Origin of the sequence: Halomonas qaidamensis, assembly GCF_025917315.1 — a bacterium.
GTDB classification, from domain to species: Bacteria; Pseudomonadota; Gammaproteobacteria; order Pseudomonadales; family Halomonadaceae; genus Vreelandella; species Vreelandella qaidamensis.
This window is the reverse complement of the sequence record NZ_CP080627.1, coordinates 3685709-3742711: the sequence shown is the minus strand read 5'-3', so window position 1 is coordinate 3742711 and position 57003 is coordinate 3685709. Positions and strand designations below refer to the sequence as shown.

Sequence of the window (57003 nt, the reverse complement as noted above, 5' to 3'; positions counted from 1 at the left end):
GAACCTGGAGCGTGACTCCGTTGGTGCCGTTGTCTTGGGTGACTATTTGCAACTTCAAGAAGGTATGACTGCCCAGTGTACCGGGCGTATCCTTGAAGTGCCGGTAGGCCCAGAGCTGGTAGGTCGCGTAGTCGATGCGCTGGGTAATGCTATCGACGGCAAAGGCGATATCAACGCCAAAATGACCGACGCGGTAGAAAAAGTAGCGCCTGGCGTTATTACCCGTCAGTCCGTTGACGAGCCGATCCAAACTGGTTTGAAGTCTATCGACGCCATGGTGCCAATTGGTCGCGGTCAGCGTGAGCTGATCATCGGCGACCGTCAGATTGGTAAATCTGCCATTGCTATCGATGCGATTATCAACCAGAAAGGCAAAGGCGTTACCTGTGTCTACGTGGCAATTGGTCAGAAGCAGTCGACTATTGCTAACGTGGTACGCAAACTAGAAGAGCATGGCGCGATGGAACACACCATCGTTGTCGCTGCTGGCGCTGCCGATCCGGCACCGATGCAGTTCTTGGCTGCTTATTCTGGCTGCACCATGGGTGAGTACTTCCGTGACCGTGGTGAAGACGCACTGATCGTTTATGACGATCTTTCCAAACAGGCTGTGGCATACCGTCAGGTATCTCTGCTGTTGCGTCGTCCGCCGGGTCGTGAAGCCTATCCTGGTGACGTTTTCTATCTCCACTCGCGTCTGCTTGAGCGCGCTGCGCGCGTTAATGCTGACTACGTTGAGAAGTTTACTGACGGCGAAGTGAAAGGCAAAACCGGTTCTTTGACCGCACTGCCGATTATCGAAACCCAAGGCGGTGACGTTTCTGCGTTCGTTCCGACTAACGTAATCTCGATCACTGATGGTCAGATCTTCTTGGAAACCAACCTGTTTAACTCCGGTATTCGTCCGGCAATTAACGCAGGTCTATCGGTTTCTCGTGTTGGTGGTGCAGCGCAGACCAAGATTATCAAAAAGCTGGGTGGCGGTGTTCGTTTGGCCTTGGCTCAGTACCGTGAGCTGGCGGCATTCTCACAGTTTGCTTCTGACCTTGATGAAGCGACCCGTAAGCAGCTTGAGCATGGCCAACGCGTTACCGAACTGATGAAGCAAAAGCAGTATTCGCCGATGTCAGTGGCGGAAATGGCGCTGTCTCTGTACGCCGCTAACGAAGGTCACCTGGATGATGTGAGCGTCGATAAAGTGTTGGACTTCGAACGTGCTTTGCACGACTACATGAAGTCTGAGCACAACGACCTGCTCGATAAGATCAACCAGACCGGCGACTACAACGGCGAGATTCAGGACGGCTTGAAGTCAGGTCTCGAGAAGTTCAAGGCGACTCAGAGCTGGTAATGTCCGGCCCGCCTGCGGGCGGGCTTGCATGCTTTCTGAGAGCCACGAACGAAGGGTAGATCGCTATGGCAGCTGCAAAAGAGATACGCACCCAGATCGGGAGCATTAAAAATACGCAGAAGATTACCAGCGCCATGGAAATGGTGGCTGCATCTAAGATGCGTAAAGCACAAGATCTGATGAAGGCTGGCCAGCCGTATGCCAAGCAGATTCGTAATGTGGTAGGCCATATTGCTGACGCAAACCCCGAATATAAGCACGACTACATGGTCGAGCGTAATGAGGTGAAGCGCGTTGGTTACATTGTGGTATCTACTGACCGCGGTCTGTGTGGCGGCTTAAACGTCAACCTGTTTAAGGCAGTGGTGAAAGATGCCGTTGTCTGGAAACAGCAAGACGCCGAGCTAGACTTCTGTGCCCTCGGCTCTAAAGCCGGCGCCTTTTTCCGCAACTATGGAGGCAACCTAGTTGCTGCCAAGAGCGGATTGGGAGAATCGCCGTCTGTCGAAGGACTGATCGGTAGTGTCAAGGTCATGTTAGAAGCGTACGACGAAGGACGCCTTGACCGTTTGTTTGTGGTGTATAACGAATTTGTTAACACCATGACGCAACGGCCAGTCGTACGTCAGCTTCTTCCGTTGTCGTCCGATATGGGCGCAGACGCGAAGCATGACGAAGAAAACGCCCGTCCCGGAAGCTGGGACTACCTGTATGAACCGGATGCCAAGGCGTTGCTAGACAGCCTGTTGGTTCGTTTCATCGAATCACAGGTGTATCAGGCGGTAGTCGAAAACGGTGCGTGCGAACAGGCCGCCCGAATGATCGCTATGAAGAGTGCCACTGATAACGCGGGCAACCTGATCGACGATCTGGAGATGGTATACAACAAGGCCCGTCAGGCCGCCATCACCCAGGAAATTTCCGAGATCGTCGGCGGCGCTTCTGCCGTATAACGCCTAGGGAGCTAGCTATCGCAAAGATAGCTCCCGGCAGACAGGTTTCATTTGCAGGTTTTTGAGAGGAACCAAGATGAGCGGACGTATCGTACAAATCATCGGCGCGGTGATTGACGTAGAGTTTCCGCGGGACTCTGTGCCCAAGGTCTACGACGCGCTGAAGGTCTCTAATGCTGAGACCATCCTCGAAGTCCAGCAGCAGCTGGGCGACGGCGTGGTGCGCACCATTGCCATGGGCTCTACTGAGGGCTTGAAACGTGGCTTGGACGTGACCAACACAGGTACCGCGATTTCCGTACCCGTCGGTAAGGAAACGCTAGGTCGCATCATGAACGTGCTCGGTGAGCCGATTGATGAAGCTGGCCCGATTGGCGAGCAAGAGCGCATGCCAATCCACCGTAAAGCACCAAGCTACGCTGACCAAGCAGCTTCCAATGAGCTGTTGGAAACCGGCATCAAGGTTATCGACCTCGTTTGCCCGTTCGCTAAGGGCGGTAAAGTTGGTCTATTCGGCGGTGCGGGTGTTGGTAAAACCGTTAACATGATGGAGCTTATCCGCAACATCGCCACCGAACACAGCGGCTACTCTGTATTCGCCGGTGTCGGTGAGCGTACGCGTGAGGGTAACGACTTCTATCACGAAATGACTGAATCCAACGTTATCGACAAGGTATCGCTGGTTTACGGTCAGATGAACGAGCCCCCCGGTAACCGTCTACGTGTAGCACTGACTGGTCTGACCATCGCTGAGAAATTCCGTGATGAAGGCCGTGACGTACTGTTGTTCGTCGATAACATTTACCGCTACACCCTGGCTGGTACCGAAGTGTCTGCCCTGCTGGGTCGTATGCCGTCTGCGGTAGGTTATCAGCCGACGCTGGCTGAAGAGATGGGCGTTCTGCAGGAACGTATCACCTCGACTAAAACCGGCTCTATCACGTCTGTGCAGGCCGTTTACGTCCCTGCCGATGACTTGACTGACCCGTCGCCGGCGACCACCTTCTCGCACCTTGACGCCACCGTCGTACTTGCGCGTTCGATTGCTGAGCTAGGTATTTATCCGGCTATCGACCCGCTGGATTCTACGTCGCGTCAGCTAGATCCGTTGGTAGTGGGTGAAGAGCACTACAACGTAGCTCGTGGCGTACAGAACGTTCTGCAGCGTTACAAGGAGCTGAAGGATATCATCGCGATTTTGGGTATGGACGAGCTGTCTGATGAAGATAAGCTGGCCGTATCTCGTGCGCGTAAAATCCAGCGTTTCCTGTCGCAGCCATTCTTCGTTGCTGAGGTATTCACTGGTTCGCCCGGTAAGTATGTTTCTTTGAAAGATACGATTCGTGGCTTCCAGGGCATCCTCGCGGGTGAGTATGACGAGTTGCCGGAACAGGCCTTCTACATGGTCGGCTCCATCGACGAAGCTGTCGAAAAAGCCAACCAGATGAAGAAGTAATCCCGTCCACTAGGGGGATTCGCTATGGCGAATAGCTTCACTTGCAATATCGTCAGCGCTGAAGCATCTATCTTCTCAGGCAGTGTTGAGCAGGTAGTCGCTTCCGGGATTATGGGTGACCTCGGCATTTTGCCGGGTCACGCCCCGCTGCTGACCGAGCTTCAGCCGGGCCCAATCCGCGTGATCCACGATGATGGCAAGGAAGAGAACTTCTTTGTCTCGGGTGGCTTCATGGAAGTCCAGCCGGATGTTGTGACGATCCTGGCAGACGCTGCGGCGCGTGCTAGCGACCTCGATGAGGCCGCTGCAGAAGAAGCACGTCAGCAAGCGCTGAAAGCTTTTAACGAGAAGTCAGCAGAGCTGGATTATACGCGTGCTGCCGCTGAACTTGCCGAAGCCGTTGCACAGCTACGAACGATTCAACAGCTGCGTAAGAAGGCGGGTAAAGGCTAGTAAAACACGCACTCGCGTGAATAAAACGCTCCTGGAGCCCGTTAGGGTTTAAGGAGCGTTTTTTTTGTCTGGTACCATAGGAAAACGCACTCAGCGTAGATCCACAGAGTAGGGATGCTCGGCTGTAACACCCCATCTGCACACTATGCGTCTGCACAAAGGGAGATAGCGATGTCATTGAATGATGAAGCCTTACAGGAATTAAAATCCGAGCTGCTTGACGAGCTAAATAAAGAAAAAGCAGATAAAACGCTGTTGGCAGCACGTTTATCCGAAATCCGTTCGGCAGATATTGGTGAGGTGCTAGAAGAACTCATCGAAGACGATGAAGAACTTCCGGCAGCGCTTGCCATACTTGATACTCTTTCTACTGAGCGTGCCGCTAATGTTCTGGGCTACTTACCAAGAGAGAGTCAGCTTGAGGTAGTTGGGAAACTGTCGGATACCCAAGTGCTAAAGCTTCTCGAAGAAATGGGCTCCGATGAACGGGCGGATTTATTTAATCTGCTTGGTGAAGACCGACGCGAAGCGCTGTTGCGGCGTATGGCGCACCAGGAACGGGAAGACCTAAAGCGCCTTGCAAGCTACGAAGAAGGTACCGCAGGCGCCATCATGACCTCTGACTATGTCGCTATAGCCAGTGGCATGACGGTGTCGCAAGCCATGATGCGGGTACGCCAAACCGCTCCAGATGCGGAAACGGTGTATCAGCTCTATGTACTTGATAGCGACGGCCAGTTAATAGGAACGATGTCTTTACGCCAGCTGATGGTGGCTCGCCCAGGGGCGTTGGTTGATGACATCATGATCAAAGATGTTATCAGCACCCCGGTAGATGAAGAGCAAGAAGAGGTGGCGCGGATTGTGGCTCGCTATGACCTGCTGGCACTGCCTGTTTTGGATGCGGATGGACGCATGGTCGGTATTGTTACCCACGATGATGCGATGGATGTTGCCGAGTCTGAAGCAACTGAAGATATCCACAAGGGGATGTCTATCGGCCAGTTAGAGGATGGTGTTAGCCGCGTTCCGCTGTGGAGTCTTTACCGTAAGCGAGTGTTTTGGCTGGTACTACTAGTATTCGCTAACTTATTTTCTGGCGCGGGGATCGCCTATTTTGAGGATACGATTGCCGCCCAAGTGGCGCTGGTATTTTTTCTACCGCTGCTGATTGGCAGTGGCGGTAATGCAGGCGCTCAGGCAGCCACGCTGATGGTACGCGGTATGGCAACTGGCGATGTGGGGGTGAAAGACTGGAGCAAAATGCTCGGCCGTGAGCTGTTGGTGGCTGGCTCTTTGGGTATCACCATGGCAATTGCGGTAACGCCAATAGGGATTTTTCGTGGCGGCGAAGCAGTCGCCATTATCGTGGCGTTAAGCATGGTGACCATCGTTTTGTTTGGCAGCATGATTGGTATGTGCCTACCGTTTGTATTAGAGCGCTTTAAGGTCGACCCTGCCACTGCGTCAGCGCCATTGGTAACCACGCTAATTGATGCCACCGGGGTATTAATTTACTTCAGTATTGCGACGGTCGTATTGGCAAGCGTGTAACGCAGGTTAACGCATCGCACTGCTGGCCGCGCGGGTAATAAACAGTACTTCCACATGACCCAGCCACTCAATATCGCTGGCTAGCGCTTTTAACTGGCTGGCAAGACACTGAGGTGGCTGGTGTACTGAATCGCCTATAATCAGCGATACCGATACCTTATCGTCTAGATAGTGGAGTTGAAGCTCGTTTAACGTGCGCCAAACAGGATGCATATACCAACGCTCGTTCAGCGCGGCTTCTACTTCGGGCCGCAGAGGTAGGCCGGGAAGTCGGCTAGGATCGCCTTCTCCGGCGTCGTCTTCAGGGTCTACGTGAAAAATAACATCGGTGAGCAGTGGGAATTCATGGCGTAGGCGACGGCTCACTTCGTTGCCGATTTCATGGGCTTCTGACACGGTAATTTTTGGTCCGACCACCACATGCAAGTCCACCATTACCCAGCCTGCGGACTGACGGGTGCGTAGATCATGCACGCTATCAACACCTGGCACGCTACAGGCAACATCGTGCATTTGCTGTTGAACGCTTTCAGGGAGTGCGGTATCCACGAGTTCTCTCGCGGACTCCCACAGTAAATCCCAGCCTACTTTACCCACCAGTAAGCCAACGATAATGGCCGCGACGGCGTCTAGCCAGCCAAAACCAAGCTGCGCGCCAATTAACGCGACCAGCACTACCGCAGTGGAAAGTGCATCGCTACGTGAATGCCAGGCGTTCGCCTCTAACAGCTTGGATTTAACGCGTTTAGCAACGCGCATGGTATAGCGAAAAATCCACTCTTTACTGAACAGAGCGATAATTGTGATAACAATAGCGACTGCACCTGGAGCATTGACTTCCGTACCATTAAATAATCGATCCAGGCTAGACCAAGCAATACCGCCAGCCACAAAAATCAATACACTACCCAATAGCAGTGTTGTAAGAGTTTCGATACGGCCGTGCCCGTAATGATGGTCGTCATCTGGTTCTTGACGACCGTAGTGAATAGCGGCCAACACAAAACCATCAGTCACAAGGTCTGAAAGTGAATGGATACCATCGGCAATGAGCGCCGCGGAGCCTACCCAAAAGCCAACCACGACTTTAACAACACTCAACAAGCCATCTAGCCAGGCGCCTATATAAGTGACACGTTTGGCCTCTCGGCTATCTAGCTCATGCTTGGGAACCACTGGTGATTCTACGGTCTGAGTCATGGGTGACCTTACAGGATCGCGCATTACTAATGAGTACCTATTGTAGCGTACCGCGACCTTGGCTCTATACCTTCTTGTGAATTTGCTCGTATGCTGAATGCGGACAATGAATTAAGGGATGTGTATCCTTAGCGCCATTGCAAGCGCATGAGTGTCATCAAACACATGAATGCCATCAAGAATAGTTAAACACAGGATAACCCATGGATTGGTTCCAGGTAGTTGTGTTAGCGGTAGTTCAGGGGCTTACAGAATTTTTACCCATATCGAGTTCGGCTCATCTTATATTGGTACCGGTGCTGACTACCTGGGAAGACCAGGGCCTTGCCTTTGATGTGGCATTGCATCTTGGTAGTTTAAGCGCGGTGGTTATCTATTTCCGACACGAAATAGGCAGAATGATCGTTAGTAGCTTGACCGCACTTCGCGGCCAAGAGGTTAACGACGATGCTGTATTGGCGTTTTGGGTCGTGATTGCCACGCTGCCCGTATGTATTGTCGGCTTTTTGCTTCATGACCTGATCTCGGGTTACATGCGCTCTACGTTGATTATTGGTGCCAGTTTGATTGTTTTTGGCCTGTTACTTGGTTATGCAGACTGGAAAAAACGCGGCACTCGTAGCGAATACCAGATGACGTTAAAGGATGTGCTCATTATTGGAGGTGCCCAAGTGTTGGCGCTTATTCCAGGCACATCCCGTTCAGGTATCACCATAACAGCGGCGTTAATGGTGGGTATGAGCCGAGAAGGTGCGGCACGGTTTTCGTTTTTACTGTCAATCCCCGTTATTGTTCTGGCAGGGGGGCTTGAGGCAATTAGCTTATTGAAAGATCCCCAGCTCATCGATATACCGGCAATGTTAGTAGGCACCTTACTCTCAGGTATTAGCGCCTATGTGTGTATTCACTATTTCCTAGTAGTGATCAAAAAACTGGGCATGCAGCCATTTGTCATTTATCGGGTGTTGTTTGGGGCTTGGTTGCTATGGTTTTTCCATTTTTAGCTGGTGGTTCATTGCTAGTTTTTCATAGCTAGGTCTTTTCATCTTGACCCCGTGCCTTATCTCCAAGGGAAAACAAAATGAAGGTTACTTCTCGTTTATTAAAATACTCAGGGCTCCTACTCATTGCTGCTGGCGTATTAGCGGGGTGTTCAGAAAATGATCGACCACTGGATTCCCCGGTTCGCTTTGAAGGCGGTATTTTCGGAACGTTTTATCAAGTCACCATTGCGGACCCGTTAACCCAAGGCGAGGCGAATGCTTTAGAAGAAGGTTTTCTAGCGGAACTTAATGACGTTGATCAGGCAATGTCTACTTACCGTGATGATGCAGAGCTTATAGTTTTTAATGATGCTCCTTTGAATGAATGGCAGCCGCTTTCCAACGCGTTAATTGAAGTGCTTGCGATCAGTCGTTCCGTATCCGAAGCAAGCAACGGTGCGTTTGATATTACGGTCGGTGATGTCGTCAACTTGTGGAGTTTTGGCCCCGAAGCACGCCCTGAAGAGGTGCCTTCAGACGCTGAGCTAAACGAGCGTATGGCTACGATTGGCTATGAGGCAGTTGATGTTGATACTCAACTTATGCAGGCGCGCCGCACGCGCGATGTGTTTGCTGATCTATCGGGAGTGGCTAAAGGGCATGGTACTGATCGCGTTGGGGCATACCTTGATCAGCAGGGAATTGAAAACTATTTAGTCAATATTGGTGGTGAATTAATTGCTCGCGGCTATCGGGATTTAGAAGAGCAAAGCCCATGGCGTGTCGGAATTGAGGTGCCACATAGCGGTTTGCCTGAGGCGCAACACGTTCTTCCTCTTGAAGATCTGTCGGTCGCAACGTCTGGGGATTATCGTAATTATTTTGAAGTAGATGGCGAGCGCTTTTCCCATACTATTGACCCTCGCACCGGTCGGCCGGTTAAGCACCAGCTTGCCTCTGTTTCTGTTTTTCACCCTTCCAATGCCTGGGCAGACGCGTGGTCTACAGCAATCTCGGTAGCGGGTAGCGAAGAAGGGATGCAGATGGCCGTTGAGAACAATCTAAGTGTGTTGATGCTAGTGAAAGACAGTGATCATTGGCAAAGCCTAGCCAGTCCCGCCTTTATGGACTACTTCGATAAAGCACTTATTGATGAGCTAGGTATTGACGCTTGGGAAGCACCAGCTGTCAATCGCTAAACCGTTACAGGTGAATATTATGCAAGAGCTTGATGTTGTTATCCTTGCCGCTGGCAAAGGCACCCGCATGCGTTCGCAAACGCCAAAAGTGCTGCACACCTTGGCGGGTAAACCGATGGTACAACACGTACTGGACACAGCCAGCGGACTCAACCCTACGCGTACCCATGTTGTGATTGGCCACGGTGCAGATCAACTGCGTGAAGCACTAGCGGAGAGTGACGTATCCTTTGCGATTCAAGCAGAGCAAAAAGGCACCGGCCATGCGGTGGCTCAAGCGCAGTCTCAGTTAGGTAACGGAAAGGTGTTGGTTCTGTATGGCGATGTGCCGATGATTCGTCGCGAATCTTTGGCTGCGCTTCTTAACCACGTGGATGAGCAGCACATGGGGCTGCTGACCGTCACGTTAGATGACCCCTCTGGCTATGGACGTATTGTTCGTAATGATGAGGGCGAAGCGGTCGCTATCATTGAGCAAAAAGATGCTAACGCTGAACAGCTTTCCATTAACGAATGCAACACCGGCATTATGGCGATGACCAGTGCCCAGCTGAAACGGTGGCTGCCCCAGTTGTCGGCAGAAAATGCTCAAGGCGAGTACTACTTAACCGATGTCATTGCCATGGCTGCAGATGAAGGTGTGAAGGTGTGCACTGCCCAGCCAGCCAGCGCAGTAGAAGTTGAAGGCGTGAATAATCGTTCACAAATGGCCCGGTTAGAGCGCGCTTATCAGCAGCAGCTAGCGGATAAGTTAATGGAGCAGGGGGTAGCATTGGCGGACCCAGCAAGAATCGATATTCGCGGTAAGCTTACCTGTGGCCACGATGTGTTTATCGATGTGGGCTGTGTATTTGAAGGTGATGTTGAGCTGGGTGAAGGGGTAAAGATTGGCCCTTACTGCGTGATTAAAAACAGCACGATTGGGGCTGAAAGTGTCATCGATAGTCATAGCGTGATTGATAACACGGTGGCCGCAGGGTTGAATCAAGTTGGCCCCTTTGCACGACTACGCCCTGGCACACGCCTAGCAGTCAAAGCCAAGGTAGGAAACTTTGTTGAAACCAAAAACGCTGATGTTGGAGAAGGTAGTAAAATTAATCACTTAAGTTATGTGGGTGATGCGCGTTTAGGGCGTGATGTGAATGTCGGGGCGGGCACTATTACGTGTAATTATGATGGCGTAAATAAGCATATTACCCAGATTGGTGATAATGCGTTTATTGGTTCTAACAGCGCCTTAGTAGCGCCGGTGACGGTGGGTAAAGGTGCCACGATTGGGGCAGGCTCAACAATCGCTAAAGACGTTGCTGAGCACGCCTTGGCAGTTACTCGCAGCAGACAACTTGAAAAACTGGATTGGCCGCGCCCTGTCAAAAAAGTTAAATAAAGCGGTCTATTCGCGGAATCGTTAGGTTTCAATAACGCATTAAGACGCCCAAGGAGAAATGGCTATGTGTGGCATCGTTGCTGCGGTTGCACAGCGTAATGTGCAAGGAATTTTGCTGGAAGGCCTCAAGCGCTTGGAGTATCGCGGCTATGACTCTTCTGGTATGACGGTGCTGAACAGTGGTGTGTTAACGCGTCACCGCGCCTTGGGCAAGGTAGCCGCTCTTGATGAACGGTTAGCCACCGCAGCGCTACCCGGCACCTGTGGTATTGCCCATACCCGCTGGGCTACTCACGGTAAACCGTCTGAAGAAAACGCCCACCCGCATCACAGTAGTGACCAAGTAGCGGTGGTGCACAACGGCATTATCGAAAACTACGAGCAGATCAAAGACACCCTACAGACCAGCGGTTACCGCTTTACCTCCGAAACTGATACCGAAGTCATCGCCCACTTACTGTCTGAAAAATTAGCAACCGGTCTGACATTATTTGAAGCAACCCAGCAAATCGTCAACGGCTTAGGCGGTGCCTACGCGCTTGGTGTGATGAGCGCTGCAGAACCAGGGGTGGTGGTAGGTGCTCGTCAGGGCAGTCCGCTGGTGGTGGGGGTAGGGATCGATGAAGCTTTTCTCGCCTCGGACCCGTTAGCGCTTTTACAAGTGACCGACCGCTTTATTTACCTGGAAGAAGGCGATTTAGTAGAGCTTCGTGAGCAAGGCTCAATCCGTATCGTTGACCATCAGGGGAATCCCGTTGAGCGGCCAATTCAAACGTTTGAACATGGCGACGGCGCCGCCAGCAAAGGCGACTACCGGCACTATATGCTCAAAGAAATCTTCGAGCAGCCTGACGTCATTAGTGCCGCCCTTGAAGGGCGTTTAAGTGGCAGCAGTGTATTGATTGAAAGCTTTGGCCCTGATGCCCAAACACTGTTTCAGGCTACCCGCCAGATTCATATTATTGCTTGTGGTACCAGCTACCATGCTGGCTTAGTGGCGCGCTACTGGCTAGAGCGCTATGCCGGTGTGCCAGTACAGGTAGAGGTGGCCTCTGAGTACCGCTATCGACACCCTGTTGTGCCTGAAGGCACGCTGTTTGTCACGCTGTCGCAATCCGGTGAAACAGCGGACACGCTGGCAGCGCTGCGTTTTGCAAAAACGCTTAGTTATGTTGGGTCGCTGGCTATTTGCAACGTACCCGGCAGTTCCCTGGTACGGGAATCGGATATGTCGCTGATGACACGGGCAGGCCCAGAAATCGGCGTTGCGTCTACCAAAGCATTTACCACACAACTGGTTGCGTTAATGCTGCTAACGCTGTCGGTAAACAAAGCTAAAGGCCAGCCAGAGCAGCAAGATATTGTCGAAGCGCTACGCGGACTCCCTGCACTGTGTCAGCAGGTATTAGCGCTAGATAGCCAAGTTGAAACCCTTTCCCAAGCGTTTGCGGAAAAACATCACGCGCTCTTTTTAGGCCGTGGTGCTCACTATCCTATTGCGCTAGAAGGCGCGCTAAAGCTTAAGGAAATTTCCTACATTCATGCAGAGGCTTACCCCGCTGGAGAGTTAAAGCACGGGCCGCTGGCGCTGGTAGACAGCGAAATGCCGGTGATTTCAGTTGCCCCTAACGACGACCTGCTCGAAAAGCTAAAGTCGAACCTACAAGAAGTCCGTGCCCGCGGTGGCCAGCTGTTTGTGTTTGCCGATGAGCGTGTAGGGATCAGCGAGCAAGATGGCGTTCGCGTGCTAACGCTCCCGCATGTACACGAAGCACTGGCGCCGCTGTTATACACGCTGCCCTTGCAGCTTCTGAGCTACCACGTGGCGGTTCTAAAAGGCACCGATGTGGATCAACCACGTAACTTAGCCAAGAGCGTAACGGTCGAGTAGACCTCCATAAAATAAATGTTTCTGGCACTGTAAAACGGCTTTACAAGATGCGGCAAATGGCCGCATCTTTAGCGTGATCGCTGCGTTGCAGCACTTAATTAGTGTGCTTATCATCGTGGCGGTCTCTTCCAACCCTGCCAGGATCACTTTACTATGAAACCACCTAACGTCCTTGCAATGCGGCAGTCTACTTGCCGGTTTGCTTGGTTGTTGATTGCGTTGTGTTTGTTTGCTTTTCCCACCCTCTCTTATGCCGCTTCTGGCCCGTTAAATCTTACTGCTTCGTTTGCCGGTATTGCCTCTGTTGTCATCTTTGTTCTTGCCTACGCCTTGGTAATGAGCGAAGAGCTAATTCACATGCGTAAATCCAAGCCTGTACTAGTGGCCGCCGGGCTTATCTGGGCGTTGGTGGCGTGGGTCTATGTACAGGCGGGCATGCCGCAAGAAGCGGAAGCAGCGTTTAAAGAAACGCTGCTTGAATACACTGAGTTGTTGCTGTTCTTGCTGGTAGCGATGACCTACATCAACGCTATGGAAGAACGCCGTATCTTTGATGCCCTGCGGGCTTGGCTAGTACGTAAAGGCTTTAGTTATCGCAGTCTGTTTTGGATTACGGGATGTCTTGCCTTTGGTATTTCTGCCATTGCCAACAACATGACCACGGCGATGCTGATGTGCGCGGTGGTGCTGAAAGTGGCTGAAGGCGATAAAAAGTTCATTAGTCTGTGCTGTGTCAACGTGGTGGTAGCATCAAACGCAGGCGGTGCGTTCAGCCCGTTTGGTGATATCACCACGTTGATGGTGTGGCAGGCAGGCCAGGTGCCGTTTGGCGGCTTCTTTGCGCTCTTGGTGCCTGCTATTGTCAATTTTATCGTGCCGTCGGTGATCATGAACTTCTTCATTGTTAACCGCCAACCTGCAGCGCTCACCGAAAACGTCTGGTTAAAGCGTGGTTCGCGTCGCATCATCGCGCTATTTTTGGTGACTGTCGCTATTTCCGTATTGTGCCATTCGGTTCTTTATCTGCCGCCTGCGATGGGCATGATGTTTGGTCTTGGCCTACTGCAGTTCTTTGGCTACTACCTGCGCCGCAGTCTGCCACGCTCCCTGGAGCGCAAGCGTGAACGTTATTCCCGCCGTGGTGACTGGAATAAGCTTGAGCAACTGGGTAGCGTTGTTCCTTTTGATATCTTCAGCCGTATTGCCCGCTCAGAATGGGACACGCTGCTCTTCTTCTACGGAGTTGTGATGTGTGTCGGTGGCCTGGGTTTTATGGGCTATTTAAGTCTATTGTCAGAAACCTTGTATGGCAGTTGGAATCCTGTGTGGGCCAATGTTGTTTTGGGGCTTATCTCGGCGGTAGTCGATAACATTCCGGTGATGTTTGCGGTGCTTTCCATGGCGCCCGATATGTCGCAAGGTAACTGGCTGCTGATCACATTGACTGCTGGTGTTGGTGGTAGCCTGCTGTCAATGGGCTCTGCGGCGGGGGTTGCGTTAATGGGCCAAGCCCGAGGTATTTATACTTTTGCGGGCCACCTGCGCTGGGCACCGGCTATTTTGCTGGGGTATGCTGCCAGTATTGCTGCGCATTTGTTGATAAACGCAGCGCTGTTTTAAATTAGCAGCTAATTTAGCTAGAAAAAACGCCCCTTATCATTGATAAGAGGCGTTTTTTTAATACTGTTAGTAGGTTTTCTAGCTTTACTTAATGACTATAAATTTGATGTCGAGACTATAAATCGTGCCCGGTAATGACTTTGCAAATATCGGCAAAGCTACTGGCAGTTGGCACTGCTGAAGAGGTGACTTTCATCGTGGTTTTATTGCCCATGGCGTGCTGTATATCGGTGGCAGAAATAATACCGCGTACGCTTAATGGTTGATTTTGTTTATGCTCAGTAATCAATAAGTGCTGCTCTGTGAAGCGCTCCATAGAAAGCACAAGGTCTTCAATCGTTAATGAGTTAAGTTGCTCAAATGGCATCGCACTAAGCTGTTGCCAGGGCGTCATAATCATGTCGGCTGTAATTTCCGTACGATCAAGATTTCTCTGCTGCATCGCCAAGTTAATGCGCCGTGTTCCGATGACTTCTTTGGCAGTCAGTACGCCAATGCAGTGGTTAGCTTTGTCGAGAACAAACAACAGGCGAACACCGCCATGGCGCATTTGTAAATGAGCATCGTCGATAGGCGTATCCGCGGTTACTGCCTGGGGTCTGACCTGAGTAAAATCCGTCAGCACCGATAACGCAGGACTTTCAGGTGTTATCTGCTTTGTTGTTGGCGTAATAAGCAGTGGTGTTTCACCAAACTGGATAAGTGGTTTGGGGGTATGGACTAGCATATTCATCAGGGAATCTCCGTCGTATGAATAGACAGGTCGTTAACCGCTTGCCTGTCTTGTACTTTCACACTTGCACGGAATTCTTATGGGAACCTTAACAGGCCCCTTTATGGCCGATTATTTTTTGGTTGGCGTTGAGATAGGGCGTTCCTGGTAAACGTTGCGCGCACACGAAGCCCACCGCTAGGGGCCTCATCAAGCAGTAAGACGCCCTGATGGCGTTTGACCAAGCGCTCGACAATGGATAAACCTAAACCCGCGCCAGCACCAGGCCCAGCACGTTGAAATCGCTCCATCAGCTGGTTGCGTTGTGCTGCAGGGATACCGGGCCCTTGATCATCAACAATGACAATAACACTTTTCGCTAATGCTTTAAGCGTGATCGTAATAGCGCTTTGAGCAGGCGAGTGTTGAATGGCGTTACCCACCAGATTTTGCACCAGCGCCTCAATAGCTCCTGGTTCCGCTTCTATTTCCCATTTAGCCGAGTCGTCTGCCTCTAATAACAACGGTTGTTGTCGCTCGGCGGCCAGTGGCGCAAGCTTTGCCAACGTTTCGCGAGCTTCGTGTAATACATTACAGCGGTGATACTCTGACAGCGGTTCTTCTTCGTGGTCTAAGCGCGCCAGGGTTAAGAGTTGAGAGACTAGCCGCGTTGAACGTTTCACTCCACTGCGTAAATGATGCAGCGCTTCTTTTCTGTCATCGGCATTGTCAGCGGTCAGTGCATTTTGCGCGTGCAAATCAAGTACCGCCAAGGGGGTGCGTAGTTCGTGGGCAGCGTCGGCAATGAAACGCTTTTCGCGAATACGCAGCTGTCGCAGCTGTTCCAACAGCCGGTTTAGGGCGCTAGAAATGGTTTCCAGTTCCTGGGGAAGTGGATGAAGCGTCAGTGGCTTTAGGTGGTGGGGATCGCGGGCACGGATTTGCTCTGCCATCCGTGATAGGGGGGCAAGCCCCCAGCCAATTGACCACCACAGTAATAGTGTCAATAAGGGCAAACCAATAAGTTCAGGTAATAAGGTACGCAGTGCTACTGCGCTGATCAATTCACCACGAACGTCCTCTCGTTCGCCCACCACTACGCGTTTGTTAGTGCCTGTTATTTCCAGAACAAAAACGCGCCAGTCATGTTGATTCACTGTAAGCGTTGAATAACCAGATGGTTGCTGGGTAAGCTGTATTTCGGGGGCGCTGGCGGAACGCAGCAGTAGGCGATCGCCATCCCAAAGCTGAAACGCCTGCTTGCTCTCATAGCGATGATCTGCAAAACGATGATTGGATTGCTCGGCACTAAGCAGCGCACTCTCCACACTTTCTAGTAAAAGCGTACGGTCGCTATCGGGCAGTGGTGCCTGTAGTAATCCTTCTAGCAAACGGGCACTTTGTGCCAAGCTAGCATCGTGAAGTTCTTCGATTTCATGGGCGGCATAGCGATAGCTAATAAAGCCAATCACTAGCATGCTCGCGCCAAACACAAGCAGCGCAAGCCCCAGGGTGCGTTGACGAATAGAACTCATGCGCTTGCCTTGTACACGTTAACCATTACGATTTATCCATGACATAGCCGATCCCTCTCACGGTGCGGATAACCTCAGGAAACAGCTTTCGTCGTAAGTGGTGGATATGAACTTCGATAGCGTTACTCTCGACTTCTTCCTCCCAGCCGTACACTAAACGCGTTAAGGTATCGCGGGTAAAGACACGACCTGGGTGGCTCATAAACTCCTGTAGTAATGTCAGCTCACGACGCGAAAGCGTGATCACTTTATGTTGATAACTGACCTGTAAGGTCTGAGGGTCCAGGCTAATTCCCCGGCAGTTGAGTAAGCCGCTGCTTTGCCCTTGACTGCGGCGCAATAAAGCACGCAGGCGCGCTTTTAATTCTGCTACCTCGAAGGGTTTGGTGAGGTAATCGTCGGCTCCTGCATCCAACCCTTCGATACGGTTATCCACCGCATCGCGGGCGGTCAGAACTAAAATAGGCAGTTGGCTGCCATGTCGCCGAATAGCGCGCAGCACTTCCATTCCATCGATCGTTGGTAAACCAAGGTCCAGGATGACCGCATCAAAGGGTTCATTTTTAAGCGCATGAAGCGCGTTATCGCCATCGGCTAAATGATCTACCGTATAGTGCTCAGGTTTTAGCGCCATACGAATCCCTGACGCTAAACTGGGGTCGTCCTCAACCAGTAAAATGCGCATATCGATGGATGACTCCTTTCATTCATGGCGGGCTACTTTCATTCATGGCGGGCTACTCAGGAACGTAACATGACACGTCATTCTCCTTTCGGCCATCGCTCCTTAACTACCACAGTAATGCAGTGCCCACGTGAACAACGGCGTGAAGCATTGCTGCAGTTAGCTGCCGTGCATGATCCTGCGCAACAACCTGCATTGCAGCATGCCTTATCAACCGTAAAAGCGGGTCCTGACACTGTATGGCAAGGCCTTTGGATAGCCACTCAAGCGGGTCATATCGAAGCCGCCGCCTGGGTACAGCCATTGGCTAATCAAATGGCGCAGCTTTGGCTACCCAGGCAGCATAATTCGTCAGTTGATGCGTTGTTGAAAGCCTTGCAGGGCTGGGTAAACGAGCAGCCGATTGCGCTATGCCATGTGGCGTTATCCGACGATGCGGCCAGCTGGGAAACAAGGTTAGTGACCCACGGTATGCGGGCGCTTGCCACTCTGGAGCATCTTGTGTGGCAGTGCCAAACCGTTCAATCACCCGCTAATCTACTGATACTAAGCCCCTTTGCTGAATTGACTCCCGCTCAACAGCGGGCGTTAGTAGAGAAAGTAAGCGAAGGCTCGTTAGACTGCCCAGAGCTTCGCGAAGTGCTCACCATTGACGCGTTACTAGCGGGATTTTATGACCAAGCGCCGAATGCCCCAGATAACTGGTATCAGCTTAAACATCAGGGGGAAACTATCGGTGTATTATTACTTGCTTCCAACCCTGTTACACAGCGCTGGTCATTGCAGTTGATGGGGCTGCTACCTGATTGGCGTGGCGGGGGAATGGGCAAGGAAATTATTCAACAAGCGCAGGCGTTGGCTAGCAAGGCGGAAGCCCGCGACATTACGCTCACTGTCGATACACAGAATGTTCCAGCAAAGCGTGTATATGCTCAGGCAGGCTTTACGCGTTATGCTCAGCAGCGTTTGCTGGCTTGGTGCTAAATAGCTGAACATTGATACGGTTTTTAAACCGCTGAATTAAGCATAAAGCTAAGTTTAGGTTGAATTGCCGCGCTTAGTAGCATTTTCTTACGCTTGGCGTTCTCGGTATACTAATGCGATATGCACGTCTTGGCGTTCCGGTTGCCGCAGGTTGATGATGTCGCTGCCGCGCGCAGGGGTTAAGCACAAAACGTTTTATGACAAAACTCAAGAGGTGGTGAGAGTGAAATCTAAGCTGATCATGAGCGGGCTGGCGGCCCTAGGCGTCATGGCAGGCACATCCGGTGCTTATGCTCAAGACGCAGCACGTGACGCAATCGCTGAGCGCTTAGCGCCGGTAGGTCAACTCTGCTTGCAAGGCCAAGACTGTGGCACCGCAGCAGCGCCAGCCGCCGCTAGCAGCGGTGGTGGTGACGAAGTTGATGGCGAAGGTATCTACAACAACGTCTGTATGGCGTGCCACGAAACGGGCGCAGCGGGAGCCCCTATTCGCGGTGATGAAGCTGCGTGGGCTGAGCGTACCGAACAAGGTTTCGCGACACTGCTAGAGCACTCGATTAACGGTATTGGTGCAATGCCTGCTCGTGGCGGCAACCCCAACCTGTCAGACGAAGAGATGGAAGCGGCGACAGCGTATATGGTGGAGCCTGTCATGGACGTTCCCGAGCTAGGTGGCGGTGACGAAGAAGCGGCTGCAGAGGCGACGGAAGAGAGCGCTAGCGATGATATGGCCGCAGCAGAGGAAACCAGTGCCGATGAAGGCACCGCAGACGCTGCAGCTAGCGAAGAGGAAGCTTCTAGTGGTGGCAGCGGTTTAGATGGCGAAGCGCTTTATGCCAGTGCTGGTTGTGTGGCTTGCCACGCGGCAGGTGTTGCTGGTGCCCCTTTGATTGGCGATGCTGATGCGTGGGCGCCGCGCCTTGAGCAGGGTGTCGATGCGTTATACGAAAGCGTGTTTAACGGCAAAGGCGTGATGCCGCCACGTGGTGGTAGCAGTGCCTCTGACGAAGAGATCATGGCCGTTGTCGATTACATGGTGTCAGAAGTGCAATAAGCTGTTGTTGTAATAATGTTGTGTAATCTATCCACAGGTGGGTTTTGAAAACCCCCTGTGGATATTTTTTTGTGTTCTTATGACTTGCTGCTAACCCAACAAGGAACGCAGCCCGGCAATCGCGTCTTTCCCGCGTGCCTGCTTTTTCTCGGGGTCTTCTTTATCGGCGCGGCCCTCCCACTCCAAATCATCAGCGGGCAGTTCGTCTAAAAAGCGGCTGGGCTGACAGTCCATTAGTTCACCATACGCTTTACGCTGGCGGGCTAATGTCAGTGTCAGGGTACGCCTTGCTCGTGTAATCCCAACGTAAGCCAAGCGGCGCTCCTCTTCCACGGTGCCCATTTCAATAGCATTGCGGTGGGGTAGCAGATCTTCCTCTAAGCCCATCAAATACACATGGGGAAACTCCAGTCCTTTCGAGGCGTGCATGGTGAGTAGTTGCACACGGTCTGAGTCGTCTTCTTCAGCCTGTTGCTCAAGAATATCCCGAAGCACTAGGCGGGAAATGGCGGCTTCTACGCCGTCTGTTTCCGTTGCGGTGGAGTCATCGGCATCTTCTGGGTCGCGGTTTAGTGACTTCTCTAGCTGATCAATCAAAATCCATACGTTGGCCATACGCCGTTCAGCAACGGTTGGGGCGCTGGCATTTTGGTACAGCCAGGCCTCGTAATCCATATCGCGCAGCATGTCGCGAATGGCGGCGATGGCATCGTCTTGATCCATGCGTTTACGCACGCCATCAATAAAGTGCGTAAAGCGGGAAAGCCGCTCTACGGCCCGAGTCGGCAGCGTTTGCTCTAACCCTAGCTCGTGGCAGGCAGCAAACAGCGAAATTGAACGCTCTGTTGCGTAGTTGGCTAGCTTTTCCAACGTGCCAGGGCCTATTTCCCGGCGGGGCACGTTCACAATACGTAAAAAGGCGTTATCGTCAGCAGGGTTAATTAACAGCCGCAGATAGGCCATGGTGTCCTTGATCTCGTTGCGCGAGAAAAACGACGTACCGCCGGAAAGCTTGTAGGGAATTTGGTAGTGCTGCAGCTTGAGCTCTAATAAACGTGCCTGGAAGTTACCCCGATAGAGCACCGCAAAATCTCGCCATTCTGCTTTTTCTTTGATACGCCGAGTCAGCATTTCGCTGGCTACCCGCTCGGACTCCGCCTCTTCATGCCGGTTGACGATGACCCGAATCGGCGCGCCATCGCCCATATCCGACCACAAGGTTTTATCGTAAACGTGAGGGTTGTTAGCAATTAACGTGTTGGCCGCACGCAAAATGGTGCCGGTTGAGCGGTAGTTCTGCTCCAGCTTGATAACGTTCAGACGCGGGAAGTCTTCGCCAAGGGTCACCAAATTTTCAGGCCGGGCCCCGCGCCATGCGTAGATCGACTGGTCGTCGTCGCCAACCACGGTAAAGGTCGCCCGTTCGGCCATCAGCAGTTTCACCAGTAGGTACTGAGAAACGTTAGTGTCCTGATACTCATCCACCAACATATAGTGAATTTTGTTCCGCCAGCGGGCCAGTGCGTCTGGGTCACGTTGTAGCAGCACCACCGGCAGTAGGATCAGGTCGTCAAAATCCACCGCGTTATAGGCTTTTAAGTGGCGCACGTAAGCTTCATAAACCCGTGCGGCAAAGTGCTCGTCATCATCCGCGGCAAAAGAAAGCGCGTCACTGGGCAGCACTAAATCGTTCTTCCACGTGGAGATTTTGCTCTGCACTGCGTTGATCTGCTCGGCGTCTACCTGAGCGTCTTTGTTCATTAGATCGCGCAGCAGTGCTTTGGCATCTTCTGGGTCAAACAATGAAAAGCCTGGTTTGTAGCCTAGTGTTTTCAACTCACCGCGAATAATAGTCAGGCCTAAATTGTGGAACGTCGACACCGTTAGCCCGTGGCCCTCTTTACCCTTCAGCATTTGCCCAACGCGCTCTTTCATCTCCCTGGCGGCTTTATTGGTGAAGGTAACCGCCGCTATTTTGCGCGCGCTCATGCCGCACTCTTGCACCAGATAGGCGATTTTGGTGGTAATAACGCTGGTTTTACCAGACCCCGCGCCCGCCAAGACCAAACAGGGGCCATCGATATAGCGCACCGCTTCCTGCTGGCGCGGGTTTAGCCCTTTAATACGGCTAAGAATGCTCTTTGGCGGTTGGGGCGTCATGGTGAAGGGTGACCTCTACAAGTGTTTCTAGGCAAATTCCATTACAATCAGCGGCGCTGGGCGAACGCACAATGAGTTAATAATAGGCAGGTGGTAATGTTTGAAGTAGCGCTATTTGAACCGCGTATGGCACCCAATACGGGTAATATTATGCGCCTGGTGGCTAACAATGGCTGCCGATTACATTTAATTGAACCGCTGGGCTTTGATCTCGAAGAGAAAAAGCTGCGCCGCGCCGGACTAGATTACCGTGACCTAGCCAATGTTACCCGCCATGCTAATTTTACGGCGTTTCAAGCGGCAATGCAGGGGCGCACGATATGGGCGATTACCACCAAAGGCACCCGAGCCCACAGCGACGCGGCTTTCGCGCCGGGCGATGTACTGCTATTCGGTTCGGAAACTGCAGGGCTGTCGCCCCAGGTCCATGCTGCGCTACCCGCAGAACAGAAGCTGCGCATCCCCATGCAGCCCAATAACCGCAGCTTGAACCTTTCTAACGCCGTTGCCATCGTCAGCTATGAGGCGTGGCGCCAGCAAGATTACGCTGGCGCATTAAGCGGTGAGTAGCGACTAACCCGCGATGCCGTAGCGGTCGCGATAAGCGCGTACCGCTTCGGCGTAAGCCAGCATTTCGCCGCCAGCATGCTCTTCAAGGTAAGTAAGCACTTGCTCTAAGGTGACAATACTGACAACCGGCATGCCGTACTGAGCCTGGACTTCCTGGATAGCGCTTTGTTCGCCCTGGCCGCGCTCTTGACGATCAAGCGCAATAATCACGCCACCTGCGCGGGCACCGCTTTGCTCAATTAGGCTCATCACTTCACGGATAGCCGTACCGGCTGTAATCACGTCGTCAATGATCAAAATATCGCCGGCCAGTGGTGCACCGACAATATTGCCGCCTTCGCCGTGGGTTTTGGCCTCTTTACGGTTAAACGCGTAGGGCATATCGCGATCGTGGTGGTCGGCTAGGGCCGCGGCAGTGACCGCCGCCAGGGGAATGCCTTTATAGGCTGGGCCGAACAGCACATCCGCTTGCAGGCCACTATCGACAATGGCTTGAGCGTAAAAACGGCCCAGCTTAGCCAGGGCACGACCGGTTTGAAACAGGCCCGCGTTAAAGAAGTAAGGGCTTACTCGCCCCGACTTAAGCGTGAACTCGCCAAACTTGAGCACGCCCTGCTCAATAGCGAAGGCAATGAAATCGCGCTGATAGGGTTGTAGAGTGGTAGCCACGATGGTCTTCTCTTGTCGATAGGAATGTAAGTAATAGAAATCTAAGTAAACGCAGTAATAAATCAGAGTTAAACAGCAAGATTGGGTTTGTCTATTTACCCAAACGTCTAAACGTCGGGTATCATACAGCAGCGACGCAAAAGGGACGATTTATGAAAATTGCCAGCATCAATGTCAATGGTATACGTGATGCCGTCGACCGTGGCTTCCTGGACTGGCTGGCTCAGCAGGATGCCGACGTGATCTGCGTGCAGAACATCAAGGCAAAAAGTTTTGAACTGGACGACCATATTCTCTATCCGGAAGGCTACGAAGGCTACTTCCTGGATGCAGAAGAAGATGGTTTCTCCGGCGTGGCACTCTACTGCCGCAAAATTCCCAAGGCGATTATGTATGGTCTTGGGTTCCCTCAGTGTGATCACGAAGGGCGCTTTCTGCAGGCGGATTATGACCGCTTCAGCATTGCCACCTTCTTGATGCCTGATGGAAGTGATCAAAAAGCCAAACAGGCGTTTATGGAGCAGTACCAAGAGTATCTAACGAAGATGTCGCGCAAACGTCGCGAATACATCATCTGTGGTACTTGGCACGTTGCCCATAAAACCATCGATTTGGCCAACTGGTCGGACAATCAGCTAACCTCTGGTTTCCGCCCGGAAGAGCGTGCCTGGATGGATCAGGTGCTTGGCCCAACCGGCTTTATCGACACCTTCCGCGAAATTAATCGCGATGCGGGTGAATATACCTGGTGGCCAAAGCTCGACCAAGACGTGCCCCGTGAGCGCCAAGAAGGCTGGCGGATCGACTACCAGCTGGTTGGCCCCAACTTCCGTCGCCATGTGGTCGACGCGTGGATTGATTACGATGCGACCTTCTCCGAGTTCGCACCGCTGATCGTTGAGTATGACTTAGCGCTGTAAGCGCTCACTTTCCCGCGTCGCATTACCCGTCTCAGCAACAGGCCAGCTTATAAGCTGGCCTGTTTGCGTAGGCGCGTTGAGTGCTTGCTAACTAACGGTTTAGCCGCGAATACCCAGTGCTTCGCGCTGTTTTTCGCGCAGCTCGGAGCCAGCTTTCTCAGCGAGATCAAGCATCGCGTTCAGCTCGGTACGGTTAAACGCCCCCGCCTCTGCGGTACCCTGGACTTCAATTAGCTCGCCGTTTTCAGTCATCACCACGTTCAGATCGGTGTCAGCTTTACTATCTTCCGGATAATCCAAGTCCAGTACCGGTACGCCTTTATAAATACCCACCGAAATCGCGCTAACCAGCTGCTTAAAGGGATCACCTTTGATCTTCTTCTCACGCTGCAGATAACGAATGGCATCTACCAGCGCCACACAGCCGCCGGTAATCGCAGCGGTGCGAGTGCCACCATCGGCCTGAATCACATCGCAATCCACGGTAATGGTGAACTCGCCCAACTTCTTCAAGTTAACCGCTGCGCGCAGGCTACGGCCAATCAAGCGCTGAATTTCCAGCGTACGGCCACCCTGTTTACCACGCGTCGCTTCACGGCCACTGCGGGTGTGAGTGGCACGGGGCAGCATGCCGTACTCAGCGGTGATCCAACCCTGATTTTTGCCACGCAGCCAGCGCGGTACGCCCGCTTCCACACTCGCATTACACAGCACTTTGGTATCACCAAACTCCACCAGTACCGACCCTTCTGCATGGCGGGTGTAATCGCGGGTTATGCGAATTTCACGGAGCTGGTCGGCTTCACGACCGCTAGGGCGAACAACATCAGGACGCATAACACCTCACATCAATTTATCAGTGGAAAAGCCCACCATTGTACACGTCAGCGACGCCGTTGATGGGCCTATTCAAGGCAGACGTATCTACCAGCACAAGATCGGGTAGACTGACCTAAATGCGCGATGAACAGGAATCTTTAATGGCTAACCCACGCCACGTACACAGCATGACCGCCTTTGCCCGCACCGAGCAGGCCGCCCCGTTTGGCACCCTGCAGGTGGAAATCCGCTCGGTGAACCAGCGCTATCTGGAGCCGCACTTTCGCCTACCCGACGCCCTGCGCGAGCTAGAGCCGGTGCTGCGCGATGCCCTACGCACACGCCTAGCGCGAGGCAAAGTCGAATGTAGCCTGCGTTTTGAAGCCGCGGAAACCAACCAAGCTCCTGCGGTAAATGTGCAACGGTTGAAAGAGATTGCCGATGCCCTGGCCGCTATTCAGCAACAGGTGCCCAGTGCCGTGCCGCCCACCACGCTGGCGATACTCAACCAGCCCGGCGTTATGGAAACCCAGCACCTTGATCAAGACGCCATTAAAGCCGCTGCCAAAACGCTGTTTGACCAAGCGCTAGACGAGTTGATCGACGCCCGCGCCCGGGAGGGCGAAAAACTCGCTGAGATGATCACCACCCGCCTAACGGCTGTAAGCGAGCAGGTAGCCACCGTGCGCAGCCTGCTGCCGCAAATTTTAGAGCGCCAGCGCGCCCAACTATTGGAACGCTTAGACGTCGCCAAAACCGAACTCGACCCGCAACGCCTGGAAGCCGAATTGGTACTGGTGGCACAAAAAGCCGATGTAGATGAAGAGTTGGATCGCCTAACGGCGCACGTACAAGAAGTCAGCCGCCAGTTAGCCCAAAAAGGCCCCAAAGGCCGCCGTCTGGATTTCCTAATGCAGGAACTCAACCGCGAAGCCAACACGCTATCGTCAAAATCGGTAGTCGCCGAAACCACCCGCTGCGCGGTGGAGCTAAAAGTATTGATTGAGCAGATGCGAGAGCAGATTCAGAATATTGAATAACCTTTAAAGCTGCTCGGCTGGCGTCATTATTTAGTAAGAGGGCTCTAATGTAAAAGCATGCCCAGTGGCTAAGAGTAGAGTGAGTTCTCCAGAGTGGCAGCGCTAACGATGGTTAGCAGTAAGACCGATGAGTCTTTTGGTTTAAACGTAAACGATATCTCCGTTCTAGTTCTATTAGAACAGTGATTGATGCGTATCAGCTTTGTTTAATGAGTATTACGGTACGATGCTCTTTAAAAGGCGATTAATACCGTGTTGCAAAAGAGGAAGAGGCTGTCATGGTAAAAACAAACACAACCAATAGCGACACGTCACCCCAGGCGAAGGCACCAGTACCATGGGTGGATGAATTTAGCGTGATGAAAAAGACCCATGGTGCACAGGAAGCCCAAGCTGCTGCTATTGCCGATATTTTGGGTCTCAAAGGCCCGCTGCCTGAGTCTCATGAAGAAACGCTAAAAGCCGTGGCAGACATTATTGATGGGGCGTCACTTGATGATGTAGCCGAACTGAAAAAAGCGCTGACGCATTGGAAGCAGTTTGATAAAGGCCGCGCAGTGTCTAAAGACGAAGCGTTGGTCGAAAATTGGAGAACAGCAGCTTATCCGTACAAAAATCGTCTATCTCGCAAATCTTATGAAAAACAAAAGTACTACCTGCAAGTAGAGTTATTGAAGCTGCAGTCGTGGATTAAGAAAACTGGTCAGCGTGTCGTGATTGTGTTTGAAGGGAGGGATGCAGCAGGTAAAGGGGGCACCATTAAGCGTTTTATGGAGCATTTAAACCCCCGAGGATCACGAGTGGTCGCGCTTGAAAAACCCACTGAAACTGAGCAAGGCCAATGGTATTTTCAGCGTTACATCACACATTTGCCAACTCACGGCGAACTGGTGCTGTTTGATCGTTCCTGGTACAACCGAGCAGGCGTAGAGCGAGTGATGGGGTTTTGTACTGAGAAGCAGTATCAAGACTTTTTACGTCAAGCACCTGAACTAGAACGCAATTTAGTAGGCAGTGGCCTCCACTTAATTAAGTTCTGGTTTTCGGTTAGTCGCGAAGAACAGCAGCGGCGCTTTAAAGAACGTGAGCTGCATCCGCTTAAACGTTGGAAGCTTAGCCCGATTGACTTGGCATCGTTGGAAAAGTGGGATGAGTATACTGAGGCCAAAGAAACCATGTTTTTCCATACGGATCATTCAGAATGTCCTTGGGTGGTGATTAAGTCGAACTGTAAAAAGCGGGCACGCCTAAATGCTATGCGCTATGTGTTGAACGCGTTCAACTACGAAGGTAAAGATATTAATAATATTGGGGCTACTGATCCGTTGGTGGTAGGCCGTGCAGAGTTTGCTAATGGTTAGCGATTAAGCCACCTAGCTCTGCCGCTAACAATAACGGTTAAACGTTGGCCGTATTAATTGAGACTGAAACGTAAGGCATCGCTGCCTGCTGGTCACCATCGACTGAGGATGCCTCACTATGCCTATTTTAAGAACTCTCTTTTGCACGCTTCTCGTCGGCATTCTCGGCATACCGCCTAGCAATGCTTACGCAAACGAAACCACCTGGCAGGCGCTGCAAGAGGGAGGGCTGGTGATTTTGATGCGTCACGCACTGGCCCCTGGCATTGGTGACCCGGCTGGGTTTGAGCTTTCTCAGTGCGACACCCAGCGTAACCTTTCAGCCCAGGGGCGCGCTCAGGCTGAGGCAATTGGTCGTTCATTTCGTGACCGGGATGTGCCTATTGCCTTGGTGTATTCGTCTCGTTGGTGTCGGGCACTGGAAACCGCTGAGCTAATGGCGTTGGGCCGCGTGGAATCAACCCCCTGGCTTGATTCGTTTTTTCGCCAGCGCAGTGAGCGAGATGATCGCACGCAGGCGGCGCGTGAGCACATTGCTGCTTGGCAGGGTCCAGGCAATTTGTTGTTGGTGACTCATCAGGTCAATATTACGGCGCTCACAGGCGGCGGAGTGAGCTCAGGCGAAATGATCGTTGTGCGCCCAACGGGCGATTCGTTTCAGGTGGTGGGCCGATTAAACGATAAGTAGTGATAACGCTTCTTTGATGGCTCATATTAGTTAATTAAAAAACGATGCTAAAGAAACACTTTTTAGCATTTCAATGTGTTTCATAATTTTTATTGCTGATATATTGTTTCTTATTGTTTATTTTAAATGCATTGGTAATATTTTGTTGCCTGGTTTTAAAGGCTGTTATATAAATCTCGCTTTTATTGTGGGTGATTAGTTAAATGAGTTTCTTCGCTAATTCGCTATAATAAATTTTAACAATGCGGTTAGTGTTAAAAGCTAATTTCTTACTTTTCACTAATTAAAAAGTGTCGTGCACTGAGTGCGCGCATTACTGCGTACATACTAATGGGTGACCTTATGGGTGCTTAATTAGGTGGCGTGGTATTCCCAATGGTACTTGGTCATTAGAGGAGTAGTGATATGAAAAAGTACGCAGCGGAGTTAATCGGTACGTTTTGGTTAGTATTGGGTGGTTGTGGCAGTGCGGTGTTAGCAGCGGCTTTTCCAGACGTAGGTATTGGCCTATTAGGGGTGTCGCTGGCATTTGGTTTGACGGTTGTTACGATGGCGTATGCGATTGGGCATATTTCAGGATGCCATTTAAATCCTGCGGTATCGGTAGGACTTTGGGTGGGAGGGCGCTTCCCTGCTAAAGAGTTGCCTTACTACATTGGTGCGCAAGTAATAGGTGCTATTGTTGCCGGTGGCGTGCTGTATCTCATTGCGAGTGGCCAAGCAGGGTTTGATGTGACTGCTGGGTTTGCCTCCAATGGGTATGGAGAGCATTCACCCGGCGGTTATAGCATGACGGCGGCGTTACTAACGGAAGTCGTAATGACCATGATGTTTATCTTCATCATTATGGGGGCAACCGACGGTCGCGCTCCGGCTGGGTTTGCGCCGTTGGCGATTGGCTTGGGCTTAACGCTTATTCACCTAATTAGCATTCCGGTTACCAATACCTCGGTGAATCCAGCGCGTAGTACGGGCGTTGCTCTGTATGTAGGAGACTGGGCGACAGCTCAGCTGTGGCTGTTCTGGGTAGCGCCAATGCTCGGCGCGGCGTTAGGGGCATTAGCGTATCGCTTTATTGCTCAGCCTGTGTCACTTATAGCCCCGCCATCTTCTTCTGATCACGACGATGATCTGACGGGTAAGATTGTTCCTTAAAGCGGTTCTCCACGATAGTAGTGCCATAAAAATAGCGAACCCACGCTACGCCAGGGGGCCCAATGTTCAACTAACTGGCGAGCCTGTTTAGGCGTGGGTTTGTCTTCCAGCTTTTTTAGACGGCCAAGCGCTACACGTAAAGCAAGGTCGTCGGCGGGAAATATATCCGTGCGTTGGAGCGAAAACATCAGGTAAATTTCGGCGCTCCAGCGTCCAAAACCACGCAGTTGAGTGATGGCGGCAATCGCCTCGTCATCGCTCAACATGGCCAGTCCGTCGGCACTGAACGTGCCTGCAAGTTCTGCCTCCGCCAGCCCTTTGGCATACTCAACTTTGCGCCAGGAAAGCCCTGCATCACGTAGCGCTTGGTCTTCAACGTCCATGACTGCTTTCGCGTGCAATTCAGGTAGCAATGAAGTCACACGGCCCATAATGGCGCGGGCTGCTCCCGTTGAAATCTGCTGGCTAACAATCGTGCTAAAAAACGTTGCGAAGCCTTGGTCGCGCTGGCGCGGTGCGGGTGCGCCAACGAGCGGGTAAGCTCGGGCAATATCGGGGTCGGCCTTAGCCAGTGCCTCCATGGCGAGCTCGATAGTTTCTAGTGTCATGAATAACCTGCCTGTCTATAAAGTTAAAACACACTAACAAAACTAGGTCATTAGTGTTTTAACCTACAGGAATTACCTTATTCGCCCGCTAACTTTTTTAGTGTCGCATATTTCTACTTTTGTCTAATCCTGCGATCATTTGTCGCTATACAAGACCGTTTTGTTAAGCAGGTGTGAGTGCGCCTGGGGAGAAAAGTATGCAGGCGTCGTCATCGGGATTGGCACGTAACCCGCGATTGGCAGAAGTTGTGTTGGCGTTAGGCGGGTTTGGAATTGGCACCAGCGAATTCGTCATTATGGGATTAATGAACCGTGTCGCGGAAGATCTCGCCGTCACGGTGCCCCAGGTGGGCTACGCCATCAGCAGTTATGCCCTTGGAGTGGTGGTAGGCGCGCCACTGATATCTGCCTTTGCAGCGCGTGTACCTAAGCGTGCATTGCTCATTGTGCTGATGTTGGTATTTGCGGTTGGTAATATCGCCAGTGCAATGGCTCCAGGGTTTTGGTCATTTGTTGGGCTGCGCTTTATCGCTGGGTTGCCCCATGGTGCTTACTTTGGTGTAGCCGCTTTAGTAGCGGCTGGCGCAGTGCCGGTTGATCAGCGGGCGCGGGCTATTTCACGGGTAATGATGGGCTTAACATTGGCGATTTTGATTGGCGCGCCGTTAGGCACATGGACAGGCAATCTATTTGGCTGGCAAATTGCCTTCGCAGCGGTAGGTGTTATTGCATTGCTGACGGCGCTGTTGATTCGCCTGTGGGTGCCTGTACAGCCATTCGATGCGTTAGCAAGCCCGTTACGCGAGTTGTCGGCATTGATAAAACAGCGGGTGCTGGTAACGGTGGCCATTGCCTGTATTGGCTGTGGCGGCATGTTCTCGATTTTTAGTTATGTGATGCCCACACTTACTCAGCAAGCGGGTATGAGTGAAGCGCTAGGGCCGATGGTGTTAGTGATTTTTGGCCTTGGCTCTATTGCTGGCAATTTAATTGGTGGCCGCGCAGCGGATAAAAACCTAATGCGCGCGATTCCCGCTACCTTGGTGTGGTGCGCAGTGATTCAGGGGTTGTTTTATTTCGCTGCCAATAATGTTTGGACAGGTCTGTTATTTGTGGGGTTGGTAGGCACTAGCATGGCGTTAGCACCTGCGCTGCAAACCCGTTTAATGGATGTAGCAGAAGATGCCCAAACGATGGCGGCTTCACTTAACCATGCTGCTTTTAATGGGGCAAATGCGTTAGGAGCGTGGTTAGCGGGTTTAGTGATTAGCGCAGGTTTCAGCTGGTCAAGCACGGGGTTAGTCGGTACCGGGTTAGCACTCTGTGGGCTAGTGATTTTTGCTTGGGGGAGCTGGCTTGAAAAGCGTACTTTTAGAGCGGCTAAGCATTACCAATAAGCGGTGAGTAAGCGTGGGCGGCTGCCGCTAAATTGACAAAAACTGTAACTTTTATCTAGGGTGACTAGGTGCAATCCATATGGAGGTGACCTATGCATACCCGATTAATCAAGATGCCGCGTTTGTTAACGTTGAGTGCTATTACCGCAGTAACCTTGGTCTTAGCAGGCTGTGGTTCCACTACGGGCGAGCGGACAGCCAGTGGCGCAGGGGTAGGCGCTGCTGTTGGGGCTGGTGCTGCCGCTGCTACGGGTGGCGACGTTACGCAAGGCGCGGCGGTTGGCGCAGGTGCAGGTGCTGCGACAGGGGCCGCGACGGACGAAGACGATATTAGCCTAGACTGATTGGCCTTAACCAACCCCGCGAGTTAGCGACATAGCCTGAAGCCGCGCATGCCTAAGTGAAAATGGTCAGCATGTGCGGCGTTGTAGTCTGGCCCTAGCACATTGCCAAAGGTGTCGCAGGCACCGTCCCTTGCTGCTCTTAAGAACTCCCCCGCTTCACCGTCATCATCCCAGTGATTAATTAGCGTAATGCGCTGGCCGTTTTCAAACTGAAATCCGACCACATCCAACGCTTCCGCGGTGGCGTGTTCACTGCGTCTGCCAGTTTCGCGGCCGTAAACATTACGGCAGGCAAAGCTGCCGACGTGATTAACCTGGGCCACTTGGCTGCCCATGATCTCCTGGGCGGCGGGTTGCAGCGCGTGGCGCTCGTACATTACCCAGGCCAGTGCCAGCGGGCAGGTGGCGACAAAGCTTTGGTTGAAGCGAACGGTGCTTGACTGCACACGTACGACATTTGTGAGTGGACAACTAGCGGTTGGGGAGTAATCGGCTAATGGTGTGTATCGAAGCTCGTTTGTTGGTGCGGTGTCTAGGGCCGCTAAGCAGGCTTTTGGGTCATCGTTTAGACGTTTGAGCTTTAGCTGGGTGATGGGCGTTATAGGATCATCAATATAGAGCGGCGCCCAGGGCGCCCAATGGCGGGGTATCTCAATCAGTCCTTTTTGGAGCGCTACCCCCAAGGCAATAAAGCATAAAATAACGAGGGTACTGCGCATGATGACCTCCTTGTGACTGCGCTGAAACGCTACAGTCCATAGCATAGGTGTGCGATACTGCGCGCATACTTTATGCACGCACAGTACTTGATGAGCAGTACTTGATAAACAAGACAACGCCTTACCGTTGCCCTGTTTATCTTCGCTAACGATTTTCCGCTGACTATCATTTCGCTATCTATCTTTTGCTAATTAGGGAAGCGCTTCATGTCCCAGGGTACGCTTTTTATTGTTTCTGCCCCGTCAGGTGCTGGTAAAACCAGCTTGGTTCGTGAGCTGATCGAGAGCCTGGATGGCATTCAGGTGTCGGTCTCTCATACCACACGAGCTAAGCGCGAGGGAGAAGTGGATGGTGTGAATTACCACTTTACTCACGTAGCCGACTTTGAAGCGATGATAGAGCGTGGTGAGTTTTTCGAGTATGCCAAGGTCTTTGATAATTATTACGGCACGTCACTGCGTGCGGCGCAAACCGTACTGGATGCAGGGCAAGATGTTATTTTAGAGATCGACTGGCAAGGAGCGCAGCAGGTACGCAAACAAATGCCCACAGCGGTATCGATTTTTATCTTGCCGCCCTCGCGTAGCGAGCTTGAACGCCGCCTTTCTAGCCGAGGTACCGATGAACACGCAGTGATCGCGCGGCGTATGCGTGATGCCGTTAGCGAAATGTCTCATTTTGATGAATATGATTACTTAGTGATCAACGATGATTTCACCACAGCACTTCAAGAGTTGCAGTCGCTGGTGATCAGTCGCCGCTTAACACGTCAGGCGATGCAGGCGCGTCATGCGCCACTGCTCGATGCGCTCTTGTCACAAGCGCCTAGCGTCGAGTAATCTAGCAGGTTCCATTACCACTTTTTTGCTGGGCCAGTGGCGTTTCCCCACAACGCTGGCCCAGCGTTGTCATTACAGGAAGACCCCCATGGCTCGCGTAACCGTTGAAGATTGTCTGGAAAATGTTGAGAACCGCTTCAAGCTGGTGATGATTTCCACCCAGCGCGCGCGTCAGCTTGCGCGTGGCTCCCGTGAAGCACAACTGCCCTGGGAAAACGACAAGCCTACTGTTATGGCGCTGCGCGAGATTGCTGCTGGCCTTGTAAATCACACTGTGCTGGATGAGCCAGTGGAAGCCCCGGTACGTGTTCGTCCCGCGATGACACCTACCACACATATCGACGACTAAGGTTTACTAGAGACTGGACTTAGAAGCGACTAGGGGCGCGGTAAATGTTCACCATTGATGACCTGGCCGATCGACTCGGCGGCTATTTACCTCCGGATGAGATTCAACAGGTCAAACGCGCCTTTTATTATGCCGAGCAAGCCCATGACGGCCAGCGCCGCCGCTCGGGCGAACCTTATGTTACCCATCCGCTAGCGGTCGCCAATATCTTGGCCAACATGCACATGGATCATCAAAGTTTGATGGCTGCCATGCTGCATGATGTCATTGAAGATACGGGTGTCTCCAAAAAGGCGTTATCTGCGCAATTTAGTAAGCCTGTTGCCGAACTAGTCGATGGTGTTTCCAAACTGACCCAGATCACCTTTGAAGACAAAGCTGTCGCTCAGGCGGAAAATTTCCAGAAGATGGTGTTGGCAATGTCGCGGGATATCCGCGTCATTATTGTAAAATTAGCCGACCGTCTACATAACATGCGCACGCTGGGTGCCTTACGGCCAGATAAAAAGCGCCGTATAGCTCGGGAAACGCTGGAAATTTATGCCCGTATTGCGGGGCGTTTAGGCATCAATACGATTCGTGTTGAGCTGGAAGATCTCTCTTTCCAGGCGATTCATCCTATGCGCGCTGAGCGCATTAAACGCGCGGTGGCTAGCGCCCGGGGTAATCGGCGTAGTGCGATGCGAGAAATTCAGTCATCGCTGCAGCAAAGTTTGGACGACGAAGGGCTGAAAGGTACTGTGATCGGTCGGCAGAAGCATCTGCTGTCGATTTATAAGAAGATGCGTGATCAGCGTAAGCCGTTTGCGGAAATCATGGATGTCTTTGGTTTTCGCATTATTACCGAAGATGTCGCTAGCTGCTATCGCATCCTGGGGGTAGTGCATAATCTCTATAAGCCTGTGCCAGGGCGCTTTAAAGATTACATTGCCATCCCAAAAGCCAATGGCTACCAAAGTCTTCACACCACGCTGTTTGGTCAGGGTGGAATGCCCATTGAAGTGCAAATTCGCACCCGAGAAATGGAGGCGATGGCTAATAATGGCATCGCTGCCCACTGGCTCTATAAAGCCGGGCAAACTACCCATCCTATTGCTGAAGGCAGCCATGCCCGCGCTCGGGCTTGGGTAAAAGGGCTGCTGGAAATGCAGCGCCATGCAGGGGACTCGCTAGAGTTTATCGAACACGTCAAAAACGACTTGTTTCCAGATGATATCTACGTGTTTACCCCCAAAGGCGACATTATGGAGCTTCCTCAGGGCGCAACGGTGATTGACTTCGCCTACAGCGTACACACTGATATTGGTAACAACTGTATTGCTTGCCGTATTGATCGCCACTTGGCACCGCTGTCTACGCGTCTTGAAAGTGGTCAAACGCTGGAAATTATCACCGCTCCTGGAGCGCGGCCTAACGTAGCGTGGCTTAATTTTGTTACCACGGCTAAAGCGCGTTCTGCGATACGCCATGCTTTAAAACACCAGCAGCAGGCTGAAGCGATTACGTTAGGGCGGCGTTTATTGAACAAAGCACTCGCCCCCTTTGAGACCAGCCTGGAAGAACTCGATGAAAGCGTATTTGCTAAAGCTCTTAAAGAACTTGATGCTGCCTCATTAGACGCGTTGCTTGAATCAGTTGGATTGGGAAACCGGATGGCTCATGTGGCAGCGCGTCGTTTAGTCGATGCTGCTCATGGTAGTAATTTTGACTATATCCTCAGCACGGATAGTGACAAAGCGGTAGTGATCAGTGGCAGTGAAGGTATGGTAATTACCTTTGCCCGATGCTGTCATCCCTTACCGGGTGACCCCGTGGTTGGCCATTTGTCAGTAGGTAAAGGGCTAGTCGTCCATCGCAGCGAGTGTAAAAATCTTGGTGAACGTAAGAACGACCCCGAGAAGCTATTTGCGCTTGAATGGTCGGACACGATAGATGAAGACTTTCCGGTCGCACTACGCATTGAAATTGAGAGCCGTCGTGGGCTGGTGGCCGAGCTGGCTGGCGTGGTGACCGATGCCGACGCAAATATCGAACGTATAGGTATTGAAGAGCGAGATGCTCGGCTTTCAATTGTTAATTTAACCTTATCCGTCAAAGGCCGCGTGCATCTTGCGCGCATTATTAAGCGTATTCGCAACCTTCCTAATGTTGGCAAAATAACCAGAATGAGCAATTAAACACCCGTGAGTAGGCTGCTGGCGTTGGGCTGGCAGCGACTGCTATGGCGGGCCATAAGAATTAATATTTAAAACTACCACTATATCTATAACATACATCTAAAAATACGTTAAACACGACAGGAGAGTGCTATCTCATGAGCAATAAAGCGGTTATTAACACTGAAAAAGCCCCCGCTGCAATCGGCCCTTATTCACAGGCGATTAAGGCTGGCAATACGGTGTATCTTTCGGGCCAGATCCCACTGAATCCAGAGACAATGGACATTATCTCTGACGACTTTGAGGCGCAAGCGCGTCAAGTATTTACTAACTTGCAGGCGGTTTGTGAAGAAGCAGCTGGCTCGCTTGGTGATATTGTTAAGCTCAACTTATACCTTGTTGATCTGGATAATTTTGCGATCGTTAATAAGGTAATGGAAGAGTTTTTCTCACCGCCTTTCCCTGCTCGCGCAGCCGTTGGCGTGAAAGCGCTGCCTAAAGGCAGCCAAGTGGAAGCAGAAGCGGTAATGGTAATCGGCGACTAAGTCATCGGGCTTAACGTTGCCATCCATACGAGCGAGCACTGTTTAATTACGTGCTCGCTCTTTTTTGAGGTGGGTATGAATGAGAATAGTGAGGCGCTAAATAAGGTTGAATAAGTTAGCGCCAAGTAAGTTAGAAAATTTACGTTAGTGAAAAGTAAGTTAGCGAAAAATAAGTTAGTGAAAGAGCAGTTAGGCTTTTTGTGGCGCCAAGAAACCACCTTCTTTTAACACCTGTGCGTAGCCTTCTTTGTAAGTCGGGTAGCGGAACTGGTAGCCCATTTCACGAATACGGCTGTTGTCGCAGCGCTTGCTGGTTCGGCGGCGCAGTGGTGATTGCATGGTATCGGTAGATTCGACATTTAGCTGCTTGGCTAGCCAGGCCATCACGTTATGCAGGGTGACGGGCTCGCAGTCACTGCCTAAATAAAGCTCTGCTAGCGGCATACCTTTTTCCTGACAGCGGATTAAGTGCGCCAAAATACCGGTGCAGTCATCACGGTGAATACGGTTAGAGTAGCTAACCGGCGTAACTGCGGCAATGCGACCTTCCGCAACTTGGTGAATGAGGCGGTCTCGTCCAGGGCCATAGATGCCGGAAAAACGCACCACTGTACCGGGTAACGGATGCGTAATGAGTGCCTGTTCAGCATCACACATCAATTTACCAGAAAAACTGGTTGATTCTGTTGGACTATCTTCGCTAACGACTTCGCCTTCCTGCTGTCCGTAGACACTGGTTGAGGAGACAAAGAAGATACGTCTTGGCGGTGTTTTGTGCTGTTCGAGTACGCCAAGCACACGCTTTAAACCGTCTGGGTAGGCGCTTTGGTATGCGCTTTCTTCGAAACGGTCAGCGCTAACGGTGTAAACAACATAATCAGCATGGGGCAATGCATTAGCATCAGCACTCTCAAGATCGTTGAGATCCAGTGCTAACGGCTCAATGCCGGTGTCCTTTAACGTTTCGACTTGGCGGCGCACGCCGATGACACGATGCCCTTCACTGAGTAGCTCGCGTCCTAACGTTATGCCAATATCCCCGCAGCCAATAATCAATACCGTTAGCTTCATCTTGCGCACTCCTGTTGATTAATATTCCCTATCAGATACAAAGTCCCTATGAGATGTGCCATCTTCAATAGGGTTTGTTTGTCCTTTTCCATCTCGCTATCACGATTACCTGTAACGAGCTGCAACGAGAGGATGCCTCTGGCACCGCTATGACTTTAACAGAACTACGCTATATCGTAACCCTTGCCCAAGAGCGTCACTTTGGTCGCGCTGCTGAACGCTGCCATGTTTCTCAGCCAACGCTCTCGGTGGCAGTGAAAAAGCTGGAGGACGAGCTCGATACGCCGCTGTTCGAGCGTTCGAAATCGACCGTGCAAGTCACCCCGCTGGGAGAAAAAATTGTGGCTCAAGCACAGCGCGTGCTGGAGCAGAGCCGGCTTATTTATGAAATGGCCAATGCCGGCAAAGATCAGCTGGCTAACCCGCTGCGTATTGGTGCTATTTATACGATAGGCCCTTATTTATTCCCGCATTTAGTGCCAGCGCTGGCGAACGCCGCACCGCAAATGCCGCTGTATATTGAGGAGGGCATGACCAGCACACTACGGGCGAAGCTGCGCAGTGGCGAGCTAGACGTCATCATCGTGGCACTGCCTTTTACAGAGACTGATGTGGTTACTAAACCGATTTACGATGAACACTTTGAAGTATTGATGCCCGCTAGTCACCGCTGGGTAAGCCGTGAGGCGATCTACAAAGAAGACTTATTGGAAGAGCGATTGTTGTTGCTAGGCGAAGGGCACTGTTTCCGTGACCAAATTCTAGAAGCGTGCCCAGCGATTACCCAAAAGCTCAACAGCCCGAACAATACGCTGATTGCCGAGGGCGGCTCGTTGGAAACGATTCGTCATATGGTCGCCTCGAAGCTGGGAATTACGGTGCTTCCTCAGTCGGCATTGGGGACCGACCAGTATGAAAATGCCATGCTGGTCAGCCGTCCCTTTGTTGAACCCGCTCCATCGCGCACCGTTGCTATTGCTTGGCGGGCAAGCTTCCCTCGGCCAAAAGCGATAGATGCGCTAGCCAAGGCGATCAGCCAATGCCAGCAACCCGACCATAAGGCCAGCATATCCTCATGAGTGAGCTTTCTGCACCGGTTTCGTCGCTAAAAGGCGTGGGTGAGGCGCTCGCGCTGAAATTAGCGCGAGTGGGAGTAGAGCGCGTTAGCGACCTCTTGTTTCACTTGCCGCTGCGCTATCAAGATCGCACACGGCTAACGCCTATTGGCTTATTGCGGGCGGGCAGTGAGGCGGTAGTAGAAGGGGAAGTTACTGCCTGCGATGTGGTGAAAGGGCGTCGGAGAAGTTTGTTAGTCAGGTTGCGTGATGGCAGTGGTATTTTAAGTCTGCGTTTTTTTCATTTTTCCCCTGCCCAGCAGCAGCAAATGCGTCCTGGTGTCACGGTGCGCGCGTTTGGAGAGGCGCGGGCAGGGGCAACCGGGCTGGAAATCTATCATCCGGAATATCGGCTAAGCGGCGGTAGCGAAACGCCGGTAGAGGAGTATTACACGCCGATTTATCCTACTACGGAAGGGCTGCATCAAACGCGCCTTCGCGCACTTACCCAGCAAGCACTTGCGCTACTGCAACGCTCGCCTGAGTCGCTGCCGGAGGTGATTCCCGATGACCTGCGCCAGCGGTTTAACCTGCCTGGGCTGCATGCCAGCCTGCAGCTGCTGCATCAGCCACCTCCAGATGTAGATTTAGAGCAGCTTGCCCATGGCTTTCACCCCGCCACACGTCGGTTGGCGCTGGAAGAGTTATTGGCCCACCAGCTTAGCCTACGTGAAGTGCGTCTGCGCATTCAAGCTGATGGTGCGCCATCGCTGCCGTCAGGCCGCAGTCTACAAGCCCGCTTTTTAGCCCAGCTGCCGTTTGCCCTAACGGGGGCGCAGCGCCGCGTGCTGGAAGAAATTACCCTAGACCTTTCACGCCCTGCCCCAATGCTGCGGTTAGTACAAGGAGACGTCGGTTCAGGGAAGACCGTGGTGGCGGCAATGGCAGCGCTTTCAGCCCTGGCGGGTAACTGCCAGGCAGCGATGATGGCACCAACGGAAATTCTTGCTGAACAGCACTACCGGGCGTTTAAAGCCTGGTTTGAACCTCTGGGCATCGAAGTAGCCTGGTTGGCAGGTAAACTAAAAGGTAAAGCGCGATTAGATGCCAAAGCCGCCATAGCCGATGGTCGCGCCCGCATGGTGGTGGGTACCCACGCGCTGTTCCAAAGCGACGTACACTTTCAGTGTTTGGGGCTGGCGATTATTGATGAGCAGCACCGTTTTGGCGTCCATCAGCGCCTAGCACTGCGTGAGAAAGGTGAAGCGGGCGGGCTAACACCACACCAACTGATCATGACCGCGACGCCGATTCCCCGTACGCTGGCTATGAGCGCTTATGCTGATTTAGACGTGTCGGTGATTGATGAGCTGCCGCCAGGGCGTACGCCGGTTAAAACGGTGGTGGTGTCTGACGAGCGGCGGCCTGAAGTGGTTGAGCGCATCCGTAATGCCTGTAGCGATGGCCGTCAAGCCTATTGGGTGTGTACGCTGATTGAAGAGTCTGAGGTGCTGCAGTGTCAGGCCGCCGAAGTCACCCGTGATGAACTAACCCAGGCGCTGCCTGAACTCGCTATTGGTCTGATTCACGGTCGTATGAAGGCCAGTGAAAAAGTTGAGGTGATGGAGGCCTTTAAAACGGGCGAGCTCGACCTGTTGGTAGCCACCACGGTGATTGAAGTGGGTGTGGACGTACCCAATGCCAGCCTGATGATTATCGAAAACCCGGAACGCCTGGGGCTTTCTCAACTGCACCAGCTGCGCGGCCGAGTAGGGCGCGGCAGCACGGAAAGCTTCTGCGTATTGCTTTATCATCCGCCGCTATCAAAAAGTTCTCGGGAGCGCCTGGGCGTCATGCGTGAAACCACCGACGGTTTCCGTATTGCCGAAAAAGACTTAGAAATTCGTGGCCCTGGGGAAGTGCTCGGCACACGTCAAACCGGCCTGGCCCAGATGAAAATTGCTGATCTTGAGCGTGATGCCGACCAGCTAGAGCGTGTCACCGCCCTTGCTCAGGCGCTTCAAGGCAATGCTGAAGTCACTGCTGTCTTAGTACGGCGCTGGCTCGGCGAAGCCGCCGGCCGCTATGGGCAAGTGTAGGGCGTGATGCAACGCTAAGCAGCGGTGCTCGCGTTAGAGTGATTCTCTACTGGGTCGTCAGTTAACCGGTTGGCGGCTTCACCAAGTGGGCCTAGCTGTGCTGCAATCAGGCGGAGCTGACTTTGTATGGGGCGGTAAAGCGCCACGGCTTTTTCATTTTCCTTTAGGCCTTGTTCATCCTGAGTTTTCTTATCTAATGCGTCAACGGCATTCTGCTCTAGCTGTGCCAGGAGGTCGTTGACGTGATCGGCCAGCGGAGTAACAGGCTGGCGCTTATCAAGCTGTTCTGCGAGTTGCCCCATCAGCTTGCTGATACGTTTAGCAAGTGGCATGAGGGCGGCATCATCTTCATCGTCTGCTAACTGGTGACGATGGGCACCGAGGGCAGATAAATGGCTCAGCAGCGTATTAGAGAGCACCAGAAAGCGTAGGCCGTTGTCTGCATCTTGTTTACGGTAGTGGCCTGGCTCGTGGAGCATATTGGTAAGCAGCGTTGACAGCGCGGCATCGGCATTATGGGCATTGCGGCGGGCTAACCGGTAAGCCAAATCGTCTTGTTTCCCATCCTCGTACTGATGCACTATTTCATCCAAATAGCGGCGATGGTTGACGAGCACATTGGCCGCTTCTCGATACAGTTTGCGGCCTTGCCAGTCGGGGAGAATAAAAAATACTGCCAGCCCTGCAATTAGTGAACCGATCAAGGTATCAAAAAGGCGCGGCCAAATCAGATTAAAGCCATCACCTACTTGGTTGAAGCTACATAACACTAGGAGGGTGATAGAGGCGGTGGCGATCACATAATGCTTTTCACGGTTGGCAAAAAATGAGACTCCCGCTGCCACTGCAATCATGCTTTGAATGCTGGCCTGGGGGAATAGGCTAATCGACGCCCAGCCGGCAATTAAGCCAAGCACGGTGCCCAGAATACGCTGGGAGAGAAAGCGCCGCGTGGTGGCAAAGTTAGGACGGCAGACAAATAGTGTGGTTAGCAAAATCCAAAACCCCTGTTCTGGGTCGAGCCACTGGAGCAGTCCATAACCCACTAATAGTGCAATCGATAGGCGTAATGCATGGCGAAATGTTGGAGAGTTCAGCGTCAAATTTAGCTGAATACGTTTCCATGCTTCTAGCACGCTAGACGGAGAGCGATCATAAAGAGAGCTATCACGGTGGCTATCATTGGTGTCTGGGTTATGGGCGCTGGCAATCTGCGCTTCCAGGGTAGTGAGATTGTCGGCAAGCGCATTGAGTGGATGCATCAGCGGACGCCATTCTGCTTTTCCCTGTTCGTTTAGGTTGGCGATAGAGGCACGTAGATCGGCGAGTGCCTGCTCGCTCTGTTCATGACCAAAGGGGCGGTTAAGTAGCAGCGACTTGGCTAGCTGTCGGCAGGCTCGTCCTTGCTGGTCTAAAAGTCGTTGGCAACGAAAGAGGACATCGTGGTGGAAAAAAGCTTCAGTGAGTGCGCTATAAGGGTAGTGAGTAGAACTTGCCCGTTCGTGAATATCCTGGGCGATAAAATAGACCTGTAGATAGCGGTTCAGTTTGCGGCTGCCGCGCTGGCCTTCTAAGCGGCGGAAAATCATCTCTTTTGCTTGGTTGAGGGCATCGACCACCTTGCCGTTTTGTCTAGCTAGTGCCACACGACGGGCTTCCAGGTCTACCCCACGAACAGGTTCAAACAGCGCCGACTTCAATATTAAAAATTCACCTAGCGCTTTATATACCCTGGCCATGCTTTGCTTAACCGGTTGACGCGAAAAAAAGGCGCACCATAAGATCGAAATAAATCCGTACCACGCTGCCCCGGCAAGCAACAGCCATTGTCGGGCAGCCACGTCTTCGTCAACGCCACCGTGCTGTTCAATGTTGATCATCGAATAGATCGATAGGATTAATGTGCCCGAGGCAATGGTGGCGTATCGTTGGCCAATGGCACCCAGCATAATCAAAGTGAAGGTAGAAACTGCTAGCCCTACTGCAAACAACCACGGCCATGGGAAAAGCCACTGAACGATAAACGAGGCTGAAGCAAAGCAAGCAAGGGTGACTAGTAGTGCTTGTAAGCGTCCCTGCCAGCTGTCATCGGTTTCAGAAAGAGCGCTCGCAATAATGCCCAAAAATAGCGGAATCACCAGCGCGATGTCACCCGCAAAACCACTAAATAGCAACGCCCCACTGAACGCGATAAACACGCGCAGGCTATAGGCGAACTTATCTAGGGTCCAAAGACGCCGCAAAGGCAAGGATATCGGCATAGAGGCTCTTAGCGTTCTCTTTTTTAGACTTTAGTTTAATAATTAGTATAGAGGGAATGGCCTGTGCTTGTCTTTACCTGCCGTTATCAATGACAGTGTTCTCCCTCACGTTTACTGACACTCCCCGCCCAGCCGGCTTTATAGGTGAGTGGGCGGACAAACTCGCCCCAACCCGCATCAATACAGCACCTTGGCGGTACACGCTTATATCACCGCCCGGTTGGGCAATGCTTTACACGCTGAGTGGTAAACAAAAAGAAAGGAAGAAAAAAGCCCGCCACTTTAAGGTGGCGGGCTGTTTATTACATATTTTTCAGTAGCTTCTGTAGCTTGTTCATATCAGCAGAGTCGCCCACTAGGCGAACTTCACCGGCTAGCATACCGTCGAGAAAGGCCTGTTGTGTAGGTTTCTTGAGTATTTTTAACGCGGTATCTTGATCGCGGAAACGTAGCTCAAGGTCTAGGTCAACGGGCAAGCCTTTGCCGGTAGTGATGCCTTTTGGTGACATTCGATAATACCGTGCAATGCTTAGGTCTTCCGTGGCAACACCCCAGTCCAGACCGCGCATTCGCTCAAGCTGTTCCCGAAAGCGCGGTTTGCGTCGCAGGGCTCTTTTAAGCAGTAAGCTCAGTAGCCACAGCGTCAGCTTGAGTTTCATTAGGAAACGGCGTCCTTAAGCGCTTTGCCTGGCTTAAACGCAACGTTTTTGCTGGCAGGAATCTGCAGTGGCGCGCCAGTTTGTGGATTTTTGCCAGTACGTGCAGCACGTTCGCGCACGGTAAACGTTCCAAAACCAATGAGAGCGACATCTTCACCTTTGGCCACGCTATTGGTGATTTCGTCCAAGATAACGTTGAGCACTTGACCTGCTTTGTCTTTGGATAGATCAGCGCTTTCAGCAATGGCGGCGGCGAGTTCAGGTTTGCGCATAAAGGTATCTCCCTATGTGAAAATCAAGCGTAAGTTCATCGATGTTATTAGCAGCATTGCTCAGCTGGTTAGCTTTTTCAGCTTAGCCGTAAATGCGGCGAGAATCAGCCTAGCAGCGCAGGGGCCGTTCTGGAAAGCTCCACTTTCCTTCTCACGCAGCCACCTGTCAACGCAAATCCAATCAAACGTCCGTCTTTATTTTCAGCAATGGCTGTCATTTCGTTTCCTTCTCCCTCAATTTGCCACCGTGCTGGCGTGGTTGCAGGTGGGTAGGCAACAACGGGTAGTAAGGGCGTTTTTACTATCACAGGCCATGCGCCAAAGCTGACGCTGGTTGGCTTTCCGGTAAGTGTCGATGTCAGCGCTTTTATGCACGCTTGCAAGGGCTGCACGTACATTGCATTTACGTCCTCAACGCAAGCCACATCGCCTAACGCAAATATGTGGGGTTGCGAGGTGCGTAATTGGCGGTCAACCATGATGCCGCTGCGGGACACCGCCAGCCCGGCAGTTTCTGCAAGCTCGCTGCGCGGCGTTAAGCCGGTGGCCAGTAACGCTATGTCGGCAACATAGTGGTCGCCATTATCAAGGTGCAGCGATAGGGCATTGTCGGGGTTAAGCGTCAGTGTTTGTAGGGTGCGCCCTAAAGCAAGCTGAATACCTGCTGCTTGAAAAGCGTTACCCAGTGCTTGGCCTAACGGTTCGGGCAGTAGACGTGGCAGTGGCGCGCGCTCTGGCGCAATAAGGGTGACTTGATGGCCGCCAGCATATAAGTCATTAGCGAATTCACAGCCCACCAAGCCAGCCCCCACAATTGCTACCCGTGCAGGCGCTGCCGCCAAGGCATCATAAAAGCGGCGATACTCGTCTAAATCGTTCACCGTAAAGCACCGTTTGGCGACGTTTTCCGGCACGCTAAAGGGTGTACGTGGCGCCGCGCCAGTCGCTAGTACAAGGTCATCGTAGTGAAGCTGATGACCGTTACTGAGTACTATGCGCTGGTTATCCACATGCAGGTGTACGACCTGGGTGTGGGTAATTAGCTCGGCATTAAGCTCTTCGGCAACGTCGCGGGCGCTGCGCTGTGCCAGCTGGTCGGGCGTTAAGCGCTTCGCAAAGCCGGTGGAGAGCAGCGGTTTACTGTAATCATCGCCGCTATCCGCGCTGATGAGGGTAATGGTGCGTGTATCGCCTTGCCGGCGCAAGGCTCGTGCAAGGCCAATCCCCGCCATGCCAGTGCCAATAATAATCAGCGCTGAATGTGAGTTGGACAGTAGTTGTGTATCGATTGCGGGCATGCAGTCACCAAAAGTCGGTGGAACAAAAGCCAGTATGGTCACCATGTTACACTAGCTCTATATGTATTGACCGCCTCGGAGACCCTGGTGAACGCCCCTACTTTTCGGCAAGCCTCTCTAGTCCCTCACCAACTCGTTACTCATCGACTATTTACTCATTGGCTACCCGTTGCGGCGGCTCGTCCTGGGATGAGCGCCCCGTGGTGGCAGTGGGTAGCCTCGAAGGATTCCTTGACAACACGGCTAACCGTCGCAGGCGACATCAAGGCGTTTCGGGTGCAACTGCTGCGCCAAACGGTTGGTTTTCCCCTGCGTGATGAAGCGCTGGCGCTTGGCATTGCCCCGCGACGCTATGCCTGGCTAAGGGAAGTGGCACTGTGTGTGGGAAATAAACCTTGGGTGGTTGCGCGCTCGGTAGCGCCACTTAGCCAGTTACAAGGCAAAGGCTTGGAAGGGCTGGGCGAGCGCTCGTTAGGCAGTTGGTTGTTTCGACAGCCCGATCTAGTGCGTGGACCGCTTTACGCTACCCGCCATCAGCCACGTTTTGTCGTCGAACAGTCTGCGCTATTGGCAGACAGTGTATGGGGGCGGCGCTCAGTGTTTCAGCACAGCGGACTGTCGCTATTGGTACAGGAATACTTTTTATCAAGCATGGCAGATGATCTTGACCTGCCTTCGCGCTAGGCTAGTGCCAGCGTATTCTTTTTGAGAGGTAAGCATGGATCGTTCTCTGTTGCGGCCAACGGGATGGGCCCGAGTGGCAGATTTTTTACATTTAATGCGCTTAGATCGCCCGATTGGCACCTGGCTACTGATGTGGCCAACGTTATGGGCGCTTTGGATAGCGGCTGACGGTGTGCCTGAGCGTAATGTGCTGCTAATTTTTATTGCTGGTGTGTATGTGATGCGTGCCGCGGGCTGCGTGGTCAATGATTACGCTGACCGTCACTTTGATGGCCATGTAAAGCGCACTAAGCATCGCCCATTAGCCACTGGGCGTATCAGTGAAACCGAAGCGCAGCTACTGTTTATCGCGCTGGTTGCCGCCGCTTTCGTTTTAGTGTTGCTGACCAACTGGTTTACGGTGCTGCTTTCAATCGGCGGTGTTGTTTTAGCGTTTATTTACCCCTTTATGAAGCGGTATACCCACTTCCCACAAGTGTTTTTAGGAGCGGCGTTTTCTTGGGCGATCCCCATGGCATTCGGTGCAGTATTGGGGTACGTTCCGTTTGAAGCGTGGCTGTTGTTTAGTGCGAACGTTTTATGGACAGTGGCTTACGATACCCAATACGCCATGGTCGACCGCGACGATGACCTTAAAATTGGCATTAAATCTACCGCGGTGCTGTTTGGTAGTGCTGACCGCTTTATCATTGGTGTGCTGCAAGCAGCGACATTGTTGCTACTTGCATGGGTGGGAATACGTGTTGGTTTGGGAGGGTTTTTCTGGCTTGGGTTAACGGGGATGGCCGCTACGTTTGCCCACCAACAGCGGCTAATTGCTGGCCGTGAGCGTGACCGCTGTTTCCAAGCATTTCTAAACAATCACTGGTCTGGCTTATTGATTTTTGCAGGAATAGTACTGAGTTGGTGGCCAATCACTGGCTAAATATCGTCTTTGTCATAGAATTGTCATCAAGTCATGGTGTTATCGTCATTGACATGTCACTGAACTGTTTTGTTGAACTGTTCTTTCGAACCAGTTTTCATTGAACACCGTGAGGCCCCTGGAATGACCGCCAAGACCGTTTTGATTGTCGATGATGAAGCGCCTATCCGCGAAATGATCGCCGTGGCGCTTGAAATGGCTGACTATCGCGTACTTGAAGCGGATAACGCCCAGGATGCCCACGCCATGATGGTTGACCATCAGCCAGATCTACTTTTGCTGGATTGGATGATGCCCGGTACCAGTGGTATTGAACTGGCAAGGCGTTTGAAGCGTGAAGAAGCGACAGCAGAAGTGCCTATAATCATGCTAACCGCCAAAGGCGAAGAGGATAATAAGATTCAGGGGCTTGAAGCTGGCGCTGATGACTATATCACCAAACCTTTTTCGCCCCGTGAGCTGGTAGCGCGCTTAAAAGCAGTGTTACGCCGTACTACGCCTCGTGGCGTCGAAGATCCTATCGAAATCAATGGCTTGCTTTTAGATCCTGTCAGCCATCGGGTGAGCGCTTATGGCAAAGCATTGGAAATGGGGCCGACAGAGTATCGTTTGCTGCAGTTCTTTATGACCCACCAAGAACGCGCTTACACACGTAGCCAGTTACTTGATCAAGTGTGGGGCGGTAACGTGTATGTTGAAGAGCGTACCGTAGACGTCCACATTCGTCGTTTACGCAAGGCCCTCGGGGAAGCCCACCAAAACCTTATTCAAACGGTGCGTGGCACTGGATACCGCTTCTCTGCCCGGGTGTAACCGTGCGTTTGTGGAGCCGAGAACTGTGGCGCTTTGTTTTGTGGGCAATGCTAGGCCTTTTCCTAGGGTGGCTGGTGGCAGTTCCAGGCATCGGTCTAGCGGCGGGCCTTACCGTTTGTCTTGGCTACCATTTACGTCAACTACGTGCGCTATTTAAATGGTTAACGCTTCATCCCCATGATGAACCCCCCGCAGCGAACGGGATATGGGGTGAGCTATTTGATCGCTTGTATCGCTATCAAAAAAGCCAACGGATTACCCAGAACCGCTTACGCGCGACGTTGGCACGTATTCAGGAATCATCTGAAGCAATGCGTGATAGCGTAGTTATGTTGGACCGGCATGGTGACCTAGAGTGGTGGAACAGCGCAGCGACAGAAATGCTGGGCCTACAAACGGCTCATGACCGTGGCCAGCACATTACCAACCTGCTTCGTGACCCAAGATTTATCAGCTATTTTAACGCGTGTAAGTACGGTGAGCCGCTAACCTTGACGTCGCCCATCGATGAACGGCGCATCCTTCAATATCAAATTACCCTTTATGGCGATGATGAACGCTTAGTAATGGCGCGAGATATTACTCGCCTCCATCGTTTAGAGCAGATGCGTCGTGACTTTGTGGCGAACGTTTCCCATGAGCTACGTACCCCGCTTACAGTGTTAACGGGGTATTTAGAAACCTACGGCGAGCTGAAAGATCAGTTGCCGCCGCGGTTAGGTCGCGGGATTGGCCAGATGGAAGAGCAGACTAAACGCATGCAAAATTTGGTCAATGATTTGCTGCTACTTTCGCGGTTAGAAATTGATCAAGGGGGAGAGGATCACCAACCGCTAGCGGTAGGACCGTTACTCGATAGTATCCGCCGCGATGCGCTTGCACTTTCTAATCAACAACACAGTGTTCATGTTGTGCTTGAGAGTGATGCGCGGCTCATTGGTAGCGAACAAGAGCTGCATAGTGCTGTTTCTAACCTTGCCTTTAACGCTGTGCGGTATACCCCAACAGGAAGTCAGATAACGCTTCGCTGGAAAACGCTACCAAATGGTGGCGCCTGCATTGACGTTGATGATGACGGTGAAGGGATAGACCCGGTTCATATTCCACGCCTAACAGAGCGCTTTTACCGTGTTGATAAAGGGCGTAGTACAGCGACGGGTGGCACGGGCCTTGGCCTTGCGATTGTGAAGCATGTACTACTAAGACATGATGCACTGCTACACATTGAATCCCATCCTGGCGAAGGAGCCCTCTTTCGCTGTGTTTTTCCCTCCTCCCGGATTGTTGAAAACGAGCATAGCCTGACATAGGGCTTGTAAATACAAATATTGTATAAGTGTGCCATGCTGTCATATAAGTATGGATACATAATGCTCATGTGCCATTTCTAACCAGTTTGCCTCCCTTATTTCGAAAGACTTATGTTGTGCTTGCGCCTCTGTTTTTTCCTTAAGTTTTTGTTTATTAAAAAATTATTGTTTTTTTTTGGCTTTTGGCATAACGAATGCAAGTATGTGAGTAAGAGAGAACACCACAGGAATTGGTAAGCCGAAAGGCAATCTTTCTTACCATTTAAGCAGTATTGAACAGCGATCGAGGAGATGGAATATGATGTCCAAGGAACTACTCAAGAAAGCTGGTATTTTAAGTGTAGCGTTCGGTCTAGTTGCTAGTCCTGCGGCATTCGCTCAAGAGCCAGCAGACCCAGCGAATAATATTTCTCCAGATGAACAGCCGGTTGGTAGCCAGTCTGATGACGCGTCAGGCACTACCGGAACTGCTGGATCTACAGGAACTGGTGAGTATGACAAACAAGATTTGACCCATGACGAAGGCGATAACGCTAGCGACATGGAACCTAACTCAATGGAACATGGCGAATCAGATGCTGGCTATGACAGCACGGAAGAATTGCCAGAAGAAAATAGTGGCATGTAAGACTTACCCGTCTAGTATTAACTTTAGTAACTGATATTTTCTAAAGTCAGTATAGCTCTTACTCTTATGGATGAGCCATTTAGCAACACGGATGTTTCATTGCACGGATGCTCTTAAATTCAAGGATTGAATTATTCGACGATTATCACGCTGGTTAGGGTTAATTCCAAGGTTGGAGTCCCTCAAATGGATAGGAAGCCAGCAGTGCACATCGCGATCAGTAAGAGTGCTCAAGACCCCACCTAGGTGGGGTCTAATTTTTTGCGTAGATTAATTTTTGTGTGTAGCTCACATTTTATTGGTAGTTGAAAGGGGGTTTATACCCTATTGCCTTGTTAATGCCTGAGTTATAGTGAGTGCTTAGAGCTAATATATTCAAATATAGTGCTTGGTGACTGACAAAAAGGTATCTCGTATTATTAGCCTGTCGGTTACTCCATGTAGTAGGTGGTCAAGGAGTTTTAGGTATGTTGTTGACATCATTCATTAAAAAAGCAGCTGTTGTAGGTTTGTTGTTTGGTCTAATCACTAGCCCAATGGCATTTGCGCAATCTTCTATAGAGCTGAATCAGGAACGCGCTGATAATCAAGAAATTATTCAGCCTGAATCGCGCAATACCTCGGGTCCTGCGAGCTATTCAGCTAAGGATTTAATCAACGATAACGAAAATACGCTGACCTACTCTCCTTCTAGCCGTAATAGCAAAGATGATGAAGAGTCTAAAGCTAAATCAGGTTATCGTGCTGAAGAGCTAAATCGTGAAGAGGGGAGCAGTACACGCTGGTAACCAGTGTGACGGCTAAATTTATGAGGTAAAGCACGCGTTTTTATTAATAAAGCCCCACTTCTATGGGGCTTTTATATGGTGGCACCGCTCAGGGCAATGGCACGCTGTGGTTATTAATGCTGATGATGGTGATCAGCATCTGTGCTTCCTTGCTGGGCATCTTGTACCCAAACCTCTATTTCAATGTCGTCTTGTTGAGCAAACTCTAACGTAATGGGAAAACGCTCACCCTCTACCAGTGGCTGGTGTAAGCCCATTAACATCAGGTGATAGCCGCCACCTGGGCGCATCGTCAGTGTTTCATCTTTAGCGATTTCAATGGCGCTGACATGGCGCATTGTCATCATATCGCCATCCATTTGCATGTCATGCAGCTCAACACTGTCACTCACAGGTGACTGCGCACCAACTAGTGTGACGGGTTCTGTACGAGCTGTAATATCCAGATAAGCGGCACCGTTTACTACGCCAGGAGGAGTTGGTGTGGCAAAAGGGTGAACAATCCTTAACTGGTCGGTTTGAACGTCGTGAGCCGATGCAAAAGAGACGCTGCTAGAGAGGAGAGCCGTCAGCCAGAGTGCGCGGGTCAGCATGGTCGTATTCCTTGTAGGAGCCTTGTTTCTTAACAAGGCTTATGCTTAATCTTGATAACACTAGGTAAGCCAAACAACCTTAAGGTAACAAATAGGTTGGGCTAGCGTTATAGCAGATAGGCCATTAGCGATGAGACGTAATGTCGCGCGTACCACGGTAATGGTCATCCCACATTAATACGGCACCTGCCACCGCGCCGGGAATCAAGAACAGGTTGGCAAGGGGGATCCAGGTCACTAGCATAATTAATCCGCCGTAGGTGAGACTGGGCCACCACTGTTGCGATAGTCGTGTGCGCATATCTCTAAAAGTTATCTTATTGTTATCCATGGGATAATCTAAATAAGTAATCGCCATGATCCAGGCAGAAAAGAGTATCCATAAAATAGGGGCTATCAGGTTTAGGCCGGGTATCCAGCTAATGACAAACAGTATCAGCATACGAGGCAGAATATAGCCGAGTTTGACTAGCTCGCGGCCTAAGGCGTCGACGGCGGTTTTGGCTAGCCCGCGGTCGTCCAGTGGTTCACGCCCTGTCGCTTGGCGTTCTACCTTGGCTGCTAAAAATCCATAGAAAGGTGCGGCAATTAAGTGGGTAACCAGGGTAAAGGTAAAAAAGATTACCAGCAGCAGACTGATAAAGAACAGAGGCCAGATGAGCCATGACAACCACTCTAACCAGCTTGGTACCATCATCATTGCGCTGTCTAGCCAGCCAGAAAAGCGGTTGACTACAAAACTCAGCATGCCAGCATAAACGAAGATATTGACCAGAATGGGTAGGAAAATATAGCGCCGCAAGCCCTTTGTGTACACCAGACGTGTACCACGACTTAGCGCTGTTATCGCATCCAACATGCCTGCTCCTTATAAAAACGCCCAGATAAATTATCTGGGCGTATTGCAGGAGGAATTGAGTGCTAGGTCAAGATTTTTTAAGCACTTGCGGGTCGATAGAATCGGGGTCGCTGTGGCGTATATCTAACCCTTTTACTAGGTAGACGACGTACTCAGCTAGGTTATTGGCATGATCACCCACGCGTTCCAAGGCGCGTAGCACCCACATGATGCTAAGTACGGAGCTAATCGAACGCGAGTCTTCCATCATAAAGGTCATTAGTGAGCGCATGGCGCTACCGTACTCGTCGTCAACGAACTCATCTTCGCGGACAACTTGCATCGCAAGTTCGGTATCAAAACGCGCGAAAGCGGTAAGCGCATCGCGTAACATTTTACGCACATGCTCGCTAATATGGCGCACTTCTACTAGACCGCGAATATTGCCGCTATTTTCGCTTAAAAGTAATGCATTTCGAGCAATTTTGCTGGCTTCGTCGCCGATGCGCTCAAGGTCAGATGTTGCGCGAATCACCGCTAGCACCAAGCGCAAATCGGAAGCCGCTGGCTGACGACGAGCCAGTACGCGGGTGCATTCATCGTCAATCTGCAGTTGCAGGTCGTTTACTTGGCGATCATTATCGCGCACTTTTTCAGCAAGACGGCTATCGCCTTCAAGTAGCGCAAAAACTGCATCTTGCACTTGTTTTTCCACCAGGCCGCCCATGGCCATCAGGTGGGTTTTTAGCTCTTCCAATTCTTGGTTGAATTGGCGAGAGATATGCTGGCTGTGGGTATCGCTCGTAATATCCATTGAGCACTCCTGACGTAATGTCTTTAGGGCCTAGGTAATGCGGCCGGTGATGTAGTTTTCGGTGCGTTGTAAACGCGGGTTGGTGAACACTTGATCCGTTGGCCCGTACTCAATGAGTTCACCGTGCTGCAAAAAAGCCGTGTAGTCAGAAACCCGCGCGGCTTGCTGCATATTGTGGGTAACCAGCACCAGTGTTAGCTGTGACTTTAGGTTACGGATTAGCTCTTCGATTTTTAAGGTTGAGATAGGGTCTAGCGCTGACGCTGGTTCGTCGAGTAGCAACACATCTGGCTGCACGGCCAGCGTACGAGCAATGACTAGGCGCTGTTGTTGGCCTCCGGATAGCTGCCACGCCGAGCGATGTAACCGATCTTTTACCTCATCCCATAGCGCTGCCGATGTTAGAGCCCATTCGATGATGTCGTCTCTTTTTCGCTTGGGTAAACGCTGTTGTAAACGTAGGCCAAAGGCAACGTTTTCATAAATCGACATAGGGAAAGGGTTTGGCGTCTGAAACACCATCCCAACGCGCCGCCGCAACTCGGTGACATTCATGTCTGGTGCATGAATATCTTGTCCTTCAAGCTGAATATGGCCGCTATGTGTTACCGATTCATTAAGGTCGTGTAGCCGATTGATTGCGCGCAACAGCGTTGATTTACCGCAGCCAGAGGGGCCAATAAAGGCCGTTACGCTGTGGCGCGGTAGGTCTAACGTTAGGTCGTTTAACGCCATTTTCCCCGCATAAGCGAGGTGAAAGTGGTGAATGCTCAAACAGCGTTGTTCAGCTGAAAAATGCGTCACGGGTGTTGGAGCCACCTTGTCGGACGATAAGGACGCTAACATTCGTTTCCTCGCTGACGCCTTAGATAATGACGCAGAAATATGGCAGTTAGGTTAAGCACTAGCACAATTAACACCAGTAGTAGCGCGGTAGCGAAAACCAAGGGAATGGCAGCCTGTACATCTTCACCGTGAAAGGCAGTATCAAATAAATGATAGCCGAGGTGCATAAATTTGCGCTCTAGATGAAGGTAGGGAAAGTCGCCATCTACAGGCATTTGAGGCGCTAACTTAGCAACGCCAACTAACATTAGTGGCGCTACTTCTCCAGCCGCTCTAGCAATCGCCAAAATTACCCCGGTTAGCATGGCGGGTGTTGCCATGGGCAGCACAACCCGCGTCAACATTTCAAAACGCGTAGCGCCCAGTGCAACCGCGCCTTCCCGTTGTGCATCGGGTATGCGAGCAAGCCCTTCTTCGGTAGCAACAATCACCACGGGTAATGTGAGCAAAGCCAGTGTTAGCGATGCCCACAATAGGCCACCGGTGCCAAAAGTGGGTGAAGGCAACTCATCACTAAAAAACCAGCTATCGATAGAGCCGCCTATTCCGTATACAAATACCCCAAGACCAAACACGCCATAAACAATCGAGGGCACGCCTGCAAGGTTTCGTACGCCAATGCGTACCAAACGTGTTAAGCGGTTTTGATGGGCAATTTCGTTAAGGTAAATAGCAGCGAGAACTCCAAATGGGGTAACGATCACTGACATCAAAATGACCATTAATACGGTGCCAAAAATGGCTGGCCACACACCTCCGCCTGTATTCGCAGCACGTGGGCCTTCACTTAGAAATTGCCAGATGCGCTGCCCCCAGGCGATGGTTTTTTCCCCCCAAGACATAGCGTTCGGCGATTGAAAGTGGCTAACATTCGCCAGCGGTTGACGAAGGGTTTGGCCGTCTGCGGTAGCTAGCACTAACGTTCCAGGGGGCCGTTGGTTGACGGGTAAGGCAAGCGCATCTTGGATGAAGGCCCAGGCTGCCTGGTCTGTTAGTCGTTGATCGCCACTCTCCATAGCGGTTAAACGGCCGATAAAATCGCCCCATGGGGTACGCGTTAAGCGGATAAGATCTGCTGGCTTGGTCTGCTGGCTAATGTCATCAATGGCAATCCAGTGCCAGTTGCTTCCCGTCACCTCTTGATTACCAGTGAAATAGAGCCGCTCAGTCCCTGCTCCTTTAGGCAGCGCCATTTCACGTACCGGCTGTCCAATCACAACCTCACCTGAATTTAGGGTGACTTCCTCAAGAGATGCTGGCCAAAAATGGCCTAGCCCGCGAACCGCCAATAGCGTTATTAATGATGCCAACATTAATAACGAAAGCGACACACAGGCAGCACAAAGCCACGGCCAGAGCCCGCTACCGTTTATGTTTGAAAAACTGCTTTTTGACAAGCCAACACGCTGCCAATGCATTAGCGTGTGCCTCCTAAGCGTTGATAGCGTCGGCGCAGGCGTTGCCTGACTATTTCAGCTAACGTGTTCACCACAAAAGTAAAAATGAATAAGGCCAGTGCTGCCATTATCAGCAAGTGGTAGGTCAACCCACCCGGTGATGCCTCGGGAAGTTCAATGGCGATAGAGGCTGATAGTGAACGTAGACCTTCAAACGGACTGGCGCTAAAGAGTGCGGTGTTGCCGCTGGCCATTAAGACAATCATGGTTTCGCCAACGGCGCGGCCAGCACCAATCATCACGGCTGAAAAAACGCCGGGCGCTGCAGTGGGTAGGGCAACTTTCCAAAGCGCTTGCCAGCGACTAGCCCCTAGTGCTTGGGCGCCTTCCATTAAAGTAGGGGGCACATCCGCGAGCGCATCTTCTGCAAGCGAATAAATGCTGGGTATCACCGCAAACCCCATGGCAATGCCTACAATTAATGCATTTCGCGTGGCGTAATCAAGACCGTAACGTTGATCCAACAAACGACGCAGATCGCCGCCAAGCCAATGCTGCTCGATAAGGGGAGCCATCCACATAGCCAGAACCGTCATGCCGGCCAGCCAGGGAAGAAGCCATAAACCAGCCCAGGAAAGCGGCAGCCGCTGGCGAAAGCGGGCAGCAATCCGGTGCCACAGGTACCCCGCAAAGACGGCGCTAAGTGGTAACCAAATGATGATTAGTAGGGTGCTGGCCAGGTGTCGCTCTACCCAAGGGGCGAGTAGTAAACCGGCAATAAAGCCAATGACAACACCAGGTACCGCTTCCATCAGTTCAAGCGTTGGCTTTAAACGGCTACGAAGACGTGCTGACATAAATAGCGCTGAGTACATCGCTGCACCCAGGGCAATGGGTGTTGCGAATAGCATGGCAGCCAGTGCGGCTTTTAACGTGCCCCAGGCCAGGGGCGAAAGTTTATTGAGAGAGACTGTGTCGCCAAAAGCGAGCAGCGGTAGCGTTTCCCATATTAGGAAAATGCCAATCGCTAAAATGGCCAATAAGACACCAATACCACCGGCGGTAATAAGCCCAGTGGCAAGTCTGTCTTGCATGTGGCGCAGCGGCTGACGCGAAAAGGGTAGCCGAGGAGGAGTCATGTCGACATCATAGAAAAGCGAAAGCCGTCACAAAAATAAGCATGCATGGTCGAGTCTCCTTACCCTATCGTTTGTTTGTGACAATTAAATGACAGCTCACAGGCGTTGGCGCTGAGCATCGCGTAGGCGTTTAGGGAGCGGCACAAAGCCTGCTGCTTTAACAATCTGCTGACCTGCGTCGGAAAAAATAAGCGATAGAAAGGCTTGTTCCACGGGCGGTAGTGATTCGCTGGGAGGCAGATTAACGTAAAGATAGAGGTCGCGTGACAATGGATAGTTTCCCTGTTGTATGGAGCGTTCGTCAGGCGCAATAGCGGTGCCGTGCTCATCTACTAGGCGAAGTGCACGTACCATGGAATTCAGATGGTTATAGCCTGCATAGCCTATGGCGTTGAAGGATTCACCGACAGCAGCGATGACCGCTGACGAGCCTAGGTGTTCGCTGATATCGCGCCTGAACTCGCCGTTGCAAAGAGCTTTTTCTTGGAAGAGTCCATAGGTTCCTGATGCTAGATTTCGACCATGCGGAGCTATTTGGCCATAGGGCCAGTCTGTTGCTGTTATCAGTGTGCTCCAACGCCGGATGGGCTGGGGAGCACCGCAAGCGAGGCTAGTTGAAAAAATGGCATCGACTTGTTGGAGTGTCAGGGTGTCCAGCGGGTTATGGCGATGCACCACCACGACTAATGCATCCTGGGCAACGCGAAGTTCAAGCGGTGGATAGCCGTAGCGGTCAATAAATTGCTGGCGTTCTGCTTCGCTCATTGGGCGCGACATAGGACCTAGTCGAGTTGTACCAGCCACCAGGGCAGTCGGTGCACTAGCTGAGCCGCCAGCTTGAAACTGCAGGTTAATATCTGGATAGCGAGCGTTTAAGGCTTCGCCCCAGCGCAGCACCAACCCTGCCATGGTGTCAGAACCGACAGCACCTAATGTGCCGCTCACCGAGGCTGGCTGGCTCCAGGCAAAGTTACTTGTCATTAGAAGCCAACCAATGACAATCAGCAGCAACCGATATTTCCTCGTTCGTCGTAAATTGTAACGCTTCAAACGACACCCCTCTTGTGATTAACTATTACCAGCCTATTGCGATGCAGCAACATCACAACAATAACCTTTTGAAGCGACTACCTTATGACACCGCTGGATACTGATTTAGACGATGTACCTGCTCCGCAGGGGCAGCTCACCTTAAAGTTACTGGCTTCTCGGCAAGATACCAATCTCTATGGTGATATTCCGGGTGGCTGGCTAGTTAATCAAATGGACCAAGCCGCCGAGCTGGCCGCAGGCAGAGAGGCAGGCGGCCGCACAGCAACCGTAGCAATTGAAGCGATGGATTTTTTAAGCCCAGTGCGTGTAGGTTCAATGGTAAGTGTTTACACCAGCGTGCGGGAAATAGGCCGTAGCTCGATTAAGATTAATGTTGAGGTGTGGGTGCGTCCTCCCCATGGTCGCTATTTGGAAGAGCGACAGAAAGTGACCGAAGCACGTTTTGTCATGGTGGCGTTAGACGATAATGGACGTATTCGTGCAGTACATGGCTGAAAACGTTGACAATCATTAGAAATGAAAAGGGCGCCTTGGCGCCCTTTTTTAGTGCTACTAACAGACCGTGGTGTCTCTAGGCACCGACATTATCGCGGTTTTTCAGGTAAGCGTATTCACCTACATCGCTGAACGGACGCACTACTTTCTGAAAGGCTGAGTAGGATTCATAAACACGGCGTGACTCTTCGTCATTGTCTACTTGGCGTTGAATGGCCTCTTTTGAAGATTCATACAGTGCCGCCATTACATCTTCCGGGAAGGTGCGTAGTTGAACGCCATGCTCATCGACCAGAGTTTCCAATGCCTGGGCATTACGATAGGCAAATTCGCTAATCATGGCGAGGTTAGAGGCCCGCGCGGCTTCACGAATAACATCTTGAAGGTCTTCAGGTAGCGCATTCCAGGCGTCTAGATTAACAGTGCCTTCTAGTACGGCTGTTGGTTCATTCCAAGCAGAGGTGTAGTAGTAATCCGCCACTTGGTGAAGACCAAATGCCATGTCATTGTAAGGCCCAACCCAGTCAGCGGCATCGAGAGCGCCGGTTTGCAACGAGGTAAAAATTTCTGAACCAGGCATGTTGACAGTACTAACGCCAATGCCG

At 51.8% G+C, this 57003-nt stretch carries 55 protein-coding genes (2 of these 55 only partly in view); 33 read left to right on the top strand and 22 right to left on the bottom strand.

What is annotated here, in order from left to right; genetic code table 11:
* The 5 genes from atpA to mgtE all read left to right on the top strand — a co-directional run.
* Positions 1–1351, top strand: the 3' portion of a protein-coding gene (gene atpA / locus K1Y77_RS16870) for a F0F1 ATP synthase subunit alpha (RefSeq protein ID WP_009723316.1). The gene continues 194 nt to the left of window position 1, outside the view; only the last 1351 of its 1545 coding nucleotides appear in the window; the start codon falls outside the window, past its left edge; its stop codon occupies positions 1349–1351.
* Between the two features lie 65 nt (positions 1352–1416).
* Positions 1417–2304 (top strand): F0F1 ATP synthase subunit gamma, encoded by an 888-nt coding sequence (atpG, locus tag K1Y77_RS16865; protein ID WP_030071601.1) that lies wholly within the window; start codon positions 1417–1419, stop codon positions 2302–2304.
* A gap of 76 nt (positions 2305–2380) precedes the next feature.
* A complete protein-coding gene (atpD, locus tag K1Y77_RS16860; RefSeq protein ID WP_030071599.1) occupies positions 2381–3760 on the top strand; it encodes a F0F1 ATP synthase subunit beta in 1380 nt (459 codons plus the stop codon).
* 24 nt (positions 3761–3784) lie between these two features.
* On the top strand, positions 3785–4213 hold the full coding sequence (locus tag K1Y77_RS16855) for a F0F1 ATP synthase subunit epsilon (RefSeq protein WP_030071596.1): 429 nt from the start codon (positions 3785–3787) through the stop codon (positions 4211–4213).
* A 171-nt stretch (positions 4214–4384) separates the two neighbouring features.
* Positions 4385–5767 (top strand): magnesium transporter, encoded by a 1383-nt coding sequence (gene mgtE / locus K1Y77_RS16850; protein WP_030071595.1) that lies wholly within the window; start codon positions 4385–4387, stop codon positions 5765–5767.
* A gap of 6 nt (positions 5768–5773) precedes the next feature.
* Here mgtE and K1Y77_RS16845 read toward each other — a convergent pair whose 3' ends face one another.
* Positions 5774–6967, bottom strand: coding sequence for a cation diffusion facilitator family transporter (locus K1Y77_RS16845; RefSeq protein WP_030071592.1), 1194 nt, complete (start codon positions 6965–6967; stop codon positions 5774–5776).
* 203 nt (positions 6968–7170) lie between these two features.
* On the opposite strand from K1Y77_RS16845, the gene K1Y77_RS16840 reads away from it, so the two are divergent.
* From K1Y77_RS16840 to nhaD, 5 genes are all read left to right on the top strand, one after another.
* Entirely contained in the window at positions 7171–7971 is an 801-nt protein-coding gene (locus K1Y77_RS16840; RefSeq protein WP_030071591.1) for an undecaprenyl-diphosphate phosphatase, read from the top strand.
* Positions 7972–8048: 77 nt separating this feature from the next.
* Entirely contained in the window at positions 8049–9149 is a 1101-nt protein-coding gene (locus K1Y77_RS16835; RefSeq protein WP_030071590.1) for an FAD:protein FMN transferase, read from the top strand.
* Positions 9150–9168: 19 nt separating this feature from the next.
* A complete protein-coding gene (gene glmU / locus K1Y77_RS16830) occupies positions 9169–10536 on the top strand; it encodes a bifunctional UDP-N-acetylglucosamine diphosphorylase/glucosamine-1-phosphate N-acetyltransferase GlmU (protein ID WP_264019077.1) in 1368 nt (455 codons plus the stop codon).
* Positions 10537–10600: 64 nt separating this feature from the next.
* Positions 10601–12427 (top strand): glutamine--fructose-6-phosphate transaminase (isomerizing), encoded by a 1827-nt coding sequence (gene glmS / locus K1Y77_RS16825; RefSeq protein ID WP_264019079.1) that lies wholly within the window; start codon positions 10601–10603, stop codon positions 12425–12427.
* A gap of 153 nt (positions 12428–12580) precedes the next feature.
* Positions 12581–14047, top strand: a complete 1467-nt coding sequence (gene nhaD, locus K1Y77_RS16820; RefSeq protein WP_264429669.1) for a sodium:proton antiporter NhaD — start codon at positions 12581–12583, stop codon at positions 14045–14047.
* A gap of 115 nt (positions 14048–14162) precedes the next feature.
* On the opposite strand, the gene K1Y77_RS16815 is transcribed toward nhaD, so the two are convergent.
* The 3 genes from K1Y77_RS16815 to K1Y77_RS16805 all read right to left on the bottom strand — a co-directional run bounded on the left by K1Y77_RS16815 (position 14163) and on the right by K1Y77_RS16805 (position 16979).
* Positions 14163–14780 carry a CBS domain-containing protein gene (locus K1Y77_RS16815; protein WP_264429668.1) on the bottom strand — a complete coding sequence of 206 codons (618 nt, stop codon included), beginning with the start codon at positions 14778–14780 and terminating at the stop codon, positions 14163–14165.
* Between the two features lie 101 nt (positions 14781–14881).
* Positions 14882–16294: an ATP-binding protein gene (locus K1Y77_RS16810; RefSeq protein WP_264429667.1), complete on the bottom strand. Its 1413-nt coding sequence runs from the start codon at positions 16292–16294 to the stop codon at positions 14882–14884.
* A 25-nt stretch (positions 16295–16319) separates the two neighbouring features.
* Positions 16320–16979 (bottom strand): response regulator transcription factor, encoded by a 660-nt coding sequence (locus K1Y77_RS16805; RefSeq protein WP_264019084.1) that lies wholly within the window; start codon positions 16977–16979, stop codon positions 16320–16322.
* Positions 16980–17048: 69 nt separating this feature from the next.
* Here K1Y77_RS16805 and K1Y77_RS16800 point away from each other — a divergent pair, with 69 nt between their 5' ends.
* Both K1Y77_RS16800 and K1Y77_RS16795 read left to right on the top strand, forming a co-directional pair.
* Positions 17049–17963: a GNAT family N-acetyltransferase gene (locus tag K1Y77_RS16800; RefSeq protein ID WP_264019085.1), complete on the top strand. Its 915-nt coding sequence runs from the start codon at positions 17049–17051 to the stop codon at positions 17961–17963.
* Between the two features lie 223 nt (positions 17964–18186).
* Positions 18187–19017 carry a c-type cytochrome gene (locus K1Y77_RS16795; protein ID WP_030071572.1) on the top strand — a complete coding sequence of 277 codons (831 nt, stop codon included), beginning with the start codon at positions 18187–18189 and terminating at the stop codon, positions 19015–19017.
* A gap of 90 nt (positions 19018–19107) precedes the next feature.
* Here the strand turns inward: K1Y77_RS16795 and rep are convergent, their stop codons facing one another.
* On the bottom strand, positions 19108–21177 hold the full coding sequence (gene rep, locus K1Y77_RS16790; RefSeq protein ID WP_030071570.1) for a DNA helicase Rep: 2070 nt from the start codon (positions 21175–21177) through the stop codon (positions 19108–19110).
* Between the two features lie 96 nt (positions 21178–21273).
* On the opposite strand from rep, the gene K1Y77_RS16785 reads away from it, so the two are divergent.
* Positions 21274–21747 (top strand): tRNA (cytidine(34)-2'-O)-methyltransferase, encoded by a 474-nt coding sequence (locus K1Y77_RS16785; protein ID WP_264429663.1) that lies wholly within the window; start codon positions 21274–21276, stop codon positions 21745–21747.
* Between the two features lie 3 nt (positions 21748–21750).
* Here the strand turns inward: K1Y77_RS16785 and pyrE are convergent, their stop codons facing one another.
* The gene (pyrE, locus tag K1Y77_RS16780) at positions 21751–22416 is read right to left on the bottom strand and encodes an orotate phosphoribosyltransferase (protein ID WP_030071566.1); all 666 of its coding nucleotides are present in this window, start codon (positions 22414–22416) and stop codon (positions 21751–21753) included.
* A gap of 152 nt (positions 22417–22568) precedes the next feature.
* Here pyrE and K1Y77_RS16775 point away from each other — a divergent pair, with 152 nt between their 5' ends.
* Entirely contained in the window at positions 22569–23336 is a 768-nt protein-coding gene (locus tag K1Y77_RS16775) for an exodeoxyribonuclease III (protein ID WP_009723298.1), read from the top strand.
* Positions 23337–23435: 99 nt separating this feature from the next.
* Here the strand turns inward: K1Y77_RS16775 and rph are convergent, their stop codons facing one another.
* Complete coding sequence (gene rph, locus K1Y77_RS16770; protein ID WP_030071563.1) at positions 23436–24173, bottom strand: ribonuclease PH; 738 nt, start codon at positions 24171–24173, stop codon at positions 23436–23438.
* A gap of 143 nt (positions 24174–24316) precedes the next feature.
* Here rph and K1Y77_RS16765 point away from each other — a divergent pair, with 143 nt between their 5' ends.
* The 4 genes from K1Y77_RS16765 to aqpZ all read left to right on the top strand — a co-directional run bounded on the left by K1Y77_RS16765 (position 24317) and on the right by aqpZ (position 28399).
* On the top strand, positions 24317–25195 hold the full coding sequence (locus K1Y77_RS16765; RefSeq protein ID WP_264019090.1) for a YicC/YloC family endoribonuclease: 879 nt from the start codon (positions 24317–24319) through the stop codon (positions 25193–25195).
* Positions 25196–25473: 278 nt separating this feature from the next.
* Complete coding sequence (gene ppk2 / locus K1Y77_RS16760; protein WP_030071560.1) at positions 25474–26556, top strand: polyphosphate kinase 2; 1083 nt, start codon at positions 25474–25476, stop codon at positions 26554–26556.
* Positions 26557–26674: 118 nt separating this feature from the next.
* Positions 26675–27244: a histidine phosphatase family protein gene (locus tag K1Y77_RS16755; RefSeq protein ID WP_264429656.1), complete on the top strand. Its 570-nt coding sequence runs from the start codon at positions 26675–26677 to the stop codon at positions 27242–27244.
* 405 nt (positions 27245–27649) lie between these two features.
* The gene (gene aqpZ / locus K1Y77_RS16750; RefSeq protein WP_030071557.1) at positions 27650–28399 is read left to right on the top strand and encodes an aquaporin Z; all 750 of its coding nucleotides are present in this window, start codon (positions 27650–27652) and stop codon (positions 28397–28399) included.
* Here the strand turns inward: aqpZ and K1Y77_RS16745 are convergent.
* Positions 28396–29007, bottom strand: a complete 612-nt coding sequence (locus tag K1Y77_RS16745) for a DNA-3-methyladenine glycosylase family protein (protein ID WP_030071554.1) — start codon at positions 29005–29007, stop codon at positions 28396–28398. The two genes, aqpZ and K1Y77_RS16745, sit on opposite strands and share 4 nt — an antisense overlap.
* 197 nt (positions 29008–29204) lie before the next feature.
* On the opposite strand from K1Y77_RS16745, the gene K1Y77_RS16740 reads away from it, so the two are divergent.
* Positions 29205–30404: an MFS transporter gene (locus K1Y77_RS16740; protein ID WP_264429652.1), complete on the top strand. Its 1200-nt coding sequence runs from the start codon at positions 29205–29207 to the stop codon at positions 30402–30404.
* Between the two features lie 92 nt (positions 30405–30496).
* Positions 30497–30748, top strand: a complete 252-nt coding sequence (locus tag K1Y77_RS16735) for a hypothetical protein (RefSeq protein WP_030071550.1) — start codon at positions 30497–30499, stop codon at positions 30746–30748.
* Between the two features lie 23 nt (positions 30749–30771).
* Here the strand turns inward: K1Y77_RS16735 and K1Y77_RS16730 are convergent, their stop codons facing one another.
* Positions 30772–31467 (bottom strand): extensin-like domain-containing protein, encoded by a 696-nt coding sequence (locus K1Y77_RS16730; protein WP_264019094.1) that lies wholly within the window; start codon positions 31465–31467, stop codon positions 30772–30774.
* Between the two features lie 207 nt (positions 31468–31674).
* On the opposite strand from K1Y77_RS16730, the gene gmk reads away from it, so the two are divergent.
* The 4 genes from gmk to K1Y77_RS16710 all read left to right on the top strand — a co-directional run bounded on the left by gmk (position 31675) and on the right by K1Y77_RS16710 (position 35360).
* On the top strand, positions 31675–32307 hold the full coding sequence (gene gmk, locus K1Y77_RS16725; protein ID WP_030071546.1) for a guanylate kinase: 633 nt from the start codon (positions 31675–31677) through the stop codon (positions 32305–32307).
* A gap of 88 nt (positions 32308–32395) precedes the next feature.
* Positions 32396–32656 carry a DNA-directed RNA polymerase subunit omega gene (gene rpoZ / locus K1Y77_RS16720; protein ID WP_030071545.1) on the top strand — a complete coding sequence of 87 codons (261 nt, stop codon included), beginning with the start codon at positions 32396–32398 and terminating at the stop codon, positions 32654–32656.
* A 44-nt stretch (positions 32657–32700) separates the two neighbouring features.
* Positions 32701–34833: a RelA/SpoT family protein gene (locus tag K1Y77_RS16715; RefSeq protein ID WP_264429649.1), complete on the top strand. Its 2133-nt coding sequence runs from the start codon at positions 32701–32703 to the stop codon at positions 34831–34833.
* A gap of 137 nt (positions 34834–34970) precedes the next feature.
* A complete protein-coding gene (locus K1Y77_RS16710) occupies positions 34971–35360 on the top strand; it encodes a RidA family protein (protein ID WP_030071543.1) in 390 nt (129 codons plus the stop codon).
* Positions 35361–35549: 189 nt separating this feature from the next.
* Here K1Y77_RS16710 and K1Y77_RS16705 read toward each other — a convergent pair whose 3' ends face one another.
* The gene (locus K1Y77_RS16705) at positions 35550–36431 is read right to left on the bottom strand and encodes an SDR family oxidoreductase (RefSeq protein ID WP_264019096.1); all 882 of its coding nucleotides are present in this window, start codon (positions 36429–36431) and stop codon (positions 35550–35552) included.
* 149 nt (positions 36432–36580) lie between these two features.
* Here K1Y77_RS16705 and K1Y77_RS16700 point away from each other — a divergent pair, with 149 nt between their 5' ends.
* Both K1Y77_RS16700 and recG read left to right on the top strand, forming a co-directional pair.
* Positions 36581–37510: a hydrogen peroxide-inducible genes activator gene (locus tag K1Y77_RS16700; RefSeq protein ID WP_030071541.1), complete on the top strand. Its 930-nt coding sequence runs from the start codon at positions 36581–36583 to the stop codon at positions 37508–37510.
* Entirely contained in the window at positions 37507–39585 is a 2079-nt protein-coding gene (gene recG, locus K1Y77_RS16695) for an ATP-dependent DNA helicase RecG (protein ID WP_030071539.1), read from the top strand. The genes K1Y77_RS16700 and recG overlap by 4 nt, the downstream gene beginning before the upstream one ends.
* Before the next feature lie 14 nt (positions 39586–39599).
* Here recG and yccS read toward each other — a convergent pair whose 3' ends face one another.
* From yccS to K1Y77_RS16675, 4 genes are all read right to left on the bottom strand, one after another.
* Positions 39600–41846 carry a YccS family putative transporter gene (gene yccS / locus K1Y77_RS16690; protein ID WP_264429647.1) on the bottom strand — a complete coding sequence of 749 codons (2247 nt, stop codon included), beginning with the start codon at positions 41844–41846 and terminating at the stop codon, positions 39600–39602.
* 302 nt (positions 41847–42148) lie between these two features.
* Positions 42149–42505 carry a hypothetical protein gene (locus K1Y77_RS16685; RefSeq protein WP_030071535.1) on the bottom strand — a complete coding sequence of 119 codons (357 nt, stop codon included), beginning with the start codon at positions 42503–42505 and terminating at the stop codon, positions 42149–42151.
* On the bottom strand, positions 42505–42777 hold the full coding sequence (locus K1Y77_RS16680) for an HU family DNA-binding protein (protein ID WP_018918476.1): 273 nt from the start codon (positions 42775–42777) through the stop codon (positions 42505–42507). Before K1Y77_RS16680 ends, K1Y77_RS16685 begins: the two co-directional genes overlap by 1 nt.
* 104 nt (positions 42778–42881) lie before the next feature.
* A complete protein-coding gene (locus tag K1Y77_RS16675) occupies positions 42882–44075 on the bottom strand; it encodes an NAD(P)/FAD-dependent oxidoreductase (RefSeq protein ID WP_264429636.1) in 1194 nt (397 codons plus the stop codon).
* Between the two features lie 87 nt (positions 44076–44162).
* On the opposite strand from K1Y77_RS16675, the gene K1Y77_RS16670 reads away from it, so the two are divergent.
* The 6 genes from K1Y77_RS16670 (at position 44163) to K1Y77_RS16645 (ending at position 49223) form a co-directional block, all read left to right on the top strand.
* On the top strand, positions 44163–44759 hold the full coding sequence (locus K1Y77_RS16670) for a chorismate--pyruvate lyase family protein (RefSeq protein ID WP_264429634.1): 597 nt from the start codon (positions 44163–44165) through the stop codon (positions 44757–44759).
* Between the two features lie 34 nt (positions 44760–44793).
* Positions 44794–45684, top strand: coding sequence for a 4-hydroxybenzoate octaprenyltransferase (ubiA, locus tag K1Y77_RS16665; RefSeq protein ID WP_030071526.1), 891 nt, complete (start codon positions 44794–44796; stop codon positions 45682–45684).
* Positions 45685–45807: 123 nt separating this feature from the next.
* Positions 45808–46497 carry a phosphate regulon transcriptional regulator PhoB gene (gene phoB, locus K1Y77_RS16660; RefSeq protein WP_030071524.1) on the top strand — a complete coding sequence of 230 codons (690 nt, stop codon included), beginning with the start codon at positions 45808–45810 and terminating at the stop codon, positions 46495–46497.
* A gap of 2 nt (positions 46498–46499) precedes the next feature.
* On the top strand, positions 46500–47807 hold the full coding sequence (gene phoR, locus K1Y77_RS16655) for a phosphate regulon sensor histidine kinase PhoR (RefSeq protein WP_264429633.1): 1308 nt from the start codon (positions 46500–46502) through the stop codon (positions 47805–47807).
* A gap of 298 nt (positions 47808–48105) precedes the next feature.
* Entirely contained in the window at positions 48106–48435 is a 330-nt protein-coding gene (locus K1Y77_RS16650) for a hypothetical protein (RefSeq protein ID WP_030071518.1), read from the top strand.
* Between the two features lie 467 nt (positions 48436–48902).
* Positions 48903–49223, top strand: coding sequence for a hypothetical protein (locus K1Y77_RS16645; RefSeq protein WP_264429632.1), 321 nt, complete (start codon positions 48903–48905; stop codon positions 49221–49223).
* 113 nt (positions 49224–49336) lie between these two features.
* Here the strand turns inward: K1Y77_RS16645 and K1Y77_RS16640 are convergent, their stop codons facing one another.
* The 7 genes from K1Y77_RS16640 to K1Y77_RS16610 form a co-directional block, all read right to left on the bottom strand.
* On the bottom strand, positions 49337–49816 hold the full coding sequence (locus tag K1Y77_RS16640; RefSeq protein ID WP_264019104.1) for a copper chaperone PCu(A)C: 480 nt from the start codon (positions 49814–49816) through the stop codon (positions 49337–49339).
* A 124-nt stretch (positions 49817–49940) separates the two neighbouring features.
* Positions 49941–50675: a sulfate transporter CysZ gene (cysZ, locus tag K1Y77_RS16635; protein ID WP_264429631.1), complete on the bottom strand. Its 735-nt coding sequence runs from the start codon at positions 50673–50675 to the stop codon at positions 49941–49943.
* Positions 50676–50742: 67 nt separating this feature from the next.
* On the bottom strand, positions 50743–51468 hold the full coding sequence (gene phoU / locus K1Y77_RS16630) for a phosphate signaling complex protein PhoU (protein ID WP_030071511.1): 726 nt from the start codon (positions 51466–51468) through the stop codon (positions 50743–50745).
* 30 nt (positions 51469–51498) lie between these two features.
* The gene (pstB, locus tag K1Y77_RS16625; RefSeq protein WP_030071508.1) at positions 51499–52314 is read right to left on the bottom strand and encodes a phosphate ABC transporter ATP-binding protein PstB; all 816 of its coding nucleotides are present in this window, start codon (positions 52312–52314) and stop codon (positions 51499–51501) included.
* On the bottom strand, positions 52308–53732 hold the full coding sequence (gene pstA, locus K1Y77_RS16620) for a phosphate ABC transporter permease PstA (protein ID WP_264019105.1): 1425 nt from the start codon (positions 53730–53732) through the stop codon (positions 52308–52310). The genes pstB and pstA overlap by 7 nt, the downstream gene beginning before the upstream one ends.
* On the bottom strand, positions 53732–54850 hold the full coding sequence (locus K1Y77_RS16615; RefSeq protein ID WP_264019106.1) for an ABC transporter permease subunit: 1119 nt from the start codon (positions 54848–54850) through the stop codon (positions 53732–53734). The genes pstA and K1Y77_RS16615 overlap by 1 nt, the downstream gene beginning before the upstream one ends.
* 96 nt (positions 54851–54946) lie before the next feature.
* On the bottom strand, positions 54947–55900 hold the full coding sequence (locus K1Y77_RS16610; protein WP_264429630.1) for a PstS family phosphate ABC transporter substrate-binding protein: 954 nt from the start codon (positions 55898–55900) through the stop codon (positions 54947–54949).
* A gap of 84 nt (positions 55901–55984) precedes the next feature.
* Between K1Y77_RS16610 and K1Y77_RS16605 the strand changes: the two genes are divergently transcribed.
* Positions 55985–56398 carry an acyl-CoA thioesterase gene (locus K1Y77_RS16605; protein ID WP_030071501.1) on the top strand — a complete coding sequence of 138 codons (414 nt, stop codon included), beginning with the start codon at positions 55985–55987 and terminating at the stop codon, positions 56396–56398.
* Positions 56399–56474: 76 nt separating this feature from the next.
* On the opposite strand, the gene K1Y77_RS16600 is transcribed toward K1Y77_RS16605, so the two are convergent.
* Positions 56475–57003: the 3' portion of a TRAP transporter substrate-binding protein gene (locus K1Y77_RS16600; RefSeq protein ID WP_030071499.1), read on the bottom strand. 560 nt of this gene lie beyond the right edge of the window; 529 of the gene's 1089 nt are visible here — the last part of the coding sequence; its start codon lies beyond the right edge, outside the window — the gene reads right to left on this strand; its stop codon occupies positions 56475–56477.

Coding starts and splice junctions, on each gene's coding strand:
- pstA (WP_264019105.1), bottom strand. CDS start 53,732: ATGCATTGGCAGCGTGTTGGCTTGTCAAAAAGCAGTTTTTCAAACATA.
- rpoZ (WP_030071545.1), top strand. CDS start 32,396: ATGGCTCGCGTAACCGTTGAAGATTGTCTGGAAAATGTTGAGAACCGC.
- K1Y77_RS16735 (WP_030071550.1), top strand. CDS start 30,497: ATGCATACCCGATTAATCAAGATGCCGCGTTTGTTAACGTTGAGTGCT.
- gmk (WP_030071546.1), top strand. CDS start 31,675: ATGTCCCAGGGTACGCTTTTTATTGTTTCTGCCCCGTCAGGTGCTGGT.
- atpG (WP_030071601.1), top strand. CDS start 1,417: ATGGCAGCTGCAAAAGAGATACGCACCCAGATCGGGAGCATTAAAAAT.
- K1Y77_RS16675 (WP_264429636.1), bottom strand. CDS start 44,075: ATGCCCGCAATCGATACACAACTACTGTCCAACTCACATTCAGCGCTG.
- glmS (WP_264019079.1), top strand. CDS start 10,601: ATGTGTGGCATCGTTGCTGCGGTTGCACAGCGTAATGTGCAAGGAATT.
- aqpZ (WP_030071557.1), top strand. CDS start 27,650: ATGAAAAAGTACGCAGCGGAGTTAATCGGTACGTTTTGGTTAGTATTG.
- K1Y77_RS16755 (WP_264429656.1), top strand. CDS start 26,675: ATGCCTATTTTAAGAACTCTCTTTTGCACGCTTCTCGTCGGCATTCTC.
- ppk2 (WP_030071560.1), top strand. CDS start 25,474: ATGGTAAAAACAAACACAACCAATAGCGACACGTCACCCCAGGCGAAG.
- K1Y77_RS16785 (WP_264429663.1), top strand. CDS start 21,274: ATGTTTGAAGTAGCGCTATTTGAACCGCGTATGGCACCCAATACGGGT.
- K1Y77_RS16840 (WP_030071591.1), top strand. CDS start 7,171: ATGGATTGGTTCCAGGTAGTTGTGTTAGCGGTAGTTCAGGGGCTTACA.
- yccS (WP_264429647.1), bottom strand. CDS start 41,846: ATGCCGATATCCTTGCCTTTGCGGCGTCTTTGGACCCTAGATAAGTTC.
- K1Y77_RS16605 (WP_030071501.1), top strand. CDS start 55,985: ATGACACCGCTGGATACTGATTTAGACGATGTACCTGCTCCGCAGGGG.
- K1Y77_RS16855 (WP_030071596.1), top strand. CDS start 3,785: ATGGCGAATAGCTTCACTTGCAATATCGTCAGCGCTGAAGCATCTATC.
- K1Y77_RS16615 (WP_264019106.1), bottom strand. CDS start 54,850: ATGACTCCTCCTCGGCTACCCTTTTCGCGTCAGCCGCTGCGCCACATG.
- K1Y77_RS16810 (WP_264429667.1), bottom strand. CDS start 16,294: ATGAGTTCTATTCGTCAACGCACCCTGGGGCTTGCGCTGCTTGTGTTT.
- K1Y77_RS16740 (WP_264429652.1), top strand. CDS start 29,205: ATGCAGGCGTCGTCATCGGGATTGGCACGTAACCCGCGATTGGCAGAA.
- K1Y77_RS16645 (WP_264429632.1), top strand. CDS start 48,903: ATGTTGTTGACATCATTCATTAAAAAAGCAGCTGTTGTAGGTTTGTTG.
- K1Y77_RS16730 (WP_264019094.1), bottom strand. CDS start 31,467: ATGCGCAGTACCCTCGTTATTTTATGCTTTATTGCCTTGGGGGTAGCG.
- K1Y77_RS16650 (WP_030071518.1), top strand. CDS start 48,106: ATGATGTCCAAGGAACTACTCAAGAAAGCTGGTATTTTAAGTGTAGCG.
- K1Y77_RS16805 (WP_264019084.1), bottom strand. CDS start 16,979: ATGCGCATTTTACTGGTTGAGGACGACCCCAGTTTAGCGTCAGGGATT.
- K1Y77_RS16815 (WP_264429668.1), bottom strand. CDS start 14,780: ATGAATATGCTAGTCCATACCCCCAAACCACTTATCCAGTTTGGTGAA.
- nhaD (WP_264429669.1), top strand. CDS start 12,581: ATGAAACCACCTAACGTCCTTGCAATGCGGCAGTCTACTTGCCGGTTT.
- K1Y77_RS16845 (WP_030071592.1), bottom strand. CDS start 6,967: ATGACTCAGACCGTAGAATCACCAGTGGTTCCCAAGCATGAGCTAGAT.
- K1Y77_RS16705 (WP_264019096.1), bottom strand. CDS start 36,431: ATGAAGCTAACGGTATTGATTATTGGCTGCGGGGATATTGGCATAACG.
- ubiA (WP_030071526.1), top strand. CDS start 44,794: ATGGATCGTTCTCTGTTGCGGCCAACGGGATGGGCCCGAGTGGCAGAT.
- recG (WP_030071539.1), top strand. CDS start 37,507: ATGAGTGAGCTTTCTGCACCGGTTTCGTCGCTAAAAGGCGTGGGTGAG.
- cysZ (WP_264429631.1), bottom strand. CDS start 50,675: ATGTTGGATGCGATAACAGCGCTAAGTCGTGGTACACGTCTGGTGTAC.
- K1Y77_RS16800 (WP_264019085.1), top strand. CDS start 17,049: ATGACACGTCATTCTCCTTTCGGCCATCGCTCCTTAACTACCACAGTA.
- mgtE (WP_030071595.1), top strand. CDS start 4,385: ATGTCATTGAATGATGAAGCCTTACAGGAATTAAAATCCGAGCTGCTT.
- glmU (WP_264019077.1), top strand. CDS start 9,169: ATGCAAGAGCTTGATGTTGTTATCCTTGCCGCTGGCAAAGGCACCCGC.
- K1Y77_RS16685 (WP_030071535.1), bottom strand. CDS start 42,505: ATGAAACTCAAGCTGACGCTGTGGCTACTGAGCTTACTGCTTAAAAGA.
- pstB (WP_030071508.1), bottom strand. CDS start 52,314: ATGTTAGCGTCCTTATCGTCCGACAAGGTGGCTCCAACACCCGTGACG.
- K1Y77_RS16765 (WP_264019090.1), top strand. CDS start 24,317: ATGGCTAACCCACGCCACGTACACAGCATGACCGCCTTTGCCCGCACC.
- K1Y77_RS16835 (WP_030071590.1), top strand. CDS start 8,049: ATGAAGGTTACTTCTCGTTTATTAAAATACTCAGGGCTCCTACTCATT.
- atpD (WP_030071599.1), top strand. CDS start 2,381: ATGAGCGGACGTATCGTACAAATCATCGGCGCGGTGATTGACGTAGAG.
- K1Y77_RS16745 (WP_030071554.1), bottom strand. CDS start 29,007: ATGACACTAGAAACTATCGAGCTCGCCATGGAGGCACTGGCTAAGGCC.
- K1Y77_RS16680 (WP_018918476.1), bottom strand. CDS start 42,777: ATGCGCAAACCTGAACTCGCCGCCGCCATTGCTGAAAGCGCTGATCTA.
- rep (WP_030071570.1), bottom strand. CDS start 21,177: ATGACGCCCCAACCGCCAAAGAGCATTCTTAGCCGTATTAAAGGGCTA.
- phoU (WP_030071511.1), bottom strand. CDS start 51,468: ATGGATATTACGAGCGATACCCACAGCCAGCATATCTCTCGCCAATTC.
- phoB (WP_030071524.1), top strand. CDS start 45,808: ATGACCGCCAAGACCGTTTTGATTGTCGATGATGAAGCGCCTATCCGC.
- K1Y77_RS16775 (WP_009723298.1), top strand. CDS start 22,569: ATGAAAATTGCCAGCATCAATGTCAATGGTATACGTGATGCCGTCGAC.
- rph (WP_030071563.1), bottom strand. CDS start 24,173: ATGCGTCCTGATGTTGTTCGCCCTAGCGGTCGTGAAGCCGACCAGCTC.
- K1Y77_RS16640 (WP_264019104.1), bottom strand. CDS start 49,816: ATGCTGACCCGCGCACTCTGGCTGACGGCTCTCCTCTCTAGCAGCGTC.
- K1Y77_RS16710 (WP_030071543.1), top strand. CDS start 34,971: ATGAGCAATAAAGCGGTTATTAACACTGAAAAAGCCCCCGCTGCAATC.
- K1Y77_RS16715 (WP_264429649.1), top strand. CDS start 32,701: ATGTTCACCATTGATGACCTGGCCGATCGACTCGGCGGCTATTTACCT.
- K1Y77_RS16700 (WP_030071541.1), top strand. CDS start 36,581: ATGACTTTAACAGAACTACGCTATATCGTAACCCTTGCCCAAGAGCGT.